The organism is Rhodopirellula bahusiensis (assembly GCF_002727185.1).
Lineage (GTDB): Bacteria > Planctomycetota > Planctomycetia > Pirellulales > Pirellulaceae > Rhodopirellula > Rhodopirellula bahusiensis.
Genome location: NZ_NIZW01000017.1, coordinates 57,672 through 115,342 on the forward strand (window position 1 = coordinate 57,672; position 57,671 = coordinate 115,342).

Sequence of the window (57,671 nt, forward strand, 5' to 3'; positions counted from 1 at the left end):
CCGCACCACACAATCAAGTAAATGAGCGAACGGACGACGAACCAATTGGGATTCAGCCAGAGTTCTTTTTGCTCCCAAATCACGCTCGGAATTCCGTGATCCGCTTGGTATCCCTCAACCGACCAAGCGTAGAGCGAACCCGTGTATGCCGAGACGGCAATGGGGATGAACAGCAACGCCAACGGGATGACCATGATCATCATCAGTTCCGCGACACGTCGAACCACGACGCTCCAACCGGCCCGCGAAAGGTGTTGGATCAACACGAAGAACAGCGACCCAATCGCGAGGGTCAAGCAGTACATGTAAGCCACCAGGTACGACGACATCCCGAATCGACCACCAATGGCCGAATTGGAGAAAAACGCACCGCCGACCAGTGCCACGATGCCACCGATGATCATGGGCAGCGACAACCCGGCCAAGGAGGCGGGAAGTTGGAATGCCGGGTCATCGGCAGGCTTGATAGCGACCGCTTTGTGTGACATGGGAGATGTGAGGGCTGAGACGGAGTGATGTGATGATTGGTTTCGGTGCCGGGTTGTCCGGCGTCAGTCGTTTTCGATTCCCGGCAGGATCGGTTGCCCGTCTGCCGATGGCGAAAACGAATTACTCGGCGTTTGCGGCTTCGGCTGCCTTGGCCGCTTCGGCTTCGGCGGCGGCTTTCAGTTTGGCTTGAACTTCGGCCTGTTCTTTTTCAACTCCTGAACGCTGCGATTCAGGAACGTCTTCCAACGTCGCGTCTTGGCTGGCCTGCAAAGCTCGCACGTAAGCCACAATCGCCCAGCGATCCTTGGCTTTGATCTGCGAAGCGTAACCGGGCATTTTGCGAACGCCGTTGGTGATCGTGCTGAACAGCTTGCCGTCGGGGTAAACGTCCGAGTACAGCGTTGGATCGTGCATGTTCGATGGTGGCGTCCAAGTGGTTGCCAAAATCTTCTGGGCTCGGCGATTGACCAAGCCGTTTCCGCGTCCGTTCATGCCGTGGCAAACAGAGCAGTAAATGTTGAATTGTTGCTGGCCGCGGGCCAATGCTTCGTCACTAAGCTCGAGCGGGTTTTCGGTCAACCAAGGTGTGTTGTCAGCGGTTTCCGCAGCGGCGGCTGGCTCAGCCTCATCGGCGGTATCTTCCTCGGCTGCTTGTTCTTCCACAGCAGGTTCTTCGGCGGACGCTTCCTCATCAGCGGCTTCTTCCGGAGCCACTTCGTCTTCGTCATCCACGGCGACGTCGGACTGCATTGCAACCAATTGGGCCGCACGAGGAGCGTCGATGCTGGCCAACTCGTCCATGTCGATGCCGGTCTTGAAGTTCAGATCCCAATCCATTTCGCCACGGCGAACGGTTCCGGGAACATCGGGACGCATCGCTCGGCCATCGGCGAACAAAGTTGTTGTTTGTTGAGCGTCTTTCGAAGGCGAGAAGTCCATGTCGGGGAAGATGTGGAAACGAGGCGAACCACTCTTGGTCACTCGCATCCGCAACACAGCCAAGGCTGGAATGGACGACAAGCAAATCACAGTCGCCAGAGCGATCAGCAATCCCTTCGGAATGACTTTGGATGAATCATCCTCCATCACGGGCTCAACGTACTCACCGCCAAGTTCGCCGAGCAAGGCTTTCGCACCCGCTTCGTCGAATCGTGAGTCCTTGGCATCCAAGAACAAAAAGAATGTGTCGTCGGTCGCACGATCAAATCGCGGACTCGTGAACATTGGGTTGCTGAACTTCGGCAGGCCGTTGAGGGCCCACATGCCAAAGAACGTTCCAAACGAAGCAAGCAGAATCGTCAACTCAAACGTCACCGGAATGAAAGCCGGCAACGAGATAAAGGGCTTGCCTGAGATGATGTAGGGGTACTGAATCCCTTCGAACAAGTCCGTTTGACCGTTCAAGCTGATCTGCATCAACAGCGCGATCGTGGTGCCGGTCAAACCCGCGGCCAACGAAATCCAAGGCAACACGGTGGGTTTGATCCCCAGCGCCGTGTCGATCCCGTGCACCGGGAACGGCGTGAACGCATCCGCTTTGGTGTAGCCCGCGTCGCGAACACGACGACAAGCTGCCAGCAGCGAATCGACATCCGTGAATTCGGCGACGACACCGTGGACTTTTTTGTCGTCCGCGACTGTCTGCGGTTTGGGTTGAGATTCAGTCATGAGAAAATTTCAATGAACAGTTTTCAGTGATCAGGATTCAGCACGTCAAAGAGGGGCGGTCGCGAAAAACGCGAGCGATCACCTCAGTGGTCGTCCTCGTGCGAATGGTCGGCGTGAGCCATGTGCAATTCTTTGGCGAGTGTCGCCTTCGTTTCCGCCATGTTGATGATCGGCATCAACCGGCAGAACAACAGGAACAGGGTGAAGAACAATCCAAACGAGCCAATCAACATGCACCAATCGACCCATGTCGGGCTGAAGTAAGCCCAAGCACTTGGCAGGTAGTCACGCGAAAGACTGGTGATCGTGATCACGAAACGTTCAAACCACATTCCGATGTTCACGAAGATCGAAACGACGAACATGATCCAAGGTGTCGTTCGAGCCTTCTTTGACCAGAAGATATTCGGCGAGATCACGTTGCAGGTGATCATCGTCCAGTACGCCCACCAGTAAGGCCCAAAGGCTCGGTTGACGAACGCAAATTTCTCTTCGGGAACTTGGCCAAACCAAGCGATGAAGAACTCGGTCCCGTACGCCAAGCCGACGATCAATCCGGTCGTCAGGATGATCTTGCACATGTTTTCCAAGTGCCGGATCGTGATCAGTTTTTCAATGTTGAAGATTTTTCGCGCCGGGACCATCAGCGTGATCACCATCGCGAAACCGGAGAAAATCGCCCCGGCAACAAAGTAAGGCGGGAAGATCGTCGTGTGCCAACCCGGAACCTGCGAAACCGCGAAGTCAAAGGACACGATCGTGTGCACTGACAAAACCAGCGGCGCTGCGAATGCAGCCAACAATGCGTAAGCCTTTTCGTATCGCATCCAGTGACGCGACGAACCACTCCAACCGAGAGCGAGGACACCGTAAACGGCACGCCGATAGGGGTTCTTGCTGCGGTCACGGAAGGTCGCCAAATCGGGAACCATGCCCATGTACCAGAACAGCAACGAAACGGTCGCGTAAGTCGAAACCGCGAAAACGTCCCACAGCAGAGGACTGCGGAATTGTGGCCACATCCAAAGGTTCAAACTGGGGTAAGGAGCCAACCAAAATGCGAGCCAGGCACGACCAACGTGAATGCCAGGGAACGTTCCCGCACAAACCACGGCGAAGATCGTCATCGCCTCGGCCGTCCGGTTGATACTCGTCCGCCATTCCTGACGGAACAGATACAAAATCGCACTGATCAATGTTCCGGCGTGACCAATCCCGACCCAGAAAACGAAGTTGACAATCGGCCAACCCCAGAAAATCGGCGCCCGGTTACCCCATACACCAACCCCGGTGTAGATCAGGTAAGCGATGCACAAACCCAACATGGTCGCCAGGTGAACGGAGACCAAAAACCCGATCACCCACGCACGAGACGGCGGCTGCTCGGCGATCTTGCAGACCGCTTCGGTGATCGAGTGATAATTCGTATCGCCGAGGACCAGCGGTGCACGCTGACCGGGCCGATCGTTCGAATTATCCAGTCCGTTTGGGATTGCGAGAGACATGGAAAGGGCTGAAAAAGGAGGGTTGATTTCGGAGTATGAATGCGGCGTCGGGGGCAAATCCCTAAACGATCGGCAGCTGGAACGGACGCTTCACGTTCCGGGTGTGCTGTTCTTCGCCATGACCGTGATCGTCGTGACCGTGGTCGCCTTCGTCGTGACCATGATCATCGTGCCCGTGCTCGCCGTGTTCCTCGTGGCCATGATGAGGTGCCTCGAGCGACAGATCGTCGATCTGTTTACGAGTCATCAAAGCGAACGGAGTGTTGCGGATGCGAGCCTTGTAGGACGTTCGTGGCTTGACATTGAGCTGAGTCAACATTCCATAGTCGCGAATGTCGGCTTTGGCCTTGGAAACAGCCGATTCAGGATCCGCCACGTTACCGAATTCAATCGCGTTGGTCGGACAAGCGGCTTGGCAGGCGGTGACGATCTCGCCATCGCGAACGGGTCGGCCGCCATCTTTGCGAGCGTCGATTTTGGCGTGCTCAATGCGCTGAACGCAGTAGGTACACTTTTCCATGACACCACGACCGCGAACGGTGACGTCCGGGTTGAGCACCAACTGCTCGAGCTTGCGATTGGCGGATTCGATCGAGCCAGGGTAAGCATCGATGCCGTAACCAACACCAACATCTTTGTTGTAGTTGAAGTAGTTGAACCGGCGAACTTTGAAAGGACAGTTGTTACCGCAGTACCGCGTGCCGATGCAGCGGTTGTAGGTCATCGCGTTGAGCCCTTCGTCGGTGTGAACCGTTGCCGCGACCGGACAAACCTGCTCACACGGAGCCGTTTCGCAGTGCATGCAAGCGACGGGTTCTTGAACGATATCGGCAACGTCTGGATCACCTTGGAAGTACCGGTCGATCCGCAACCAGTGCATTTCGCGGCTGTTACCCACTTGTTCCTTGCCGACGATGGGCACGTTGTTTTCGCTTTGACAAGCGATCACGCAGCCGTTGCAGCCAAGGCACTTGGTCAAGTCAATCGACATGCCCCACTGCGGGATCTTCTCTTTGGTCTCCTCAATTCGGTTCATTGGCTCTTTCCAGAGCGAACCTTCTTCACCGACCGATGGGACGTGAGGCCCCTTGGCTTCGGTGAACTCAGGCAGCTTCTTGAGCAACTCAAGCGTGCCTTCACGAATCAGACTATGACTGCGAGTCTCCGCCTCATCGCGTCCAAGCTCATCGATCGCCCAGTGATCCTGGGTCGTGACCAATTCATACTCGGTGTATCGCGGGCGAGCCTCGACCGGATGAGCGTATAACATCGAGTCGCTGAATCGGATGGGCGAAACGTTGACGCCAACCGGATCCACTTCCAGTTCGGTGGAACCGCCTACCGCACCGACGCGGGTTCGACCGTAGCCGATTTGTGTTGTGATGACGCCGGGAGCACAGCCGGGCATTTCATAAACGGGCAACTCCACGGTCGAGTCGCCGCGACGAATCGCGACCATCAAACCGTGTTTAATTCCCAGCGTTTCCGCGGTGCGTGGGCTCATGACCGCAGCGTTGTCCCAGACCAATTTGGTCAGGGCTTGCGGCATTTCCTGCAACCAACCGTTGTTGGCAAAGCGACCGTCGTAGAGAGCTTCCGAAGCGGTGAAGACAACTTCAATGTCGTCTTGGTCGATATCCAAAGTGATCTCAGGAAGTTCGCCTGGCAGATCGACCGAGGTCTCGCCCGCCGACACTTCTTCCGCCGAGACAACGACTTCTTCCGAGAAACCATCGTGCAAGAGTTTCCGCCATTGGCGATCGCTGATCGCTGAACCGGAAACTGAATCCGCGGTGCGTCGAACGAGCTTCTCACCCTCGGTGACTTCTTGGCCCAACATCAACGCCAAGACTTCTGCGGCGGAGCGACCACCGAGCAGCGGCATGATTTGTGGCTGGCAAACGCCGTAGTGACCATCGACTCCGACGCAGTCACCCCAGGACTCAAGCGGGTGGCTCATTGGCAACGACCATCCGCACTTTTCAGCGGTTTCGTCGTCGTAGATGCCCAAGTAAATCGAGTGTTCGACTCGATCGAGAGCCTTTGTGAAATCCATGTCGCCAGGAGCGGTGTGGACCACGTTAGTGTCGACCAACAACAACGTGCTCACGTCGCCTTTGTTGATTCGATCAAGTGTTTCCTTGAGCGTCAGCTGATTCTTCAGGTCCGCACCGGCGATGGGGCGGAAGGATTGGATCGAGCTGAGCGAACCAAGATTCGCGTTCATGTCGATGCCAGCGACAATCGCGTCCGCACCGAGTGTTTCGCCGATGACCACAACGCCCTTGTCGCCCGCGGCGGCCAAGTCAACAGCGGCGGCATTCAGGAATCGATCCAACCGAGCGGCGGCATCGATCTCGCTGTACGCGGCACCTTTTTCGGGCAAGTTTTCTAGATCGTATTGTTCACCGAGCGTTTCGCCGGCTTTGGCTTTTTCGACTCGGCGTCCGAGCTCCGCCAAGACAGCCTTCATTTGGCTGGGGCGAATCGCGATGCGAACATCGGCCGCTGCACCGGTGGTCGTGTAACCGCCTTCGGCGACGTACAGACGACTCATCTCGCCCTTGGATTCTTCTCGCATCGGATCGCGGTTTTTCGCGAACGTGCGAGAGTTGGCTTGGCTTCCGGTATCGCTGCCCAAGAAATCCGACTGGAAGGAAACGATGACTTCCGCTTCGGTGAAGTCAAACTTCTGAGTGGCTGGTTTGCCAAAGACACGCTGGGTGGCTTCGTTCATCAAGCCACCATCGATTGAGTCGTAAACGCAGACCGATGCGGCAGGCAGCTTCTTTTGCAGTTCGCCAATCATCCGCAACGTGGTCGGCGAAGTCGTTGGCGACATCATCACAGCAACGGATTCGCCATCACCAACCGATCGCAGCAACGCTTGGCCGTAATTCTCGAACGCAGCCCAGTCGGTTTCGATGCGACGATCCTCGGTACTGTCGTACTGGATCGGAACACCAGCTTCGCCGCGAGCGCGATCTGGGTCGTACAAACCAAGCACACAAGCTTGAGCGTATGTTCCCGCTCCACCGCCCGCCGGGTGAGTTGTGTTGGGTTCTGCTTTGATCGGACGACCGTCAACGCAAGTCACCAACAAATGCTGGACTTCACCAGCGAGTTCGAAGTTCGTGGCCGCTTGGTACGTCTCGCCAGGGACACGATCCGCGGGACGCAGCACAAACGGAGCGATCAGTTCTTCGGGGTAGCGACACCCGGCGGCACCGGCCATGGCCAGCGACGCACCCATGATTTGCATCCATCGGCGACGCGAAACACCCTCGGGGAATTCCGATGCAGCGACCGGAAATTCGCGATGCAGGAAATCATTGACGAACGAATCGTCTTGACGAAATTCCGACAAGCTTCGCCAGTACTGCGGTTTCCCTGCAGCGGACGAGGAGGAGGCTTCGGAGGAATCGAAACCGGCGTCTTGGGTCGAAGTGGTCATGGAGGCGAATCTTCTCAGTTCAGTTTGCGGTGAGTCAGCTGAATTCAGCGGCCAGTTGGTCTCGATGGACTATCGGTGACAAACCGCACAATGGACTTGTGGATTGATGTTGTGTTCTTCTCGATGGGCTTTCGCGAATTCCGCTTGGTCGGCGAATTCACCCCAGTCGTGGTCTTCCGCTTTCCAATCGAGTTTGGTGACCAACTCGACGGGGCGAAGATGTTCGTTTGGGTTTCGGTGACAGGTGATGCACCATGCCATCGACAGTTGCTCGTGCTGGTACACGACTTCCATTTGGTCGATGCGTCCGTGGCAAGAAACGCAACTGACGCCGGAATTCACGTGCGCGGCGTGATTGAAGTAGACGAATTCAGGCAGGTTGTGAATTCGTTTCCAAGCCACGCTGCGACCGGTTTTCCAGCTCTCGTGGATCGGTGCCAAACTGGCTTTGTCCGTGTGAACGGCACCCAAAGCGGTTTGACCGTTCTCGGCAGCAGGCGAGTGACAGTTCACGCAGGTCGCCGTGGGAGGAACGGCAGCGTGAGCGGCGTCGAAAACAGTGTTGTGGCAATACCGACAATCCATTTTCAACTGTCCCGCGTGAATCGCGTGACTAAATGGAACTGGCTGGGTCGGTTGGTAGCCCACGTTGAGCGTCTGAGGGTCCGTGACCAATCCACCCATGGCGGCGGCGTAAACGCCTCCGCCAACAATGGCCAGTCCTAGAACGCCCAAGAAGGGATTGACCCAACGTGGAAACAAAAAACGTTTCATGATCGATCCAAATCACACGCCAACGGAAACCAATTGCCTAACCGCGATTCGCAACTGAGGGATCACCTCAGAGCCAACACGATCGAACAACGTCGACGAGACAAGAAAAAGTAATAGAGCATCCGCGCAACTCTTCCCAACGCGGGCCGGGATTATCAGTCGGAAACACCTGCGAGGGCAAGGCCAGCGAAGGATCAGCGACATTGTGTCGCACAAAAAAACGAACCACGGCCGACATTACCGGCCCTTGACTGGCCCGCGCACTCGCCTACGCAACTGCGCAGCACTCCAGACCCACGGCCGAGGTGAACCTAGGGCAAGCAGGGAACCTAGGAAGACACCCGCATTTAGCCTTTCAGTTGCTCGTTCATCTGCACCGTCGCCGCCCGGACCGCATCCTGCCAGTTACTTTCGTCCGCCTTCACTGAGAACTCCTCTCGCTTGTGAGCAAAGATGATGTGACGCGAACTATTCACGACGGCTCCAGCCCCGTTGGCATCCATCGCGGCACGCACATCGTCGGCCGATCCTCCCTGAGCCCCGAAACCGGGCACCAGCAGAATGCTGTTCGGCATCGCCTTTCTCATCTCGACCAGTTGTTCGGGGTAGGTCGCTCCGACCACCGCTCCCACGGGACCATAGCCATCTGCATCGAGTCGCGTTTGGTTCAGTTCGGTGACCAATTCCGCGACCGACTGATAAACCGTCTTTCCGTCGACACTGAGGTCCTGCAGGTAACCGCCGCCGGGGTTGGATGTCTTCACGAGAACAAAAATGCCCGCCGCTCGCCGGTCGCAAACCTCCACGAACGGCTCCAAGCTGTCTCGTCCCAAATACGGACTGACGGTCAACGCGTCGCTGCCCCATGGCGATCGATCAGGCTCGGCACTACCCAGGTAGGCGTCCGCATAGGCCGTCGCGGTGCTGCCGATGTCATTGCGTTTGCCATCGGTGATGACAATCAATCCCGCTCGATTCGCATGCGAGATGACTTCGCCGAGCGAAACCATTCCCGCCGGACCGAGCTGCTCGAAAAACGCTGCCTGCGGCTTCACGCATGGCACCAAACCCGCAACTGCGTCAATGATTTCGCAACAAAACTGAGTGTAGGCAGCCGCAACCGAATCTTTTCGATCGCCCGAGACGCTTTCTCGAAGCGGCTTTGGCAACTGCTCCAGCCGCGGGTCCAAACCCACACAAGTCACCGACCCGGTCCGCAAGATTGCCGCATTGAGCTGCGTGGCAAATGTCATCAAATACACCCCATGGAATTTTTGAATTCAAACAACGGGAATGCTATCGGATTCGCGCCGAATTGTCGGCCCAGCCACATCCGCTTTTCACCTCCTGCTGCACCAGCCAATCAAGCGACCAAAAACACTGCTTCAAAACGGGCGCACCTGAACAGATCACCACTTACCCACTCGCCGCCGAGCGGCTGCTTCACCACCCGCACCAACGACATAGCTCACCCCCATGACACCCTTATTTTCCCCTAACTCCAACGCCGCCTCCCCAAGCATGAGCTAACTTTCCTCCATATGGGCCGCTCAAACCTTGCGTGTGTACAAACCCGCATGACGCATTGGGCCAAACGCAATCGATCAAGTTTGGCACAGACTGCAACCAAATCCGAACGCCCGGACTTGCCAACCTGACGCTGCTGAAAAAGAGAGTGGCCACCGTCGCCACGAGATACCAAACCTCGTGACCCCCAGTGCCTGACAACAAACTGACGATCAAGAGTGCAACAAGATGGCTGAAAGAATACTGTTCGTCGACGACGACCCGGTCCTACTAAACATTCTTGCCGAAGTTGCTCGCAAGAAACTACCTCCTCACTATCGCGTGTACACAGCCGAAGGTGGCGAAGCAGCGGTCGAATCGGCCAACTCACAGGGACCATTTTCAGTCGTCATTGTCGACATGCAAATGCCCGACTTAAACGGCATCGAAACGATCAGCCTTCTCCGCAAGAAGTTGCCCAATGCGGTCTTTGTAATGCTGACTGGTAACAAGGAACTGGACACCGCCATGCAAGCGGTCAACGACGGCAAGGTCTTCAAGTTCTTGACGAAACCTTGTGAGCCCCGCTGCATCATCTCGACAATCGAAGAAGCCCAGTCGGAACACAACTCAATGGTGTCCGCAAAAGATCTGCTGAGCGGGACTTTCGCAGGCACGCTTGACCTGATGACCGATCTCATCGAAATGCCCGACGGTCGGCACATTGACACAACCCGCATGCTGGAATCGACCAGTGATCTGGCAAAGAACCTTTCGATCGATCTTGGCTGGGAAGAACGGATCGCCGCTCGGATCTGCCTGGTCGGCCTCGCGATCCTTTCACCCCAAGAGTCCGAAGAATTCAACTGCCTGGACCCGACCTCAGATAAACACAAAGCACTGTTTGCAAAGATCTGCAAAACATCCGCTGGACTCCTGCAGAAGATCCCGCGACTTGGCTGGATCGTGGACCTGCTTTGTGTTGTTCCTCGGGCAGACAAGTATCGCGAAACCGGTCGGCGAATCGAAGCCTCAGCGCTGCTTTTGAAAGTCGTGTTCTACTGGAACTTCCTCACGACAAAGGGACTCTGCATCGAAGCAGCCTCCTCAACAATCCAAAAGATCATGCCGGGCCTGTCAAGCAATATGATCCGTGCGATGGAAGGTCTTCACGATAACCAAGACACCATTCGCATTAAGCAAGTTCCGGTCAGCGACTTGCTGCCTGGAATGATTCCTTACGAGACAATCTCGGTCGACCAAGACTGCAAAGTCATCACGGGCGGTCGTCACCTGACGTCTCAAGTGATCGAGAACCTACAACGAAATCTAGCTTTCAACGACGACAGCGTCGCTGTTGTCGAGAGTTCCATTTCAGCAGCGTCCTATCAAGCCGAAGCTGGAATACTGGTCTGAGAATCACGCAGCTGCCAACCGCGACGACTCTGCCGTCCGCAGCAACAACCGGCCGTCGTCCAACCATTCGCTCACGAACCTTTGTCCCTGCAAAGCCTCCAGTTCAATTCGCACAGGCACTGACTCAGGCAACGCGTCTCCCGCCGCACATTCTCGTTCGTGAAATCCGCCTGTCGCTGAGCCGACGAATTTGGTTGCCAGCGCAAGCTTGACCCCAGCCGTGGTCATCGGGTCAACATTCTGCGGAAACAAATCGGTCTCTTGATCAGCGGCTGCGACGTCCATCGCATGCCATCGGCCATCGGCGAACTTCAGCCAAACCTTCATGCCGAGCAACGCGTTGGGGAGCGTGCTGTTGTTCACAACCGCCAAATACAGCCAGTACTTCAGCACGATCTGGTCCTCCGCAGGAGCCACTCGCCGATAAGTGGCGGTGTCCTCCATCGCCATCAGCAACGTCCCTCGCAGCCCCGTGACGCTGCAAGCAATCAGCTTAGCCCGCTCGCGATTTGCTCGGACAAGCCAAAAGTAGAACGTCGACACGACAGCAAAAAACGATGCTGCCAGCGACAAACTTTCGCGAGCCATTTCCATCTCTGACCAAGCCATCTTCGATCTCCTGCACACCGAGCAATTGTTTGCCCCGGTCTACCGAAGCGCAGCAAGCTGGCGAAAGAGAGAATCGCGGACAACCCTGGTATGAAACTCATCCAGAAACACTCAGACCGGAAGCCCGAGGGTTGCCCGTCGCAAATTAACCGCGGGCGACTTCGAAAGCCGTGATTTTCTCTTCGTGCATCAGCGTTTGAGCGATGTCATCCAGACCGTGCAGCATGTTGTGCCGACGACTCGCATCCACCTCAAACGAACGCTCGAAGCCTTCGTTGTCCGTGACGACCTGGTTTTCCAAATCGACGGTCAACTGATAAGGGTTCCCCTTCGCGGCTCGCTGGAACAACTCTTCCACGTCTTCTTCAGACAATGCGATCGGCAAAACGCCGTTCTTGAAGCAGTTATTGAAGAAGATGTCGGCGAAGGAAGGAGCAATCACGGCGCGGAAGCCGTAGTCGTCCAGAGCCCAAACGGCGTGTTCACGACTGCTGCCGCTACCGAAGTTCTGACGCGTGAGCAAAATCGACGCACCTTTGACATTGATGCGATTGAGCTCAAAGTCTGGGTTGTCAGTCTCGCCGTCTTCCAAGAAACGCCAATCAAAAAACAGGAACTGACCGAAACCAGTTCGCTCGATGCGTTTCAGGAATTGCTTGGGAATGATTTGGTCGGTGTCGACGTTGGCACGATCCAGCGTTGCGACAACGCCTTGGTGTACGGTGAAGTTTTGCATGATGGAAGCCTGCGGCTTCAGCTATTAGCGATTGGCTTTTAGCTGTTAGCGATGAATGGATGGTTTATTCGCCGCGGGGTGCTCGCCCCGGTTGCCGGCGTGAAGACAAAAAACAAAAGGCTAGCAGTGCGTCGCTAGCCGCTCATGGTCGAGCTGAATCACCGGTTGGCAACTCAGCGATAGTCCCAATCGCGAATGTCGACGAAGTGGCCTTTGATCGCGGCAGCGGCAGCCATCGCCGGGCTGACCAAGTGCGTTCGGCCTCCCTTGCCTTGACGCCCCTCGAAGTTGCGATTGCTGGTGCTGGCGCAACGTTCACCCGGAGCCAACTTGTCCGGGTTCATCGCCAAGCACATGCTGCAACCGGCTTCTCGCCAATCGAAACCAGCTTCGATGAAGACTTTGTGCAGGCCTTCTTCTTCCGCTTGCAGTTTCACCTTGCCACTACCGGGGACGATCATCGCGTTGACTTTGTCACTGCAATGGTGCCCCTTGATGACAGCCGCGGCAGCTCGCAAATCTTCGATCCGTGCATTGGTGCATGAACCGATGAAAACGCGATTGATCTCGATCTCGGTGATCGGAGTACCGGCTTTCAAGTCCATGTACTGCAGTGCCGATGCGGTCGACTTCTGAACATTGATATCGGTGCTGTCGCCTGGCGATGGAACCACCGAATCGACGCTGCAAACTTGACCAGGGTTGGTTCCCCAAGTCACTTGCGGCCGGATGTCCGAGCCTTTGTAGAGGTTACTTCGGTCATAAGTCGCACCGGGGTCGGATGGCAACTTTTCCCAAGCTTCCACCGCGGCATCGAAATCCGTCGGACATTCTGGACGGCCACGAAGGTAGTCGAATGTGGTTTGGTCAGGAGCGATCATGCCGGCGCGAGCCCCAGCTTCGATCGACATGTTGCAAACCGTCATTCGCTCTTCCATCGACAGGTTGCGAACTGCGTCCCCGGTGAATTCCAGAACGTAGCCCGTGCCACCTGCCGTTCCGATCTCGCCGATCAGATACAGGATCATGTCCTTCGCTGTCACTCCACGAGCCAAGTCGCCATCGACGCGAAGTTCGAATGTTTTGGGCTTGAACTGCAGCAGCGTTTGCGTTGCCAGAACGTGTTCGACTTCGCTGGTTCCGATTCCGAACGCGAGCGATCCGAACGCGCCGTGAGTGGCGGTGTGAGAGTCGCCGCACACGATCGTCATGCCGGGCTGGGTGTAGCCGTTCTCTGGGCCGATCACGTGAACGATTCCTTGTCGCACATCATCGATGTCGAACAGCTCGACTCCGAACTCTTTGCAGTTCTCACGCAGCGTTTCGATCTGCTTGCGGCTGATCGGATCAGCGATGGGCAAACTGCGATCGGACGTTGGAACGTTGTGATCGGGAGTCGCGATGGTTCGCTCAGGGCGACGGACCGGGCGGTTGTTGATCCGCAGTCCCTCGAACGCTTGGGGGCTGGTCACTTCATGGACCAAGTGCAGATCGATGTAGATGATCGCGGGCCCGGACTCGGGAGCGTGAACCAGGTGCTGGTCCCAAATTTTGTCCAGCAACGTTCGGCTGCCGGTGGATTGCGTAGCGGCTCCCGCTGAGCTGGGAGCGGTGGAAGAAGCGTCAGACATGGATCGTGAGACGAGCGTGGGTGGGGAAAACTGGGATTTCTATCCCGGGAACCCGACACTGTCGACACTCAAGGGCAACCTGTCAACTCAAAGCTGAGTCAGAAGTTGTGCTCCGTCTCCGCCCGCCGAGTGCTCCGAATCGAACACTCCACGAAGGTCATTCTTCGGTTCAGACGGGTTCTTCGATGAATTCCTGAACCGGCTGCTGTCCGGGAACAATTCGCGTGATGCTGACCTTGGTGCGGCGAAGTTCTTCCACCTCTTCCAAGAGATTGTTGAGCAAATCCGCGATCTCGGCTCCTGCCGTCTCGCCGATGTGGACCATGAGTGCTTTGCGTGAGTTGTAGCTCAAACCCCGATCGTTCATCTCAGGAGAACTCCGCTGCAGGTTGGAAGGAAAGGAACAGGAAAACGCCGACTTCGACACTAGGAGCAATGTTTCGATGAGTGAAACCCTAGTTGGATACGGAAATCGCTCGACCGCGAAATTTACTCAACCGTCACACTTTTCGCCAAGTTGCGGGGTTTGTCGACGTCACAACCCCTCAAAACGGCAATATGGTACGAGAGCAACTGCAGAGGGACGGCCGAGACAATTGGCTGCAAGAACTCGGGGACTTCCGGGATCATGATGACCTCGTCGGCAATCCGGCGAATCTGAGCCTCTTCATGGCTGGCGACCGCGATCACCGGGCCTCCGCGAGCTTTGACCTCTTCCATGTTCGACATCACTTTGTCGTAAGTCGTTCCACGCGGCATGATGAAAACGCTGGGCGTGTGCTTGTCCACCAGCGCGATCGGGCCGTGCTTCATCTCCGCGGCGGGGTAACCTTCGGCGTGGATGTAGCTGATTTCTTTCAGCTTCAGGGCACCCTCGAGAGCCGTCGGGAAATTGTATCGACGACCGAGATACAAAAAGTTTGACGCTTCGGCGTACTTGGACGCGATCCGTCGAATTTCAGAATCACAGGTCAACGCTTGCTCCACCGCCGCTGGCAATCGTCGAAGTTCCTCGATGATCCGGCCGCCCGACTCAAAACTCATGTGCCGCATGCGACCGAAATACAGCGACAACATCGCGAGGACACAGCACTGGCTGGAATATGCCTTGGTGCTCGCGACGCCGATCTCTGGTCCGGCATGCAAGTAGACTCCTCCGTCTGCGGCCTGAGCGATTGAGCTGCCGACGACATTGCAAATCGCGAGCGTTCGATGCCCTTTGCGTTTGGTTTCGTTCAGTGCCGCCAGTGTGTCGGCGGTCTCACCACTTTGAGTGATCCCAAAAACCAACGTGTTGTTTTCGATCGGCGGGTTCCGGTACCGAAGCTCGCTGGCGTACTCCACGCAAACAGGGATGCGAGCGAACTCTTCGATCATGTACTCGCCGACCAAAGCCGAGTGCCAACTCGTTCCGCAACCGGTCAGAATGATGCGTTCGACGCCGCGAAGTTGTTGAGGCGTTAAGTTCAATCCACCAAAGACAGCCGTCGCATCTTCATCGTTCAATCGACCTCGCATTGCGTTGCGAAGCGAGTCGGGCTGCTCGTGGATTTCCTTGAGCATGTAATGATCGTAGCCATTCATGCTGACTTCGCCGGTGTCTTCGGCCAGCGGCTGAATGTTGACTCGAACCTTCCCGCTGTCACGATGAAGAACCGTGAATCCGTCCGCGGTCAGCACTGCGATCTGATGATCGGCGAGATAGACAATGCGATCCGTGCGGCCAGCGATCGGCGACGCATCGCTTGCGACGAAGTACTCGCCACGGCCAACCCCCAAAACCAACGGGCTGCCAAACCGAGCCGCGATGAGCAACCCTGGTTTTTCGCGAAAAGCGACGGCCAAACCGTAGGTGCCTCGAAGCTGGGCAATCGCCCACTTCACCGCGGTGACGTAACGCATGTTGGGTTGAGTTGGATCGGCGGGAGTGCCCTTCAAACCTTCCGCGACCAAGTGCGCAATGACTTCGCTGTCGGTTGCCGATTTGAATTGATACCCCTTCGCGATCAATTCATCTTTGAGAACCTGAAAGTTCTCGATAACGCCGTTGTGCGCCAGAACCACTTCGCCATCGCCACCGATATGCGGGTGAGCGTTCTCTTCGGTCGCCGGTCCGTGCGTGGCCCATCGTGTGTGCCCCAATCCCAAAGTGCCTTCGGGTGGCGTCCCCATCCGATCAGCCAACGCCTGAATTCGCCCGACCGAGCGAGTGATCGCGATGTCACCACCGCCGTGGATCGCGACGCCGGCACTATCATAGCCTCGGTATTCCAAACGCCGAAGTCCATCGACCAGGAACTCTGCCGCTTGGTCTGCACCAACGTATCCAACAATTCCACACATGGCAGCTGCCGCAATCGATTGACAAAAAAAGGGTTCGCGAGAATTCGATGTGTCTCACGCGAGCGTGACAGAAGTCAAGAGCCGACGACAAGGTCGCCAGCCGCCAACGGGCACTCTTCTCGTGAAAACAAACGCGTCCAAACGAGGCGAAATCCGCTGAACACGCTCTGTTTATCGGCATTTGCGACGTATTTGATTCAACCCTTTGGGCACGCTCGATTTGCATAATTCGATGAAACACGAAGAACCGGATCGACCCGCCCATTTTCCCAAACCCAAGCAATCGGTGTGGATCGCAGGACAGCATTTTTCCAGGCAACACCTCTTTTGAGAACAAATGATGACGATGGAGTAACCGTTTTGATTTTGGTTTCACATTGCCACGTGCTGTCAGTTTGACCGACGCAAGTGCGACATTCTGTCGATTTGATAGCAGTCAGCGTTCACCCACAGCATCGTGGCGGACGTCCTAGCAAGTAGCCAACGCACGCCTGCCCCGTCGTGAACGAAAGACTACCCCCATGTTTTCACCCAGCAAAAATTCGTCGGCCAAGAAGCAGCAAGCTCGCGCCCATCGACGTGCCCTGCGAAACATCGCCTCGCACCACAACGAAACAGCCCCCGATCCACTCGGCGCCGCGGTGCGATTGCTGAATGAAACCGCTCACGATCTCAAATCGCCGCTGGCTGGGATCGCCGCCACGATGGAAGTCATCCGGGACGGAAGCCTCGGCGATGTGACCGCTTCTCAAGCGGAGTTTCTTCAGGCCGCGATGACTCAGTGCCAGTACATCGACTCCTTGATCGACGAACTGTCACGAGCCGAACGCTTGCGTTCCGGCCTGCCTCGCGTTCGCCGCGTCTCCACCAAACGCACTGCCATTCGCGAAGCGGTTGACTTGGCGACGCGTTCGCTGCTCAGCAACAAACAGATCGAACTGCACTGGGACGGCATCGAACCCAACTCGCCGGACGTCTTGGTCGACTCAACGATTCTTTCGCGACTGATGACCAACCTGATCATCAACGCGGAACGCGCCAGCAAACCCGGGTCGCCGATCCTGATTCGAGTGGAAGACGATCTGAATCGCGGTGTCGCGGTTTGGTCCGTGATCGATCGCGGACGTGGGATCTCGCCCCAACGTCTGCAACTACTCAGTGGCACGCAAAAGATCGCCTCGGACCTGGGTGGCGAAGGTCTTGGTTTGATGATCTCGCGTCAAATGGCTTCACTGCACTATTCCAAGTTGACATTGCGAAGTCGCGTGGGAAGCGGGACGGACGCCGTCTTCGAAACTCCTTTGGCAACGCCGGCCGGTATCGCCGCGACGTTCGCTCGTTTCCGATCTGAGAAACGTGGTTCACGTTCGCGTCCGCAGACCATTCAACAGTGGAAGTCTGACGAGTCGAACACGTCCGAGCGAGAACTTCTGGGTGGCAATCGAGTGCGGATCGAGCACACCACGAACAAGTCTTCTTGGCATGAGATTGAGCTGCAGTCCGAGGACATTCGTCCGGTCCGGGCCGATCGCCTCGCCCTGGGCCGCGTGACCGCTGACGTCGAGTGCACGATGGAGATGGCGGACCGCTTCGATGAAATTTTGCAATACAACCTCAGCCCGTTTGAATTGGCTTACCGAACTTCGCGAAGAAGCTGGGTGTGCGCGTTGGACGCTGATCATCACAGCATGCCAACTCGAATGCAGCAAATTGAGATCATTTCGCGACGCGCCACGCCCGCGATGCAATTGAAGTGGAGTGAACCGTCGATCGTGCCTGTCCAGGAACGCAGCCTTCAGTGTTTGTTGGTCGACGCGATGACAACCCGCACACTCGCTGAGGCACCCGGAATCATTCCCGATGTCGACTCCGTTCGATTGGGGACGCCGGAAATCTCGTTTTCACCGGTCCCATCCGCTCGACTCGACGAAGAACTTCGCCGAATGAATCTGCGAATGAAGTCGCAGACCGAACGGCTTCAACAACAAGCGGCCGCCCTTCGCCCTCGCGTTTGAACGCGGCCATCGGCGGACGAGACGGTTTAGGACCTTTAGTCGTTTGCGATCAACGTTTACACTTCGCCGCTGTGATTGCTCTTGTCGGTTTTGGACGGAGCAGACGATTTTGCGAGAAACATGCGGGCGAGTAGCTAGATGAGTGATTCAACAGTTCGAGGCGTTGTGAACGTGATCGAAGAAACCAAGACCTACGGTCAAAAAGGGTTTCGCAAACGATTGGTGGTTCTCGAACAAGACAAAGGTAGCTTCAGCAACTACATCCCTATCGAATTCACCCGCGACGCTTGCGACAGCGTCGACGAAATGAACATGGGCGACGAAATCGAAGTGGCCTACCGTCTGAACGGCCGGAAATGGCAGCGAGACCCCCAGAGCGAAGTCAAATACTTCGTTAGCGTCGAAGCTTTGTCGTACAAAGTCGTCGGAGCATCCAGCGGGAACGCCGGTGCTGGAGCGGACGCCGCTAACGACGCATTCAACGAAGTCGACGACGAAGCGCCCTTCTGATTCGGGCGTGATGTCGCCGCAAAAACCCGCTAAACGGTCGCGTTGGCGGGCTTTTCGAGCATGGGAACAGCAACTCGCCTGCTCAGCCACTTTTTCGCGAATTCCATTGATTCGCGATGGGCGGATGCTCCGATTTCGATCAAATCGAATCGACGGCACGATCCTTAACTTGGCACCGGTCATCTGGGGGACTACAAACAGTCTCCAGATGACTCAGTTTGCCTATTCGCATTCAATCTGGCGGGCAGATTCCCCTCCGCCAAGGTTACTCACCCCAAATTGCGAGACGCATCCACAACGCTTTGGAAACACTTAGCGAGGATCGCAAAGGACAACCCTGAGCCGACTGGCCCGTGCCGACCAAAGGGAGCCCGCTCACAATGTCCATCCATCCCATGACGCTGCTGCGGCATTCGATGCTGCGGTACAAAATCGGCCGTTTGGACCGGTACCTCGCCAACGCGGAACGTGCCCGCGAAATCCAGCGGGAGAATTTGCTTCAGCGAATCCGGCTGAACGCGGACACGGGCTTTGGACGCGATCACGGCTTTTCTGAGATCCGATCTCTCGAAGATTTTCGCCGCCGTGTTCCGATCGCCTGCTACGAAGCCGCTCGCCCCTACGTCGACCGAGTGATCCAGGGCGAGACGAATGCGTTGTTCCCTGAGAACACAAACGTCGTCATGTTCGCAACGACCTCTGGGACAACCGATCACCCGAAAATGATCCCGGTGACGGAGGACTTTTACCGCCAATACAAAGCCGGCTGGCAGTACTGGGGAACAGGGGTCTACCGCGATTACCCGCACCTGCTGCAAATGAAATCGCTGCAGTTCTCCAGCCACTGGAATGTCACCCAAACACCTTCGGGCGCCCCTTGTGGGAACATCAGCGGACTGGCTGCGGAGACCCGACCGTTCTACATCGGATCGCTGTTCGTGTTGCCGGCCTGCGTGATCCAAATCACCGAGCACCTGGCGAAGCACTACACCGCGCTGCGTCTCAGCCTGGCGTGCGATCGTGTCGGCAAGATCGTCACCGCCAATCCAAGCACTTTGGTGGAAGTCGCCAAGTTCGCGGACGCGATGAAGGAAACCCTAATTCGCGACATCCATGACGGCACTCTCACCGGCGACCAACCGATCCCCGACACAATTCGCCAACGACTTCAATCGCGTCTGAGACCCAACCCTCGGCGAGCACGAGAACTAAAACAAATCGTCGACCGCACAGGCCACCTTTATCCCAAAGACGCTTGGCCGGACCTGACGCTGCTGGCCGTCTGGACCGGTGGCTCTGTCGGAATCTACTTGAATCAATTGCCCGAGTTCTATGGCGACGTTGCCATTCGCGATCACGGGCTCTCGGCGAGCGAAGGTCGCATGACCGTGCCACTGCAAAATGGCTCGCCGTCGGGAATGCTTGACTACAGCAGCCACCACTTCGAATTCATCCCTGAATCGGAACGAGACAGCAACGATCCCAATGTGCTGGAAGCCTCGGAACTGACCGAGGGCCAGAACTACTTTATCGTGCTGACGACGGCCAGTGGTCTGTACCGATATGACATTCACGACCTCGTCCGCTGCGACGGCTACTGTGGCCAAACGCCGATGCTGTCATTCCTCAACAAAGGCAAAAACTTCTGCAGCTTCACCGGCGAAAAACTGAGTGAACATCAAGTCATGCAGGCGATGCAGCAAACCCTGCGATCCCTCAACGTTCCCTCGTGCACCTTCACACTCGCGCCGACCCTTGGTGAACGCCCTCGCTATCACCTCGTGCTCGACGACACATCGCTGCCCAACCTGTGCGAACGCGTCGGCAAGGAGATGCAGAACCAACTTTCGCAGGTCAATTGCGAATACGCCGACAAATGTGCCAGTGGTCGCATCGAGCCGATTCAGGTCACTCGTGTTCCTTCAGGAACGTGGGAGAAGCTGAGAGCCAGCAAAACGTCCAAGCGTGGCAATTTCGAAGAGTACAAACACCCGTGTTTGACAAACGACACGAACTTCTTGCACAACCTCAGCACTCTGAATTCGCCGCCGTCGGACTGATCATGGTTGCCTGAACATTTGCTAGATCCCCCGAGCAATGCATCCAGAATCGGTCGCGATTCGTGATTCAGCGAGCGTCACTTAAAGAGCCATCGATCGCTCGTTATGATGTTGCAACCACCTTTTGACGCCGGCGTTTTCAATCTCTTCTGACCGACACCATGCCATGAAAATCAGTGTTCTCGGAGCCGGCGCGATCGGCACCATGCTCGGCGGTTTGATCCGCGACAACGACCCGACTTGCCAAGTCGTCTTGCTCGGGCGTGGGCCCCACATCCAAACCATCCGCGACACCGGTCGCGTCCAACTTCAGGGGCCCTGGCCGACGCGAGAAGTCCAAGTCATCGGCACGGACAACCCAGCTGACATCGCTGGCTCAGACATAGTGTTGGTGACCGTTAAATCGCAAGCCACCGCCGAAGCCATTGCAGCGGCGGCACCATACATTGACTCCGCCATCGTGGTCTCCGTGCAAAACGGTTTCAATGATGCTGCCCTGTTGAAACACGTCAACGAAGAACGCTTGGTGATGGGAATCACCGCGACCAACGTCACCGTTCCCGAACCCGGCACCGCCAGCCTTCAGTTCAACGGCACGATCGTTCTCGGTCCTAACGCCGAACGCACCAACGCGGCTTCCGCCACCGCCGCTACCAAGACGCTCGAGAAAACGGGCTTCCGTGTCTTCGAAGAAGCGAACGTGGAAGGCGTCCGCTACAACAAACTGGCAATCAATTCACCTGGCTACGCTGCCTCTCTCTCGCAGTCCAACTTCATCACCGAAGCGGTCTGCCATCGTGGTTGGCGAACCGCAGTTGGCAAACCATTGGCGGATGAATGCTTGCGGGTTTTCGATACCGCGGGTGTCAAACTGGCCCGAATCCCCAAGCTTCCCGACATCCGAAAACTGCGAGGCTTCTTCGGAAAACTCGACTCGCCATTGCTTGGACCAATTGTCGGCACCGGCGCAAAACTGATCTTTAACCGGCGCCCCATTCAGTTTTCTCTGTACCAGGATTTGCTCAAAGGGAAAGGCACCGAAGTCGACCACACCCTTGGCGAAATCGTGCGTCTTGCGGAGCGTAACGGCACCACCGCTCCCTACAATCAGATGGTCATCGATCTGGCCCGAGAGATTGAAAACCGCGGTGCCGGGAAGTTCTTCACTCGCGAAGAAGTCATTGATCGCTTCCGACAAATCGAATCGCGATGAGCGAATCGCGGCGCATTCTACTGACGGAAGGATCCAGCACATCGGCTCGCCAAACGCTGCATTGCCTTGGCGGCCGACACACGATCGACGTCATGGATTCGGCCGCACTGAGCCAATGCCGCTTTAGTTCTCTTGTACGGCACTGGCACCGGTGCCCACTTTCTTCCGCCGATCCGATCGCGTTTTTGCGTCGTTTGAAAGAACTGATCGACCAGCATCACTACGACGTGGTCATCGCGACACACGAACAAGCCTACCTGCTCAGCCGCGTGAGAGATCAGCTTCAAAACCATGTTGGCGTGGCGTTGCCGACGTTCGATGCGATCGACCGTCTGCAAAACAAAGCCAACTTCGCGCGAGCGATGGAGGAGCTGGGCTTGCCGCAACCGCACACTCGCATCGTTGACGGGACATCCGCCGAGTCACTGCAGGAAGGCTGCTCCGCACAATCCGAATTCCCTTGCTTTCTGAAAACGGCTCACGGAACTGCTGGCCGCGGTGTGATAGCCATCCATGACTCCGCGGAGATGCGTGAATGGGTCAAAGAACAAACCGCAACCGACGCGTCTCTGCCCAACCAAGAAATCGTCCTGCAGTCGGCCGCACCCGGTGAACTTTCAATCCTGCAAGCCATCTTCGATCGCGGACGCATGATCGCGTGGCACGATGCGATGGGATTGCGTCGGGGAGTTGGCGGTGCACCGATTGTTCGGGTCAGCACGCATCGTGAGAATGTTGCCGAGGATGTTCGCAAACTCGGCGAGTCACTCGACTGGCACGGAGCCCTCTTCGTCGAATACTTCTATGACCAAACAACTGGGCATCATCAATTCATCGAAGCCAATCCGCGGATCGGAGAAACGGTCAACGCAATGCTGGCCGGCGTCAATCTGTGCGAATTTTTGGTCAAGGTTTCTCTGAATGAAATCCCCGATTCGGCGCTGGTTGCTTCGGGCGTCGCTGGGGTTCGATCTCACCAATTCCTCACCGCGTTGCTTGATCAGGCCATGCAAACAGGATCGCGGGCGGCGGTGTGGCAAGAGATCACCAACCGAATCCGGCACAAAGATGGCTACCGCGATTCACAGCCCGAAATGATGCGGCTTAAACAGGACTTGCTTAGCGGGATCCCGCCACTGGCCGTTGCAATGGAACTGTTGCTATCTCCCAAACGCTCGCACAAAATGGTGCGATCCACGGTCGCGAACTACGGCTTGAACGCCGACGCGGTGGCAAAAATCGCCAGTCTGCCCGCCCAGGAACTTTCGGCAATCTTTGAGTGATACAGAGCTTGCGTCGCATCAGCAGGATAAGTCTGTACAATTTGCAGGCGGTGCAGATTGAATTGCGCCCATTGGATAGTCACGCTCTTTCGCTCCAATCCTCGAACTGGACCACAACATGAATCGCTTTTTTGCCTCGACCATCCTGACACTCGTGTTCGCCACGATCGCCTCGGCTCACTGCCAGGTCCCTTGCGGCATTTATGGCGACCAACGTCGCTTTGAAGAAATGCTGGAAGACGAGCACACCATCTCGAAAGCTCAAACCGAAATCAACTCATTGGCCGGCAAAGCCGATGCCCAATCGGTCAACCAAGCTGTCCGCTGGGTCACCACCAAAGAAGATCACGCCACTCGCATTCAAAACACCATCGCCGCCTACTTCATGGCTCAGCGGATCAAGACCGACGATCCCGCCTATGGCAAGAAGCTGATGGCCGCTCACAAGGTCATAGTCAACGCGATGAAGGCGAAGCAGTCCGCAGATCCCGCGACCGCGAAAGCTCTGGAAGAATCAATCTTTGCTTTCTACGAAGCATACGAAGGCAAGAAACCTGACTTCGATCACGAGCATTGATCACTTGGGCTGACCACGAAATTCGATCAGCCCAACACACCACCGAGATTCAACATCAGGCCGCCTTCTGGGCGGCCTGACTCGTTTGAAGCAGACCGCTGAGGATCTTCTTTCCCTTCATGACGGTCTTGGCTTTTCGGATCAATGTTGGAATCGCCAAGATCACCATTGGACTGCGAATCACTTCCTTCGCCACGCGACTGACGCCGCGCCCAAACGAGACGTTTTGAGTCAACGTATTCAGCGCCGGTTCACCAGCACCTGCAAAGTTGTCGAGCATCCATTTGACGCCCGACGGCATCGCGAATCGCGTCTTCTGCAACAACCATAGAATCTCTGACTCACGAGCAGCGATCTTTGTCGCCGCAGGTTGCTGCCTCGGCATTAACACCCAATTGACGTTCACGTTCAGCTCGCCAACTGAGTGCACATGGTGAAACCAATAGCGTGGCAAGAACACCATGTCGCCCTCATTCAAATCGAATTCGTAGACACGCTTTCCCTTCAGTGAATTGTCTTCAAACAAACAAGTCTTCGAGAATGGCATGTTGGGCAGTGGAGTTTCCGGCGCAACGATCGTCCACCGCTTCTTGCCTTTGAGCTGCAAGTTGAAAACGTGCAACGAGTGTCCGTCATAGTGCCACGGCGTGGTGTGACCGCCCGAGTTGAACCAGACCCGAACGCAGTTGTCTCGCAGAAACGCGGTGTCCGGATTCATCGATTCCGTCACGACCGGCGGCGTCGTGCAAACGTCATCGATCATCTCTTGTCGCACGTCGTACCAAAGCAATCGCTCGGTCACCGTGGTATCGACCGCGATCTTGTCACACAGGGCCCGACAAACTTCCTCCGCGCCGCCGTCCGCCTGAGTCACGCCGCGAAAAATGACAGGCTGTTCGGTCGCGTAGTAATCGCGAAAGAAAGTCTCGGCATCGTTGGCGTCCAGCGATGGGATCTCGCGAGAGGCCGGAGTGGACGTGGTCATGGTGCTATCTTGTGGGGTCAATCCAAGGAATGCTGTTTCGCAAACGCTTCGACACGTTCTCGAACGCCGGGGATCAGTTTGACGGCATTCTCATAATACAATTTGCGGAGCACCTTGGGAGGAAGGTTCACGCCGTCGATTTGCCAGAGCCCCTGCGGAGGAGGCTCTTTTTCGCTGTAGGGAAACGCTTCGTCGTCAGTCTCGAAGAATCGCCAATAATAACGCAAACGCTGTTCCGGCCACGGTCCGTCGGTCCCAAACAGCAAGCGATCCTGGTACCGAATCAAAAATTCGCGAGCCGCACGGGGCTGTCGTCCAAGCTCATTGATTCGCGAAGCCGGTTCGACCCAAAGATTTGGATATCGATCCATCCACGCGCTCACCAGCGAAAGGTCCTCAGGACTATTGGCGATGTGAGCCCCGATGAATTGTGTCTTGGGATGCTTCGCGATCATGCGATTTCGAGCCGCGAAAAGCTCTTCCCGCGATGGGTGCTCCTTGCCATGGAAACTCCAATCCGGGTGCCGAGACAGCTCTTCCCAGCGTTCGTTTCGCTCGTTGACCGGATCGAAGAAGGCAGCCGGGTCAGCGGTATGGATGATGATCGGTATCTCCAGTTCACCGCACGCCGCCCAAATCGGATCCCATCGAGAGTCATCAATCTCAATCAACGACCCATCCCGGTTTCGATACCCCAAGCCAAAACGCTTGAACAACTTCAATCCGGAGGCCCCGAGTTCGACCGCTTCCCGTAGTTGTTCAGCCGTTCGCTCCGCAAAACCGGGGCGTTGGCATGCCCACGTCGATGGGTCATCGGTGGAGCCATCGCCTCGCCAATCGACGTTGGCATACAGCACGAATCGATCGCGATGCTCTTTCCAGAGGTAGTCTTTTTGTTCCTGGAACTGAGCTCCCAACTTCCCATCGAGCGACACACAAACGGCGATACGGTTTCGATCCATCGTCGCAACAAAGTCCTCGAGTGCCTCTCGATTCATTCGCAGCCGATAGAAAAAATGCGAATGAACGTCGACAACCGGAAACTTCGCATGATCAAGATTGGTGACCGACAACTTCAGCTGAGACTTCGGGTTGTATTGATGCACCGACAACTCGCGGCCGTGACGGCCATCCATCACGAACTCGCCAGATTCTTCGGTACCAATTTCTTCCGTATCGTTGACCGCAGCCGCTTCACCCGTGCTGCTCTCAGTGCGAACGAGGTTCTCGCTGGAGCCCCGTTCACTTGAGACTCGTTCACTCGACGCTTGAGCCAAAGCTCGGTCAGACACCAGCAGCAGACTGGTAGATCCAACCAGAAGAAACAAAACGCGTCGAAAAGTCATAGATTCGCAAACAGTGGGATAGGTTTTCTCTCGCGAATTGTAGCGTTTGACCATCCGCGTTCTGTTGAAGATTCGATGAGGAAAGCTGGCCCGATTCGCCGAGGCCTCACCCCATCCATCGAAAGCCAATGTCAATCGAGTCTTACCTGAGCGAGATAAATCGCCGTCGTGAATTCGGTCTCCGCGCCTTCTTCAAGTGATTCGTGCTGAGAGTAGTAACTCACCCATAGGTGATCCTCATAGAACACCATTCCGGCGTAGCTCGTGTCCCCACCGGACGGCAGAGCTAGGAACTCATCCAACGCACCGGTTTTGGGATCAATCCAACACAGGGAGGTCCGAACCTTTCCGTCGTAAAGACGAACCGCAGCCACAAATCTGCCGTCAGGCAAACGCGCCATCTCTGGGCCACCGATCCGCGCGCCCATGTCCTTCCAAGTCCAATCGGTATAGGGAGGCTTGGACTCACCCCACATCCCGGTCTTGCTGCCGGCATCCCTACGGAGCAGGCAGTAGGCAGTGTCATCTTCCAAAAACAAAATCGACGACTCATTCGGGTAACCATCGATCATCAGGTTGTCGACCAAGACATCGTACTGTCGACCGTCCTTGCTCTCGTACAAACGCACGCGGCGATCTGTCGGATCACCGGTGTGATAGCCAACGCTGTAAGCCATCCCATCGTTTGACCAGGACGTCCGCCAGAGCCAATCGCTACGTTTCCCCGCCTCAACCGGCTCGCTCCAGGTGAAACCGTCATCTGAAAACCAATTGAATGATTGATGACTTCCCTCACTCGGGTCGTGCAGCGCACCGGCACCACTCAACATCAATTGACCATCGGGAGTCACAGAAAGCTTGGCATCACGCAGGTCAGAATCATCGCTCTCAATCAACGCCGCAGACTCCCACTTCAGACCATCGTCACTGCGAAGGACTCTCAGTGAGCCATCATCCGACACATGCCGAGTGCCTTCGCGAAAGACACAGAACCAGTGGCCTTTGAACCGAGCCAGGTCAGTGAACGCATTGTGATGTGCTTGATCCCAGATACGGTCGATCCGCACCAACTCAGCGGCATGAGACAACACCGGCAACTGCATCGTTGCAGTGATGACCAACAAAAGAAAACCATTGACAACTGAGAATCGTTTCTTTGCCTGCATGCGTTCACCTCAGGGAATCCGACCATCGCCGAAAACTGGGCCCGATCAATTCGCACCCGCTCGACCAACGGAGAATAATCCCTCGCTGGTTCGCACCCAAGTGAACGCGCACAAAAAAAGGCAGCCCTTGAATGGACTGCCTTTTTCATGACTTGTTCGCCGATCAGCTAGCTGATGCGGTTTCTTCTTCGGTGCTGGCTTCCGCTTCAGGAGCCGAATCGCTTTCAGGTGCGTCTTGCTCGAATGCTGGACGTTGAGCCGAACGAGTGACTCGATCGTTCTTGCCAACCAACTCGAGAATTGCACGAGTACCGCCGTCGCCCAAACGTGGCGTGGCCAAACGCATGATGCGGGTGTATCCACCCGGACGATCAACGAAACGTTCCGCAATGGTATCGAACAGGATTGCGACTGCTTCGCGATCACCGATCAATTGCAACACGCGACGTTGTGCATTCACATAAGGAGCACGAGCGTCGGCCCATTGGGTCCACTGCTCGCTCTTACGCCATTTTTTGTATTCGTCCGAACCACGTTCAGCCGAAGTTTCAAACTTCTTGGCTTCTTCGAGAGCTGGCAGGGCACGCTTTGCGAGCGTGATGCACTTCTCGACCAATGGACGAACTTCCTTGGCCTTTTCCAAAGTCGTGATAATACGACCTGGGACCTTAGGAGCATTTTCATCCAAGCTGGCGTCACGTTCGGTCAAGAACAGGGCGCTGGACAGGTTCCGCATCAATGCTTTGCGGTGAGCTGGAGAGCGGCCGAGAACGCGGCCTTTGCGGCGGTGACGCATGACGCGAATCCGTCAAATTGAATGGGAGTGAAATGAAAGTGAATCGAAGTCGTTGGCGTGCATCGCATTCGCGATGTGTCACTGACTAGAACAGAGGTTGGTTCGGCACTCGCATGCCGAGGTGCAATCCGTACTGCGATAGTTTTTCACGAACTTCGTTGAGAGTTGTGTCGCCAAAGTTGCGAACTTCCAACAATGAATCTTCGGTTCGTTGCACGAGGTCACGAACCGTCATGATGTTTTCGCTTTCCAAGCAGTTGTTCGCTCGAACCGACAACCGCAAATCAGCGAGAGTCATGTTCAGCTTGGCTTCGAGCTGAGCTTCGGGCGAACCGGCTCCACCGCGTGCGGCGGAGAAGATGCTTGGTCCCAATTCGCGATATTGCACGAACGGGTTGAGGTGTTTGCGAAGGATCTTGGCCGCTTCGGTCAACGCCATTTCTGGGTTGATCGTTCCGTCGGTCCAGATTTCGAGGTTCAAGCGGTCGTAGTTGGTCTTCTGACCGACACGAGTCGCTTCGACTTCGTAACGAACACGAACGATTGGGCTGAAGACCGCGTCGATCGGAATGATTCCGATTTCGTGGTCCACGCTGCTGTGTTCGGTGCTTGGAACGTATCCACGACCGGTTTCGACAACCATTTCCATCATGAATGGAACGTCGTCGGTCAGCGTGCAGATGACGTGATCTTTGTTGATGATCTCAACGTCCGCATCGGTTTGCACATCAGCACCGGTGACAACACCGGCGGTGTTGCGTTCGACGGTGATCACGCGAGTCGAGTCGGTGTTGCTGTTCACGATCAACGACTTGACGTTCAACACGATGTCGGTGACATCTTCGAGAACACCTGGAATCGTCGTGAACTCGTGCTGAGCACCACGGATTTTGATCTGGGTAACGGCACTACCGACCAAGCTGCTCAACAACACGCGACGCATGCTGTTACCGATGCTGGCACCAAAACCACGCTCGAAAGGCTCGGCAGAAAATTTGCCGTAGGTTTGGGTCAGCGAGTCACGATCGACTTCAAGCGAACTGGGCAGTTCCATGCCGCGCCAGCGGATGTGCATGGTCATGTTGGGCCTTTGATGGATGCGGGTTGGGGTTGATCAGAAACGAAGCGGCGTCAGCGGGAATTAGACGCGGCGTTTCTTGCGAGGACGGCAACCGTTGTGCGGGATGGGGGTCACTTCCTCGATCAATTTCACGTTCAAGCCAGCGGCTTGCAGTGCAGTGATGGCACTTTCACGACCGGACCCAGGTCCTTTGACGCGAACTTCGACGTCACGCATGCCGAACTTGGTTGCCTTTTCAGCAGCTTGCTGTGCAGCACACTGACCGGCAAAGGGAGTGCTTTTGCGACTGCCCTTGAACCCACTGGTTCCGGCACTGGCCCAGCACAACGTGTCACCTTTGGCGTCCGTGATGGTCACCGTGGTGTTGTTGAAAGTCGCGTGAACGTGAGCAACACCGTTGCTTACATTTCTGCGGATGCGTTTTTTCTTGTTGGTCTTTGCCACCGAAACTTCTCAAACAGATCAATGAATGGGGGGAAGGAAGGAAAATGGAATCAAGCCAAACCTGCGACTATCGCAGATCCTTGACGCCCTTCTTACCAGCGACCGTCTTACGAGGCCCTTTGCGGGTCCGTGCATTGGTCTTGGTGCGTTGCCCACGTACAGGCAAGCTGACACGGTGACGGATGCCGCGGTAAGATTTGATCTCACGCATGCGGCTGATGTTTTGAGTCACTTGACGACGCAGCGGACCCTCGACGAGATAATCTCGTTCGAGAAGGGCTGCGATGCGACCTACATCTTCGTCGCTGATGTCGCTGGCGGGTGAAGCTGGGTCAATGCCCAATTTTTCACACACCTCACGAGCCCGGTACAGCCCAAGGCCATACAGGTACGTCAGCGAGTATTGAATCTGTTTGTCGTTGGGGATGTCGACGCCCATCAGACGGGGCATGGCGATACTCCGAGAGCAGCTGCGAAGGATGTTAGATTATCTGTGCGTTATCGCGCTTCAGAAGCGCTGGATGGCGATGGAACGCGAGAGCGTCTTCGCCAGCGGATCGCGGACTATAGCAGTCGGCCCCCTTTTTGCTCAAGTGGAAGCGACAAAAGCAATCCGGAATTTTTTTCGGGGAAGTCTTCATCTTTTAACATCCCCGCATCAACGTTTGGTCGAAACCTCCAGTAGAGCCCGCAATCAACGTTGAATAGCAAGCATCGGCGGGAGTTGAACTCGTTCTGAAATCTCATCTGAGTTTTCTTGGGAACCAGCCGCTTTCATCACCGAAAGCACGTCCGTTTGGCTCGCTGGACACTTCGAAAGTCCGGTTCAGCGACCCAATGGTGCTCTGATGGGCCTCAAGAAATTCGCCGTGCGATTGCACAGAATCTGTGTTGAACGGTTCCCCGATCGCGATCACTTGGGCCGATTCGGACTCGGGATTCGGCGACGCATTCGCAACCAATCGGTCGGGTAGTCGTCTTTGGCGGTGACGGGCAGCGACGTCTGTGACACGAGCTCAAACTCATCCAGCGGTAAATCCACGCGGGTATCACCGGACACATTGGCCCAAACGCGAGTCCACCAGAGTTCGGTGCATAGCGGGAACCACTGTTGGTAGATCTGGCCTCCGCCGACGACAAAGATCCGTCGCTCGGCAGCCAATGCAATCGCTTCGCACTTCCCGGATGCGGTCTGGGTCCCCGGAAACTGCCAATGTCCCTGGCGCGTCAGCACGATCGTCTGACGCCCCGGCAAAACGCGGCCGATCGACTCGAACGTCTTGCGGCCCATGATCAGCGCGCCACCCATCGTGGCCTGTTTGAATCGCCTCAGATCCGAAGAAAGCCGCCACGGCATGTCCTGCTCATTGCCGATCACACCCTCTGGCGTCGCTGCAACCACGGCCGTGATGCTGCATCCGACACCATGATCGGCGGGCAGCAGGTCCCGACTACGAAGCGAACGCGCGATGTCACTCGGCGAGTCTCCAGGCGGGTTCGTTTCACCAACCTGGCTCGCTGAATCGGGGCCCAGCGGCTGATCGGATGAATCAGGCAAGCTGGAATCGGGGCGGGAGCTGACTTCACTCATACCGCTTCTAAACTGCCACCGGAGCCTTGATGTGGGGATGGGGATCGTAATTCGATAGTTCGAAATCATCGAACTGGAAATCGGTGATCGTGGTCACCTCGCGTTTGATTTGAAATTCCGGCAGCGATCGAGGTGTTCGGCTGAGCTGCTCACGAGCTTGGTCGAAATGATTGCTGTAAAGGTGAACGTCGCCCAAGGTGTGAACAAACTCGCCCGGTTTCAATCCAGTGACGTGAGCCATCATCGACGTCAGCATCGCGTAACTGGCAATGTTGAACGGCACACCCAGGAACAAATCCGCGCTGCGTTGATACAGCTGACACGACAATCGGCCACCCGACACGTAGAACTGGAACAGCAAGTGGCACGGAGGCAAAGCCATCTTCGGCACATCGGCAACGTTCCAAGCGGAAACGACCAGACGACGCGACCTCGGGTTGGTACGAATCTCGTTTTCAACCCAAGCGATTTGGTCGATGGTCTCGCCACCCGCACCTTCCCAGCTACGCCATTGCCGGCCGTAAACGGGCCCCAGGTCACCAGCCTCATCGGCCCATTCGTCCCAGATCGAAACCTTGTTTTCTTTCAGGTAGCCAATGTTGGTTTCGCCTCGAAGGAACCACAGCAATTCGTGCAAAATCGAGCGAATGTGCAGTTTTTTGGTCGTCAGCAGAGGGAACCCTTCCGCCAAATCAAACCGCATCTGACGGCCAAAGAGGCTCCGAGTTCCGACGCCGGTGCGGTCGTCTCGATCAATCCCATCGTGCAGGACTTCGTCTAAGAGTTGCAAATAGCCTTGCATGAGCGTCTCGTGCGATCCGAAAAGTTCGGCGAATCTCTTTCACCTGTTCACCAAATGGTAACAGCGAACCGCTTCGACGAGGATCCGCCTGAAGAGTGTTCTGCGGCAACTTTAAGTTCTGCGGCAACTTAAAGGCAAAACGACGCCTGCCTGAACAAGAACGCCGGGATCAAGCTTCCGAAACTGGGATCAAGCTGTCTGAACAGATGGGCCATTCGGCGAAGTCCAGTCCAACGTCCAATGACGATCGCTCGTCATCTGGATGACGTCCGCGGGAATCCCAACGCTTTCAACCATCTCACGAGCCTCCTCCAAAGTCAGCGCGGCCCACAACGACTGACGCAACAATTGAGACGGTGCGAACTCCGGTGGGACTTCCGTGTCGGCCGCGGAATCCGTGTGCAGTTCTACCAATCGCTCGATTTCTTCCTCGGAATCTGGCCGAAACAAGTCGCGAATAAAAAGTCGGCCGCCGGGCATTAAGGCTCGAGTGGCGACCTGAATCGCGGTGATAGGATTCGGCAAGTGATGCAGAACCGTGTTGCTGATGATGGTTTGACACAAGTCTTCTTGCAGGCCTTCCGGGTCCGTCAGATCGATTTGCTGCAAGTAAACCAAGTCCTGCATCCCAGCCAATTCGATTTCAAACTGAGCCAGTTCCAGCATTTCGACGGCAAAGTCAACCGCCATGATCTGAAGCTGGCCATCGGCAAAGCTCGACCCCGCCAGATCGCCAGCGTCCTCAGCCGCTCGCCATCGCTCGCTCAAGATCAGCGGGATCCCGGCGGGCCCGCACCCCAAATCAATCACTCGCGGCCCCACAGCCCCCCCACCTAGCAGGTCATCCACAAAAACATTGTTCACCTGTTGGTGATCCATGGCTTGGTAGGCGGACGCATCCGCGGCCAAATCGCCCGGTGTGGGTTCCATTACACGAGCTAACATTCGTTCAGGACACTTTCATAAGAATTTGACTTGCAAAAACCGAAATAGAATTGGGTGAGAATCCACGCCCAAACCTGTTCACTGGGGGATTTCACCCAGACTTTGCGCTATTTTGGCTAAATTCCACCCCACATAATTCCGGTGGGCAACTACAACTTGAACAAGATGCCCGACCAAGACGAAGGACTGCGCGTGCTGAAGGGAATCGGGGGGTTGCGCTGGTTGTGGACAAATTGACTCTTGGGCGGATTGTAACGATCGCCCATCGCCCCTGAAGTGCCTGGAGCCGCCCGGTGAGCCGATCCCAACCAGACCCCAACCCAACCAGTTCAGCAAGTCGCCTGAACGGACGCTCGTCTCATTTTTCTTCTAGCAACTGGTCACCGTCCGCTCCGACTGAATCGTGGGCCATGGTCACTCCCGGCGAAGTTCTTCGGTCATTCCGTCGCCGCTTGCCGTCGATTTTGTTCACCACCGTGTTGGTGACAGTCGCCGTCGTCGCTCTGCTGGTCGTTTGGCCCAATCAATATCGAAGCGAAGGTCTGATGTACGTCCGACTTGGGCGTGGTGCCTTGGCCGTCGACCCGACCACCAAAGCCACCCAGTCGGTCTCGATGCAAGAAAGCCGCACCGCGGAAGTCGTCAGCATCGGCGAAATGATCGGCAGTCGCGAAATCGCCGAACGCGCGGTGGAGCGAATTGGCGTCGATAAAATCAACCAACCTCGCACTTGGATCGATCGAGGCCTCCAGGACGCAGAAGAGTTCATGCAGTCCGACCACCAGATGGTTGCTTGGTTGCCAAAGTCCGAAGGCAAAACCGTTGGAGAGCTGACACCGGAAGCCTACGAATTGCAACTTGAACGCGAGCAAGCAATCAAGAAGGTCTCGAAAGCCATCGACGTTCAAATCGCGAAAAACGGTTACACCGTCGCGGTCGCTGGCAAGGGTGACGATCCGTTGCTGATTCAAACGATCGTCCAGGCCGTGATGGACGAGTACGGTCGCTATCACGTGGAAGCTCACAGCGTCGACGGCTCGGAATCCTTTTTCGAAAAACGAGCCAAACAAAGTCGCGACACAGCACTCGCAACTCGACGAGCCCTACAAGAAACTCGCAACGAAATGGGATGGCTCAGCGCCGCCTCCGCCGAAGAAACTCTGCGAGAGCGCATCATCGATTTGGAAATGAAACTGAACACCGCGGACAGCGAACTTGCCGAAGCGATCAGTCAAGCCGAAGAACTTCGCCGCCAACTCGATGGGACCAAAGAATGGGTTCCGGTCGAAGTCACCTTGGGCATCGCCAACGCAGCCGGCGACCAGATGCGAAGCCAACTGTATGACGTGCAGATTCAAGACGGCGAAGAACTCGCACGAGTCAGCCCGAACCACCCTCGCTACAAACGGCTGCAGGAAAAGATGCAGCAAAGTTCCCAACTGGCTGATGCCGAACGTGAAGACCGTGAGGAGCGCCGCGAAGCCATCAACCCGGTCTACCAGGAACTCGAAACGCAGTTCCAAACCGTTCGGGCCAAGGCCGTCGGTTTGAAAAGTCGCCGCGAAGCTGTCAGCGAACGCTTGGAAGCAACTCAATTGGATCTCCGCCGCCTCAACGGTGACGCAACCCGTTTGGCTGAACTGACTTGGGAGGCCGAATTGGCCGAGGACACCTATCGCGAACACGCTCGTTCATTGGAAGAAGCTCGGGTCAATTCCGCACTGGACGATTTGCAGATGTCCGACGTCAGCGTCATTCAAGACGCAACGTTGAACCTGAAGAAGTCAGGTCCGATGCGAGGCTTGCTGTCGGTCGTTGGTTTACTGCTCGGCCTGAGCCTCGGACTACTCCAAGCGATCCTGCGAGATTCGCCAGTCGCTTCCACCGGCGGTTCCCGCGCAGAGATTTCGCGTAACAAAGCGGCCAAATCTCGTCGACGTACGAAGTCCGCCGATGTTGCGACCAACACGGACTCGGACCTGGACGATGTGATGCACGAACAAGAAGACATTCGATCCAACGAAACGGTGACTGCCGGCGCGCCCACAGGCGACACAGCAGCCATGAACGAAACATCGGGAACGTACAACGCTCCCATGCCTCGCTAGTCGCGATTGATTTGGATGCGATGCAGGAAAGCATTCGCAGTGACCAAGGCAACCTTTCAGGGACGACTCGACGGGGCACCAAAACGCACCTAGGAACAACAACTTGTTTTCATTTTTTAAGAAAGACCGACGCGAAAGCCTGCTGCGGTGGAAGGACGAAGCTTCGCTTGGTCGCCGCCGCGTGCTGCTGCTGTCGTCGCGCCAATTCGAACGCGAGCTGAATCGCGAACGGTTGCGAGCCACGCGTCGATCGATCCCTTTCTGCTTGCTCACCGTCGAACTATTGACCAAGGCGGGATCGACTCGCCGCAGCACCACCAAACAGAACCGCCAACTCGTCGACTTGCTGCTCCGCAATCTTCGCGTGACGGACGAGAAGGGAATCCTTGCAACGTTTCGTTATGGCGTTCTGCTGGTCGACACACCTGAGATGGGCGGCCGCGCTGTGCTGGACCGCTTGGCTCGACTGACGTCCGCGGCTGGACTCGAGGTTCGGCTGAAACTGCAGGTCCACGACCCAAATGGCTTTGGCGAAGATCACGAAAACGATCAAAACACATCGGGCGAGCGCCGCGCGGGAGATCGCCGCAAGGACGATCCCGCTGACACCGAAGAAGCCTGGGTTCGCTTGGCATCCACCACCGCTGAATCACCGGCTTCCGCCGACCCCACCACATTGGCCCACAACCGTGTGCAGTCGTCAATCGATGACATCACGCTCGCTGGTGTGCAGCCACAAGGCAGCCAATCGGGATGGTCGCTAAAACGTGCAATCGACGTCATCGGTTCCGGCATCGGCCTGGTCCTGACCGGGCCCGCAATCCTGGCTGCGATGGCGGCGATCAAGCTGACCGATGGTGGCCCGGTGTTCTTTCGACAAACTCGCGAAGGCCAAAACGGTCGCCCGTTCACCATCCTGAAACTCCGGACGATGATCGTCGACGCGGAAAAATTCCAGGCGGAATTGCGTGCCGACAGCCACCGCGACGGGCCCGCATTCAAGATCTCGCGTGACCCCCGAGTGACCAAAGTTGGACACTTTTTGCGAGCGACTTGTTTGGACGAACTGCCACAACTGATTAATGTAATGAGCGGTGACATGTCTCTGGTGGGCCCGCGCCCACTACCATGGCATGAGAGCCGAGCCTGTGAGCGCTGGCATCGACGACGCCTCGACGTTCGCCCGGGACTGACTTGCACGTGGCAGGTCAACAAGGCCAAGGCTGTGACGTTCGATGATTGGATGCGGATGGATCTTCGTTACATCGACCAACTGGGTTTGTTTCAAGATCTACGACTCATCGCTCAAACTGTCGTTGTGCCCGTGATGGGGCGTGGCGGCGAATAGACTTCCAACATGTCCGCCGTTTTGCCCACGAACTCTGATTCCGACGACTCACCGCAAACTTGCCCGTTGGTCGGTTCCTCAGGGAACGCCCCCGCGGCGCACGACGGTTCTGCAGTCACCGAATCGCGAGGCAGCATGGCGACCGATGGGTTGATGTTGGACGCGAAAGCCGTCTTCCTGACTCACTACATCCCGCTCTACCAAGTCCGGGTGCTCCAAGAGATCACGAAGCGAATTCGTGATTTTCAGATTCTGCTCAGCACCCCCATCGAACCCAACCGCGACTTCCAGTTGGATTGGTCCGGGCTGAACGTTGAAGTTCAAAAGACGGTCACGCTGCGGCGTCGATGGCGACACGCAAAAGCTGGCTTCGATGATCCGCTGTTCGTGCACGTTCCCTACGACACGCTGAAGCAACTCAAACGCATCCGTCCCGACGTGGTGATTTCGCACGAACTGGGTGCCCGATCGCTGGCTGCGGCTCGGTATTGCCGTCGATCCGGCGCTCGATTGGTTCTCGCGACGTTCATGAGCGAACACACCGAACAAGGTCGCGGTCGTGTTCGCAGCTGGGCTCGCCGCCGATTGATTCGTTCCGCTGATGCGATCACGTACAACGGCCCTTCGTGTCGCGAAGTATTGCTGTCACTCGGTGCCCGCGAAGATCAACTGTTCCACTTGCCCTACGCTGCGGATGATCGGATCGCCGCGACTGAAACTCAGCGACCGGCGGAGTCCGATGTCCGCCGAAAATTGTTGTGCATTGGCCAGCTCTCGCAACGCAAAGGCGTGTTGCCTTTGGTACGCCAAGCCAGCGACTTCTGCGCCGCCAACAACGAAGCGATCGAGATCACCTTTGTCGGCGATGGCCCTTGCCGCAGCGAACTCGAAACCCTCGCTTCCGGTAGCAGCACCGACGACAACGCTCCCATCGATTCGCGGCTGAAAATCCACTTGTTGGGAAACCGTCCGGCAGCCGAGCTTCCCGAATTGATGCGAGCTCACGGGGCGATCATTGCACCGACACTGGCCGACGAATGGCTGCTGGTCACCAATGAAGGCATGCACGCTGGAATGCCGATCATCGGCAGCATCTACGCACAATCCGTCACGACGCTGGTCCGAAACGGACGCAATGGCTGGCAATACGATCCACTTGCCTCAGAAGCAACTTCTTCGACGCTGAATCTCTCCGGCGCACTGAAAAGTTACCTGGCGACCGACGAGTCAACGATCAAAGCCATGCGTGAAAACGCCAAGCACGACATCCGAGAGTACACGCCGCAACGATCCGCGATGGGCGCGATCGACGCCATCCGGTCGGCACTCAACCGGCGCGATGCGGACTCGACCGGAAACGCATCGTCATGAGCCAAGCGTTGATCGGCAGTTTGTCGATGGATCTGGATAACAAATGGGCTTACCTTCGCGCCGCTGGGCACGAGGACTGGGAGTCCGCGTCCAGCTACTTTCCAATCGCAACTCAGCGCATCGTCGAGATGCTAGGCGAATTGAACCTGCCGTTGACGGTGTTCTTGGTCGGACGAGACTTGGATATCGACTCGGACGTGGAAGCCATCAAGACGTTCGACCAACTTCCTAGCTGGGAAGCCGCGAATCATTCACTCAATCATTTGCCCTGGATGCATTCGATGAGTGATGGGGAAATCGAGTCGGAGATCATGACAACGCACGATCGCATCGTCTCAACCATCGGCACCCGGCCCGTCGGTTTTCGTGGCCCCGGATTCAGTTGCCCGGCGGAAGTCTTGCGAGTGCTGATTCGAAGCCATTACAGCTACGACGCATCTATCTTCCCAACATCGATGGCACCGATCGCTCGTGCCGTCTTTTTGGCTCGCACAAACCTGAAAGGTGAACAGCGAGAGAAGGCCAAGAAACTGTACGGTGGTTTTGCCTCGATGCGAAACCCCAACCGGCCCTTCATGCGGCACGAAGAAGTGGACGGCGAGACTTGTCCATTGCGGGAGATTCCCGTCACCACACTGCCGTTCCTTCGGACACCGATTCACTTCAGCTACGTCACGTTCTTGGCCAGCTTCAGTGTGATGGTCGCGAAGATGTATTTTTCGATGTCGCTGAACCTGTGCCGCATGACCGGAACCTCGCCGTCGCTCTTGCTTCACCCGCCTGACTTCCTCGGGTGTGAAGACGATTCGGACATGGCCTACTTCCCCGGCATGAAAATGAAACGTGACGAGAAGCTTTCGTTCATGCGATGGGCTCTCGGAAAATTTGCTCGTGAATTTGATGTGCGGACCATGCTGGACCAAACCCATACGCTCGCGACATCGGACGGCTTCGTCCCTCAACCTGCAACCACTTGAACGAAACCATGTTGGACTACGGACAACACAACGTGTTGGGCATTGGCGTCAACGCGATCGACTACGAGTCCGCGGTGGATCGCATCATCACAGCAGCGAAAAACCATTCGCCGATGGCGGTCACCGCCTTGGCGGTTCACGGTGTGATGACTGGTGTGCTGGATCGCGAACACCATTACCGGCTCAATCAATTCGATCTCGTTTGTCCGGATGGGCAACCTGTCCGCTGGGCGCTGAATCGTTTGCACCGTGGATCCTTCGACGGCCCCGCCTTGTCCGATCGAGTCTATGGTCCGGAACTGACGCTGCGTCTGTGTGCCCAAGCCGCCAAAGACGACGTCCCAATTTTCTTGTTCGGGGCGACCGAGGACATGCTGCAGCAGTTCGCCGATCGACTTTGCGAACGCTTTGAAGGCCTTCGCATCGTCGGCAAACGAGCCTCCGCCTTTCGGCAAATCACTCCTGAAGAGCGCGAAGAATTGGCCGAAGAGATTCGCAGCAGCGGCGCTGAAATGTGCTTCGTCGGCCTGGGATGCCCACGTCAAGAAATCTTTGCCTACGAGATGAAGGAACACCTCTCAATGCCGTTGATCGCGGTCGGTGCCGCATTCGCATTTCATGCCGGGATGCTGGAACAGGCACCACCCTGGATGCAGAAGAACGGCCTCGAATGGTTCTTCCGTCTGACGCGAGAACCGGGCCGTTTGTGGCGTCGTTATCTGTACTTGAACCCGGCCTATGTGTCGTTGCTAGCACTGCAGAAACTGGGTATCTACCGACGCAAACGCGACGGCGGGCAATCGCCAAGCAAAGAATTGATGTTCGGCTAATCAGTCGCTTTTCGTCGGTCCGCTTTGTCGCCCATCGGCTCCGCGAGATCGACATCAAACATTGGGCGGAGCCGATGGACGACCGTTCCTAGGCAATTCTGCTCAAGCGTTGAGCGCGTCGCTGAGCTTCAGCGTTTCTTCCACCAACGTGTCCACCCGGCGTCCGATCTCTTCGTCCGCCAACGAATCTCCTTCGAACGATTCGCCAGTTGCATAGACAAATCGTGGCACGATCACGCAGCGAAAGTCCAGCATCAAACTGTTGGCCAGCCCCATCGCGGACATGTAGCTTCCTTGCCCACCGGCAGCCAACAACAACGAAACCGTCTTGCCGGTCCATGCCTTCCCAGTCAGCTCCACCGCATTCTTGATCGCCGCGTTGACGTCGTAGTTGTAGACCGGCGACGCGACGTAGATTGCTTCCGCCGCACGAATCAATTCGCCGAGCGCAATCACCTCTTCGTTGCCGTACGCGGTCGCTCCGTCGCACGGTGGCAAAGTCCGCTGGGACAAGTCAAACACTTCGACTTCTCGTTGTTGCGAACGCAGGCGCTCGGCAACCGAACGAGCCAAAATTCGACTGCGACTCGTGGGGTGAAGGCTGGAACTGATGACGAGATGCATGCCTTGACTCAATCGAAAGTAGACCGGCTCGCTCGGAAGGAGCTCGATAAAAACAACTCGGCGAACCGAGACTAGGTGAAGAAGAAACGTGTGACGTGATAGAAGATCGGCGCCGCGAAACAGATATTATCGATCTGGTCCAGAATCCCCGCGTGCCCCTGAACCAGTGTGCCCGTGTCGGTCACACCACGATCACGCTTGATAGCGCTCATGGTCAGCGTGCCCATGCTTGCCATCGCGGTCACGATCACGCCCATCAGCAAAGCCTCCCACCAGAAAAATGGCGTGGCCCAGCGAAGGAGTGCCGCGATCACGCCGGTCGACATCATCGACCCCAGCACGCCTTCCCAAGTTCGCGATGCGTTGATGTCCGGAGCGATCACATGACGCCCGGCCAGTTTGCTCCAAACTCGTTCGAGCGTCAGTGACAGTTGAGCAATCAGCACGAAAAACATCAACAAGTTGACGTTGCTGCCGGTCCAAGGTGTGCCGCCGGTTCGAACCAGTTGCAGATCCAACAATGCCGGGGCGTGGGACAACGAATAAACACAGACGAGCAGTCCCGCTTGGATCTTCGCACAGCGTTCCAAAAATCGTTTGGCATCGCCCGCAATCGCGGCGCGAGCTGGAATGAACAGGCTCGCGTAGACCGGAATCATGATGCTGTAGAACGGATAAAACTCATCGCCCAAACCGATCAGGATGTACTGCAGCGGCGTGAAGATGAAGAAGATCCAAAACAACGTTCGATGGTCGCCGCGGCGAGTCGGAGTCATTGAGATGAACTCCCGCAACGCCCAAAACGACACCATCGAAAACAACACCACCAACCCGATCCGATGGATCAGTGAACCGATCACAAAGATTGCCACCATCGTCCACCACACGCGCAGCTTGTCCCGAAATCGCTTGACGACCGCGGCGTCCATCGCGATCGAATCGCTGCGTCCGAGAAAAAACGCAACCAAAGTCGCGATCCCCAGCGCCGCGAGAATGACCGCGATCAAGATGAAAGTGGTGGTATCAGTATCTGGCAAGGTGTTCTTCGGTTGGAGGGAAACCTGCTTGGCAAACGGCTCTCGGCTTCGGTTCAGGCGGACAGCTCGCTGCGAATCGCCGCCTGCCTTCCCCGCTCACTCGAGCGGGGAAGGCAAGTCGCCAGGATACAGCAGAAAGCCGAGCGTCATTCTTAGGAAGCCAGTTTAGCAACCACGGCGGCGCCCATTTCTTCGGTCGAGACACTCTTGGACTGATCGCCACGAGCCAGGTCGGGTGTTCGGAGTCCATCGGTGATCACTCCGGCAACGGCCTTCTCGATCGCTTCTGCTTCGTCGGTCAGCCCCAACGAGTGACGCAGCATCATGGCCGCTGCCAAGATCGTCGCCAGCGGGTTTGCAACACTCTTGCCGGCGATGTCCGGTGCTGAACCATGAATTGGTTCGTACAGTCCTGGGCCTCCATCGCCGAGCGACGCGCTGGGCAACATGCCGAGCGAACCGGGCAACATCGACGCTTCGTCAGTCAGGATGTCGCCGAACATATTGCCGGTGACGACGACGTCAAATTCAGAGGGGCGATTGATCAGGTGCATCGCCATCGAATCGACCAACACGACGTCGTACTTCACGTCGGGAAATTCGTTGGCCATCACTTCGGCCGCCACGCGTCGCCACAATCGACTTGGTTCCAAAACGTTGGCCTTGTCGACGCTGGTCAGTCGGTTCGAACGACCGCGAGCCGCCTGAGCTGCCATGCGAACGATTCGTTTGACTTCACCAACCGAGTACGTCATCGACTGGAACGCAGTCTCCTCTTCGCCGCTGCCCGAAGTTCCGGACTCGCCAAAGTAGATCCCGCCGGTCAATTCACGGAAAAACAAAATGTCGGTGCCTTTGACGATGTCCGCTCGCAAAGGAGACGCGTCGGCCAACTCGTCGAACAATTTGATAGGCCGCAAATTTGCAAACAGCCCCAACTCTTTGCGGATCTTCAGCAACCCGGCTTCCGGGCGCGTCTTGGCCGAGGGGTCGTCCCATTTGGGTCCGCCCACGGCTCCCAAAAGAATCGCGGCTGCGTTTCGACACGCATCGATGGTCGGTTGGGGAAGCGGGTCGCCGGTTTCGTCGATCGCGATGCCGCCGATCTGGTGCGAGCTGAAATCAAACGTGTGGCCGAAGCGTTCAGCGACCTGGATGAGGACCAAACGGGCTTGTTCGACGATTTCAGGTCCGATCCCGTCACCGGGCAACAAAACGATGGAGGAATTCATAGATCTAACGGGGACTGAGTTGGCGTGGGGAGCACGGGGAAAGACAAAATTTTGAAGCACAGAACTTAGCGGACTTCGGTTGTTTCCCCCAGGGTCCTGCTCACTCAATCGTCACAACACGCACGACCGTCGAAGTCCCCTGCAATGCGGAGGAACCCGCACAACAGGTCGACACACGGGGGAGTTCTTTGACCCAAACTTCAGATGACTCATCTCTCCCGCCAGGCCCTTTCGCACGTAGGAAGACGGCGCTCGCCTTCCGAACTTTCGCCGCCCTCTTCTGGTTTCGCCGGCACGGCCTTCACGTCAGACACACCTGCACGCCCCATCATGCAATCGACCACCCCTTCTGATTTCCCCACTGTCGCGAACGCTCCCGTCTCGCCCGTTGTTTCCCCCTCAGGTGATGCATCGGCCGACGTCGACGGTCGATTGTCGTTTTCCGCCGCTCGCCATCCGTCGGCTCTGAATGTGACTCGCGAAATCCGGGTGTTGCATGTCGTCAACGGCGAACACTTCTCAGGTGCCGAACGCGTTCAATCTCACCTGGGACGTTGCCTGCCCGATCTCCACGTCACCGCTGATTTTGCCTGCGTCAAACCAGGACGATTCGCTGACATGCTAGAAGAACATCAATCCGGCGTCGCAGTAGAAAACTGGGGACAATGCCATCGCGTTCCCATGCGACACCGCTTGGACTGGACCGCCATCAAACGACTCGCACGAGTCATGTCAGAGGGCGAGTACGAAATGCTTCACGCTCACACGCCACGCACCGCGATGCTCGCTTCGGTCGTTTCCAAATGGACCGGCCGTCCGTGGGTCTACCATGTCCACAGTCCAGCCGGCCGGGATTGCGAACGAGCTTGGGCGAACCGTATCAACGCTTGGACTGAACGCAGGTCGCTTGCGAATTGCTCGCACTTGATCACCGTATCCAACAGTCTTCGTGAAGACACCATCCAACAAGGTTTTCCGGCAGAGCAAGTCACGGTGGTTCACAACGGCGTCCCTGCCATTCGCCCACCCCGTAAGTCCAAACCCACCATCGGCGGTCGTTGGACCATCGGCATGGTCGCATTGATGCGATCCCGCAAGGGACTGGAAGTGGTCTTGGATGCTTTGGCGATCCTGAACAACGTCGGTACCGAAGTCACCCTTCGCTGTATCGGTCCGTTTGAAACAGAAGCCTACCGCCAGCAGATCGACTCACAAATAAGCGACCTTGGAATTGGGCACCTGATCGATTGGGTTGGATTCACACAAGACGTTCCCGGCGAACTAGCTCGTCTGGATGCCATGGTGCTGCCAAGCCTTTATGGCGAAGGCCTGCCGATGGTCGTCTTGGAATCGATGGCGGCGGGAACGCCCGTCATTGCCACCTCGGTCGAAGGCACCCCCGAAGCCATCCGTCACGGCGTCGAAGGTGTCCTTGCCGAACCCCGCGATGCGGAATCATTGGCGGAACAAATCCAAGCGATGGTCTCGGGACAATATGATTGGCAATCCATGTCCGATTCCGCCGTGACGCGTCACCACCAATGTTTTAGCGACCACACGATGGCCCACGGCGTGGCGAAGGTCTACCGTCGCGTTTTGGATCCGATTGGTCACCCCAACGAAGGCTGATCCCGCGAAAATTACCGCCTCGCAGGGGTCCGTCGGCTTGGTACGATGAAGCCAGCGGCTACGAAACCGCGTTTCTGACCACAGCTTTCTGATTCGGCGGGGAAAACGATGCAATGCTTCAACGGATGGGCACGCGTTTCGAGTTCACACCGCCATCGAATCGGCTGCTCGATTCTGACGTGCTTGTTATTGGGACTCTCGTCCTCCAGCCTCCTGGCCCAACCTCCATTTCGCATCGACGATCGTCGCGGGCCCGACCGCCACAACGGAGCGGATCGTCGGCATGGCGGACCGGGGCACTCCCCTGGCTATCGTGGCGGTCCATCGGGAGAATTTGACCTCGTCGAACCCACCGGAGCCGTGACCGGACGCATCTCTTTGCGACGAGGTCGGCTGATTTATCGTCACGGTGACGGCCGGCAAGTGATCTACGACCGCGCCGGACGTTTCGACACACCAGACGGTCAATTCCTCGGCTACTACAACACGCTGCTCGCCCGAGTCCTGAAGTTCCCACGAAGCGGTTTTGGCAACTTCCTTTACGCCGACCTCGACAACTTCCACCCGTTCCCGCAAGCCTCGTATCGATCGGTGCATCCGGTTGGTATCGGACCGATCGGCGGCCCCGTCTTCGGACCATGGGCGGGCGGGTACGTGAACCAAAGCGTCACATACTATGGCGGCGGGTTCGGCATGCCTTGGCTCGCTCCCCCGCCCGCGATCGGCTGGGGCGTCAATCACATTCCGCTCGGCCCCGCGCCGCTTGGAATCTTGCCGGTCAGCCCCATCCCGCTGAATCCCGGCCCGGTTCCGATTGATACCCGGCGAGTCGCGTTGCCCGACCTGCCGCCCGCGAAAATCAGGTTCACCAACAGCAGCCAGCGAGACGTCAACGTCACCCTGACGGATTCTCGCCAAGCCGGTTTGTCGAAGACGTTTCGCTTGGCACCGGCCGAAACTCATGACATGAAGCTGCGACGTGACGCCGGTCACGAATGGGTCGAAACTTTCGAAGTGCTCTCGCCTGATGGCCAGTGGATCACGCGAGAAGTTCGTCATCAGATCGCACCGCAATCTCGCTACGAAGTCGTCGTTCACGAATGGCGAATCCAATCCGTCGCGATCGACCGAACCGCCCGCGGCAACAATCGAATCGAGGACATCAACATGCAAGGCAAGGGCATCGGTCGCTTCCTCTTGCCACCGGGTCCTGAGCTCGCTGATCAAACGATCGATGTCTTTCAGTCTGCGCGAGCCATGCAGAACCAAGGCTCCGTCACACCCATCATCCCGGATGATCAACTTCAAGAACAGTTCCGCCCCAGCGACCGCGTCTCACCGTTCGAACGAGCCATCCTCGAACAACAACGAGCCGTTCAACGAGCCCAGCAGGGCAACCCTTGAGAGTTGGCCTACTGAGCAAAACGCCAAATGCTGCTTTGCTCAACACCGCATGCCGGCATCCTTCCAGAACGCAGACTTGATGTTTGAACAGGACACGATCAAAATGTCCTTTCTTCTCTTTTCAGACTTCTTCTCTCAATAGTTCTTCGCGAATTTCGCGAGATCGAACGCCGATTCGCTCGGCGTGAAAAAGGCAATCGATATGCGACTGATGTGGATGAAATGCGCCGCCGTTGCGTTGTGCTTGTTGGCCGGATGCCAGGAACCTCAACCGGAAGAAGATCTCGCTCCGAGCAACATCGTGGAGGACGAAAGCGACGAGGCCATTCAAAGTTACCTGGAAGTTCAAGATCAGAATTCGCGTCAAATGGCGGAGCAATACCGAGAACGCGATGCACTCGATCAGCCCAGCGACTTTCGAGATCCCAGCCAGAACACCAATGGTTCCTTCAACGAATCCGATCCAACCGTTGTTGGATTGCCAGACGAGGAATCTTGATCTTTGTCCTAGTCACTCAATGACGGCCAATCGCGTGAGCCGACTACGCTCGCGAAAGAAACTGGCCCGTTCGCGAATCAATTTTCAAGCGTTCGTCTTCCTTGATGTACTCAGGAACCTGAACGACCAAACCCGTCTCCATGGTCGCAGGTTTGGTACGTGATGTGGCGGAGTTCCCCTTCACACCCGGGTCACACTGGGCGATGTTCAGCTCCACCGTCGCCGGCACTTCGATCCCGACGCATGCGTCGTTGTAGATCAGTGCCCGCATGCCTTCCAAGCCTTCGGTGATGTAGGGCATCTGCTCTTCCGCGTCTTCCAGCGGGATCTCGTACTGCTGGTAGTCCTCTTTGTCCATCACATGCAGAAATTCCGTGTCGGTGTACATCATCTGCACATCTCGACGCGAAAAATCGGCTTCCTGAAGGACATCGGTGCCCTTCATCGTGATGTCGACTTTGTTGCGAGTCATCACGTTCCTCGCTCGAAATTTGTACAGCGTCGCGGCACCGCGAGCCGACGGCGACTGGACCGACATTCCAACGATCATCACAGGATTGCCATCGTGAACCACAACGGTCCCGGACTTAACTTCTTTCGCGAGCATGATTGATAACAAAAACGAGAAGGAATTTTTGAGAAACGTAATCACCTGTCTGGCCCATGGAAAGCCCGGATAGACGTCGATCGCGTTTGCACTGCACCAGCCGAACTTTGCCCCTCCGATCGGAGCAACCGGCACGACCTAACTCGAGCGTTGGTTCGGCGATTCGTTTTCGCTCCGCTGCGGCGAGGTCAGATCACATTGAGCGACCTACGGTTGCCATAGCAGAAAATCCGTTGATTTCGACTCAAATCAACATCTCACCGCAAGATCGCCAAGCAACCCTGTCATGTCCGCCCCAGATTCGACCCGCAATGATGACGCCAACAGCCAAGGCGATGATTCGGGGAACAGCTTGGGCAATTCAAACGCAACACCCGCACGAAAGAGCCACCCGCGATCTCGACGTCGTCGCTCAAGCAATGCCTTCGATTCTGCACCAAACCAAGACCCGACGATCGGATCCAGTTCCAGCGATCTGCCGCCCACATCAGATGGGATAGCAACGGATCACGACCCGAACGAAGAATCAACTAACAATCCTGCGCCCCGCTACGAGAGTGTCGAAGAAGTTGGTCGCGGCGGATGGGGAGTCGTTGAAAAAGCAGTCGACAAACAACTGGAACGTGAAGTCGCAGTGAAACGGTTCTGCGATGCGGACGATGTCACCCAGCAAGAACGAAATCGATTTCTGCACGAAGCCAAGGTCACAAGCCAACTTCAGCATCCGGGAATCGTCCCGGTTCACGAGTTGGGTGATCGGCGTGACGCCTTTTATGTGATGAAGCTACTCGACGGTGTCACACTCAGCAAATTCATTCAAGAGCATCACCAACAAAAAGTATCGGAACGGAAAACGCCATTCCAGTTTGGCGAATCGCTCGAACCGTTGTTGCAGCGATTCGTCGACATCTGCAATGCAGTTGCCTACGCTCACCAACGTGGAGTGATCCACCGAGACCTAAAACCATCCAACGTGATGATCAGTGACTTCGGCGAAACCGTCGTCCTTGATTGGGGCTTGGCACAATCGGTGGAACAACCAACCGATCACGTAAACGTCCAATCGACCTCAGAACTACCCGCCGACGTCTCACCATTTTTCGAGCGCGACGGAACCGTGGTCGGCACACCCGCCTACATGTCACCCGAACAGGCTCGCGGCGAAATTTCGCGAATCGATCGCTCGTCAGATCTGTATTCGCTGGGTGTGATCCTCTACACCATTGTCGCTGGCCGGAATCCCTACCAAGGCCAACCGGTTGACCAGATTCTCAATCAAGTCCGCCGGCCGACCTGCCCAGACTTACGAACATATCAACCATTGGTCCCCAAACCATTGCTCTCGATCGTTCGCAAAGCGATGTCATCATCGCAACATGATCGGTATGCCAACGCCGAAGAGTTGGCGGGCGACGTGCGACGATTCATCTCCGGCGACTCCGTTTCGGTCCATCAAGAAAGCATGGTCGAAAAGAGCGTGCGATGGTGCCGCCATCATCAAGGAATGGCAGCCACCGTCACCCTCGCTACAAGTACGTTGCTGATCGCGTCGATCATCTTCGGCGTTGTCATCCATCGATCGCATCGCGCCGAACGCTTGGCTCGCATCGAAGCTCAACGCGCACACCATCAGGCAATCGTGAACCTGGGCGAGGCACTCGATGCGACCGACAATTGGCTCGGTGAACTCAGCGGCTCGCTTCAGTTCTATCCTGGCATGACCGCAATCCGTTCCGATCTTCTCGGCCGAGCGATCCATCAATACGACCGGATCGCTACACAAAGCCTCGACGGCTCGACACCAACCCTTGCTTCCTACGAGTTCGAAAAATTCGACCTCCCAGAGTCTCAGCGACAAACCGACCGATTGGCGTTGCTGCAACGAGTGAAGACACAACTGCGATTGGCTGACCTCCATCGCCTCACCAACCACCCCGAGCAAGCACGGCACGCATACGCAGCCGCAGAGTCTCTGTTGAATAACCAACTCGATCCCGCAAGGGAACTGCGAGTCACAGCGGTCTCCACGAAAACTCCTCACGACGCGTTGGATACCCATTTTGAACTAGAACGGATCCATTCCTTGATCGGGCGATTGCTTGTCCAGGATCCATCGACAGCTCCCGTTCCAACACAGCGTCTTCGAGAAGCCCGCCATTGGTTGATCAAACGTATCAGTTCGGTCGAGCCCGTTTCCGCACAAGCTGACGCGTTCGATTTGGATTCGACCAAAGCAAAAACGGCGGAGACGTACGCTCAGCTAGAACTCGCGATCCAAACCCAAGCTGATCCATCGCTCCACCCGGACTTGAAGGATGCGTCCTCCTACCAAAACGCAATCCAAGTCGCTCGCTGGCTTGCCAACGGTCGAGGCACGGTGGGAGACCGTCGGCTTTCACAAAACATTCAAACACATCTCTGTGTTCAACGAATGCTGGCCGAACGATATTCGCTCGCAGACGAAAGTTGGTCGCAATTGATTGGCGACCTTCGCGAATGGATCCACTCAACACCGGACCACATTGATCTCTTGCAATCCTGCGCACATGCGTTGCACCAGCGTGGCAACTGCCGAGCCCATCAAGGAATGCAAACGGAGGCAATTACTGATCTCAAATCGTCACTTGGATTGCTCGAAAGGGTCTGGCAACTGACGGAGATGGATCCCGCTCAGGCTCTGCAATTGGATCAGACCCAACAGGATTTCAAACGCCTTCAAGAAGCAACCCGAACGAACAGTCCGATCGGCACAATCAACAACACCATCGCCGTTGAGACAGATTTCGACGAAGCGGAGTGAATGCGGTGCCACTGCGGTCCAACGGAGTGCAGCGTGACCCATGGTTGCAAGCAGACGATGAAAACGGCGAACGCGATCGCCGATCAACCCATTCACGTTTCCCCTGAATGAACAGAGCCAGTCAGATGACAACAGTCGCCGCTCACGCCACACAAATCGGTCTCGATGTATCCGAGGCAACACTGCGACAACAACCGACTGTCCCGTCTTGCGATGCCAACAACGAATGCTGTTTGGTACAAATCTATCCGCCGGATGTTGTCGAAGGCATGTTGCTTTTGGAGCAAGATGAATTTGAAATCGGCCGTTCCCCCGACTGCGACCTGCCTCTGTTTGACAACAGTGTTTCTCGCCAGCACGCCAAACTGATTCGCGGGCAAGATGGCTATCAAATTCGCGACCTCGGCAGCACCAACGGAACGATGGTCAACGAAACGTCCATCCAATGCGATCGAAACCTGGAAAGTGGCGACACGGTTCGCATCGGCAGTTTTCTGTTTCGCTTTTTGTCGGCCGACAGCATCGAAACGCAGTATCACGAAACGGTCTACAACGCTTTGACCCGAGACGCGCTCACCGGTGCGATGAACAAGCGTTTCCTAATGGAATCCATGGACCGAGAAATTTCACGATCGACTCGTGCGAAGCTTGAAATGAGCGTCGTCATGCTAGATATCGATCACTTCAAATCCGTCAACGACACCCATGGGCACCTTGCCGGCGACGACGTGTTGCGGACCTTCGGACAACGCATTCAATCACTCTGCCGTGCCGACGATATTCTCGCTCGCTATGGCGGTGAAGAATTCTGTCTGTTGCTCGCCGCGACGGGACGAGAGGACGCGTTGGAAATCGCCGAACGCTGCCGATCGACAATCGCCGACACACCGTTCCAAACCTCCGTTGGACCACTCGAAATCACGGCCAGCTTCGGCGTCTCCATTTCGGATCCCGAGCGTCCTCAAACAGCCAAAGAGTTGCTCGAGGCTGCTGACCAGCAGCTCTATAACGCGAAGAATTCCGGCCGCAATCAAGTCCGCGGCTGATGGTTCGCTGCCACCAGTTTTTGTAGCGACCACCATGGTGGCAAGAATGTCGCGGCAAGAGCGATGAACCACGAAGCGACTTGCCATGAAGATGGATCTGCGACGGACTCATTTGACTCCGCCGTCTGAGTCTCGCCGCTGACTCCGGAAAGAAACAAGATCACCGCGAGCACAAGTGCAACGATCGTGAAGGATCCCATCAATCTTGCAAGCACATTCGCGAAATGGAACCGCAGCAACACAAGGATGCCGAGCAAAGCGATGAACGATGGCGACCATTCAATGGATGAGAGGCCGCTTGCTCCCAGCATTGCGTTCACGGCGACAAACAGAATCAATCCTGCGATGACCAGCCACCACCCGGCGAACACATGATTGTTCGTGTTGGTTTCCAAAGATTCCTCTGACGAATCGATGCTGGAGGGCTGATATGGATTCGTCAATGCGTTGGACCGATTTCTAGCCGCGGGTTGGAACGAATCCTTCTCTTCCCGTGGCTGTGTGTGGGCAGAGCGTTCTGACTTAGAGAACGGATTCCAAACACACTCTTCATACAGCAATGGATTGCCCGAGTAAACAAAAAGCTGGACTGTGCCGGTCGTTTGGGGTTACGCTGTGGGTCTCCCACCTCCCGCGAAGCAGATGTCCCACCTATGTCGCGAACCATCCTTGCCGTCCTGGCGATCGTTCTCGTTGGCTCGAACTTGCGAGCTGCCGTGGACTATGAGTCTGATATCAAACCTCTCTTCCAAGAGAAATGCGGTGCCTGTCACGGCGTCCTCAAACAAGAAGGTGGGCTCCGACTCGACGCTGGGTCCTTGATCCGTGGTGACGAAAGTCCAAACGGGCTGCTGGATTTCGATCAACCGGCTGACAGCGAGTTGATTCGTCGAGTCGCGACTTCGGATCCGGACGAACGGATGCCGCCCGAAGGAGAAGGCACACCCCTGTCGGCTCAACAGATCGAACTGCTGACTCAGTGGATCAAGCTCGGTGCACCAAGCCCGCCTAACGAAGAGATCATTGAATCCCCCTCAGAACACTGGGCCTACCAGAATCCCACTCGCCCCGAACTGGCAACCGACATCCCTGAACCATGGTCGTCGAATCCCATCGACGTCCTGATGTTCGACCAGTGGCGGCAGAGCCAACTGGCTCCGGTTCCCCCCGCCGATCCCTCCATGGCTTTGCGTCGCCTTCACTTGGATGTGACTGGGTTGTCCCCAACTCGCGAGGATCAGGCCGAGTTCGCAGCGGATCCTTCCACCGACGCTTGGCGTCAGCGAATCGATCGTTTGCTCGACGATCCCGCTTACGGTGAAAAGTGGGGACGGCACTGGATGGATGTTTGGCGATACAGCGATTGGGATGGCTACAAGAATCAACTCCGTGGCAGCCAACGACACATCTGGCATTGGCGAGACTGGATCATCGAATCACTGAATGTCGACAAAGGCTACGACAGAATGATCCATGAGATGTTGGCGGGCGATGAGATCGCCCCCGAAGATCTCGACACGCTCCGAGCGACCGGTTTCTTGGTTCGCAATTTTCATACGAGCAATCGCGACATTTGGCTGGACGCAACCGTTGAACACACCGCGAAAGCTTTCCTAGGAATGACGATCGCCTGCGCACGCTGCCACGACCACAAATACGATCCAATTTCGCAACGAGAGTACTACGCCTTTCGAGCGATTTTCCAACCCCACCGAGTCCGCACCGAACGTTTACCGGGAGAACCCGACACACTGAAACTCGGTCTCCCGCGAGCCTATGACGCGGACCTCAAAGCTCCGACTTACTTGTACGTGCAGGGCAACGAAAAAAATCCTGACAAAGAACATCCGCTGGATCCTTCCGTTCCTGAAATCGTTCAAGCTCCTTTCGCGATCGAGCCAGTCTCACTGTCGTATGAAGCGTCGAGACCGTTTCTGCGGAATTACATCGAGGCGGAAGACATCGCCTCCGCAGAGAAACAACTCACGTCGGCCCAAAAAGCACTCCGTGAATCGGACGACAAACAAAACGCAATCACGCTCCAGCAAGTCACCGTCGCCGAAGCGAACCTGCAATTCATCCGTCAACGCTGGGCGGCAACCAAAGCCAAAATCATCGGCGTTGAGGCTAGCGACAGTGAAACATCCGAGGAACGAACATCGGCGAAGGACCTTGCCGTTCAAGCCGCCAACTCCGAACGATCGCTGCTATTCCAACGATCACTTCTCGAAGTGCTGAAGCAGCGAAAGGCGGTTGCGAAAGCGAAGGAGTCAAAAGAAACAGACAAAGCCAAAAAGAAAACCGCCATCGATGCGGCCACCAAGAAACTGGCTGAGGTCGAGAAGAAGTTGGTGGATTCTTCCGTTGCGTTGGTCGCCAACGACGCGAAGTTCACCCCTGTCGGCAAGAGCTACCCATCAACCAGCAGCGGACGCCGCACCGCACTCGCTCACTGGATCACCAATCCGGAAAATCCGCTCACCGCTCGAGTCGCCGTCAACCACATTTGGACGCGTTACTTCGGTCAGCCATTGGTCCCCAGCGTCGATGATTTTGGACTGCGTGCACCTCAACCGGTCCATCACAAACTACTGGATTGGTTGGCCGTGGAACTGATCGAAAACGACTGGAGCATGAAGCACATCCATCGTTTGATCCTGCAATCACGAACCTATCAACTTGCTTCATCCGCGACGGTGGAATCCGAAGGCACTTTCGCGAAGAACGCTGAAATGGATCCGGACAACCTGCTCTTCTGGCGAGCCAACGTGCGTCGTCTGGAAGCCGAACTGGTTCGCGACAATCTGCTCGCCATCGCCGGGACGCTCGACCAATCCATGGGCGGCCCCGACATTGATTTCAAACAAGGCGAAACCACGCCACGGCGCAGCGTCTACTTCCGCCATGCGTACGAGAAACAAATGCCGATGTTGGTCGTCTTCGATGCAGCCAACCCGACCGATTGCTACCGCCGATCAGAAAGCATCGTTCCGCAACAAGCACTCGCGCTCGCGAACAGCCCGCTGGCGATCGATCAATCTCGCACCTCTGCGGCGCGTTTGAGTGCCGAAGCCAGCGATGATCCCGCGTTTGTCACGGAAGCCTACACCGCCATTCTCGGACGCGCCCCCAGCGACAGCGAACGCTCCGCCTGCGAATCCTTCTTGACTCACCAAGCGACCTTGCTGGCAGATTCCAAGAAGCTTTCCCCATCCCCCGGTGCGGCCAAAACCACGGTCCCGCCAGCGACTGATGCGAACCTTCGCGCACGTGAAAACTTGGTTCACGTCCTGTTCAACCACAACGATTTTGTAACGGTGCGATGAGCATGCAATTTGGAAACAACCGCCCAGACTCATTCTCCGAACGTCATCGCCGTGGCTTCTTGCAAGACCTGGGTCTGGGATTTGGTAGCGTCGCGTTGTCCAGCCTTCTACAAGGTGACTCGACCGCCCACGGCAACGAGATCGCGGAAAGCGAACTGAAGAAGATCGCTCCGAAAGCCAAGAGCGTGATCTGGTTGTTCATGATCGGCGGCGCCAGCCACATGGAAACCTTTGATCCGAAACCACAACTGAACAAGTTGGCCGGTAAAACAATCAAAGAAACGCCGTACGCCAAAGTCCTTGAGTCTCCCTACTTAGCCAACGAACGCGTCGTCGCGTTTGACCCCAACAACGGATTCATCCGCAACGAAATCTATCCTTTGCAAGTCGGCTTCGCACCGCGAGGCGAAAGCGGAATTGAGATCAGCGACTGGTTCCCGCATGTCGGAGAATGTGCCGACGATCTCTGCGTGATCCGGTCGATGTGGACCGAAGACAGCAACCACGGCGCTCAATTGCAATTTCACACGGGCCGCCATCGCGTCGACGGCTTCTTTCCCACCGTCGGCTCCTGGGCGACCTATGGCCTGGGTTCACTCAACGACAACTTGCCCCAATTTGTTGTGATGGGAACTCCCGTCGCCGATTGCTGCGGCGGTCGTGAATGTCACCGTGCAAACTACTTGGGGCCTCAATACGATGGCATTCCGCTGGACATCGATTCCGACATCCCGCTGCCTTACGCGGCACCACCCGGCGGCGTCTATCAAGAAGAACAGGCCGGTGAGTTTGAACTGCTTCGTCAACTGAATCAAATTTCGTCCGAACAGTTCCCAACCGACGAAGCGTTACGAGCCCGAGTTCGTTCGTATGAATTGGCGTTTCGAATGCAAACCGCCGTCCCCGACGTGGTGCGACTCCAAGACGAAACCGCACAGACTCAGCGAGACTATGGACTGGACCAACCTGAGACCAAAGTCTTCGGACGACAAATGCTGACGGCCCGCCGATTGGTCGAGCAAGGCGTTCGGTTCGTCCAGGTTTACCACGGCAGCAACGGCGGGGCGGGGCAGTGGGACAACCACAAAGGGCTCAAGGCCGGACACACCAAACTGTGCAAACAAACCGACCAGCCCATCGGTGCCTTGCTCAAGGATTTGAAACAACGCGGACTGCTGGACGAAACCTTGGTCGTTTGGGCAACCGAGTTCGGACGAACTCCCGGAGCCCAATCATCCAACGGTCGCGACCATCATCCCTACGGATTCAGCGTTTGGATGGCCGGCGGCGGAGTAAAGGGCGGAATGACGCACGGGGCCACGGATGAAATTGGATTTCACGCGGTCGAAGATCGCCACTATGTGACCGACATCCACGCCACCCTCTTGCATCAACTCGGCCTGAACCCGCACGAGTTGGTTGTTCCCGGTCGCCAACGATTGGAAAGAGATTTCGGCCACGTCATCCACGACGTGCTCGCCTGAAAACGAACGCTCTAAGTCCAGTCGCGTTTCGCACGGCTGCGCAAACGGTTCGCTTCATCGTCGTCCACAAACGCTTCCGTTTGGGGATCAATCGTGAGCGTGCGATTCAAAATCCAAGCCAGCGCCGCGGCGTGACAAGCCACGTGCGACCGACGCATGACAGTTGAATTGCAAGTCGCCTGCTCTCGAGTCTTGACGCAATCGAAGAAGTTCCGTGCGTGGGCGGTGACGTCCAAACCACGCACACGCTCCGCGCTGGAAAGTTCTTTTTGCAAGGCAGGCGAAGACGCCACAATTTCACCTTCATCGCCCGTTTCAATCGATCCATCCTCACCGATGAACCGCACCGGGCAAGTCCCCAAACGAGTGAGCCAACGCGGACTTCGATCGCCAAACGGCTCCTCCAAGAAGTCCACTTTTAACTGAACGCCGTTGGCATAAGTGCACATGATCGCGGTCTGCGAAGGCTCATACTTCACGGGCATCGTGTCGTCGGCACTCGCCGCCCATTGGCAAAGATCCAACGTATGAGCTCCCCAATCCAGCAAACGTGCACCGCTGTCAAAGTCATACTGACCACGCCAACGACCATCGACGTACTTCTGGTTGAATGGACGCCACGGAGCCGGCCCCAACCACATGTTCCAATCGCAAACGGCTTCGTCTGGCGTTGGCTGAGCCGGCAACCAAGTGTTGTCGAGAGTCGGCAGGTAAGCCGTGGCCTGCAACTCTTTGAGCGGCCCGAGCTTTCCTGACTGAGCCACCTGCACGGCTTGGATGAAGTTCGGCACACTGCGTCGCTGAGTGCCCGCCTGAAAGATTCGACCCGTTCGCTGGAAGGTCTCATCGAGCAACTGGCAATCACGGATCGTGATCCCACACGGCTTTTCGCTGTAAACGTCCTTGCCAGCCTCGGCGGCCAAGATCGACGCGGCCGCATGCCAACGATCGCCCGTCGCAATCAACACCGCATCGATGTCATCTCGGGCCAGCAACTCGCGAAAGTCTTGGTAGAGCTTGCAGTCTTGATTTCCATAGTGATCATCGACCAATTTCTTTCCGGCATCAAGACGTGACTGCTGAACATCAGCGATGGCAACACACCGCACATCTTTGAGCTTCAAGATGGCTTTCAAGTCGTACGTGCAACGAGGTCCAATCCCGATCACCCCCAGCGTGATGCGTTCCGATGGAGCGACCGAATCGCCAGCTCCCAATGCCTCAGAAGAAATCAAATAGGGCGCCGCGAGAGACGCCGCACCAGCGGCCAATGTGGTGGACAAAAAATTGCGTCGGTGGGTCATGACTTTGCGTGGGGAGAGCGTAGCCGGAAGGATTTCCTGGACGGTCGCGTTGTGGCACGACACCCAATTTCGTCCCCATTCTAATGGCTCAGCGCAGCTTGATGCACACGACTTCTTGGTTGTCGCGGATGTATCCCAACCCATCGGCAATCGAAAGTGATTGACGTGTTCGCCCGAACAGCTTGGCTCGCCCCAGTTCTTCGTATCCATCCGGCGAGACTTTCACGAGCACGAGTTCCCCGTCCATCGTGGTGATCCAAAGCTTGCCATCCGCCAGAACCAAATTGCCTTTACCAAACCGAGTCTTCCGCCAAACGGTTTCGCCGGTGTCCGCATCAATGCACGTCAGGTGCGTGGTTGGGCCGGCTGCTCCCACGTTGTCAAAGCCGTAGAGATAGCCATCGACCAACACAGATGTTTGCCATTCGTTGCGCATCACGCTTTTGGAATCAACGCTGGCCCAGTGTTCCTTTGCCGCGAACTTTCCGCCCGATTCTTCGACGTCAATGAACACGCAACCATGGTTCTCGCCAGCGGAAATGAACACGTCGCCATCGACCGAAACCGGGTTGGCTGTATTGCAGGCGTAGGGTGTTTCAAACTCATACGTCCACAGAACCGCGCCGTCGCTCGGGTCAATTCCCAACGCCTTGTCGCCCGTCAAACTGACAATCTGTTGTTTACCTGCCACGTTTATCAGCGTTGGTGACGAGTATCCGGCCGGTCCGCTTCCCGCTGACCATTGCAGTCGCCCCTCGCTGGTTCCAAACGCCGCCACCGCCGTGCCGCGGCCTCCCACGTGCACGATGACCGAATCTCCGACCACCAATGGAGACGACGACATCCCGTATTCCGATTCGCTAGCGTGACACGCCTGCAATGCATCCGTCCGCCAAATCAACTCGCCCGTCTTCTGATCAACCGCGCACAAGACTCCGTCGCCCGTGAACGCATAGACGACTCCACCCGAAACCGCCGCGGTCGCGCGAGGCCCGTCGCCTTGACCGTTCTTGTACTCCGCTGCCAAACCGGTTTGCCAAGCACGTTCGCCGGTTTTGGCATCGAAAGCAACGAGCAACTGCTTGCCTGAGTCATTGAAC

General features: G+C 56.5%; 47 protein-coding genes (2 of these 47 cut by a window edge). 19 read left to right on the forward strand and 28 right to left on the reverse strand.

The window, feature by feature from the left end; genetic code table 11:
* From CEE69_RS20570 to pyrF, 6 genes are all read right to left on the reverse strand, one after another.
* Positions 1 to 488, reverse strand: the start of a protein-coding gene (locus tag CEE69_RS20570; RefSeq protein ID WP_099262501.1) for a hypothetical protein. It extends 754 nt beyond the left edge of the window; 488 of the gene's 1,242 nt are visible here — the first part of the coding sequence; its start codon is at positions 486 to 488; the stop codon falls past the left edge of the window.
* Positions 489 to 609: 121 nt separating this feature from the next.
* Positions 610 to 2,157, reverse strand: coding sequence for a quinol:electron acceptor oxidoreductase subunit ActD (locus CEE69_RS20575; RefSeq protein ID WP_099262502.1), 1,548 nt, complete (start codon positions 2,155 to 2,157; stop codon positions 610 to 612).
* 83 nt (positions 2,158 to 2,240) lie between these two features.
* Positions 2,241 to 3,662: an NrfD/PsrC family molybdoenzyme membrane anchor subunit gene (gene nrfD / locus CEE69_RS20580; protein WP_099262503.1), complete on the reverse strand. Its 1,422-nt coding sequence runs from the start codon at positions 3,660 to 3,662 to the stop codon at positions 2,241 to 2,243.
* A gap of 61 nt (positions 3,663 to 3,723) precedes the next feature.
* The gene (locus CEE69_RS20585) at positions 3,724 to 7,116 is read right to left on the reverse strand and encodes a TAT-variant-translocated molybdopterin oxidoreductase (RefSeq protein ID WP_099262504.1); all 3,393 of its coding nucleotides are present in this window, start codon (positions 7,114 to 7,116) and stop codon (positions 3,724 to 3,726) included.
* A gap of 69 nt (positions 7,117 to 7,185) precedes the next feature.
* Positions 7,186 to 7,890, reverse strand: a complete 705-nt coding sequence (locus CEE69_RS20590; RefSeq protein ID WP_008666199.1) for a cytochrome c3 family protein — start codon at positions 7,888 to 7,890, stop codon at positions 7,186 to 7,188.
* A 347-nt stretch (positions 7,891 to 8,237) separates the two neighbouring features.
* On the reverse strand, positions 8,238 to 9,143 hold the full coding sequence (pyrF, locus tag CEE69_RS20595) for an orotidine-5'-phosphate decarboxylase (RefSeq protein WP_099262505.1): 906 nt from the start codon (positions 9,141 to 9,143) through the stop codon (positions 8,238 to 8,240).
* Positions 9,144 to 9,645: 502 nt separating this feature from the next.
* Between pyrF and CEE69_RS20600 the strand changes: the two genes are divergently transcribed.
* Positions 9,646 to 10,812, forward strand: a complete 1,167-nt coding sequence (locus CEE69_RS20600) for a response regulator (protein ID WP_099262506.1) — start codon at positions 9,646 to 9,648, stop codon at positions 10,810 to 10,812.
* A gap of 3 nt (positions 10,813 to 10,815) precedes the next feature.
* Here CEE69_RS20600 and CEE69_RS20605 read toward each other — a convergent pair whose 3' ends face one another.
* The 5 genes from CEE69_RS20605 to glmS form a co-directional block, all read right to left on the reverse strand.
* Entirely contained in the window at positions 10,816 to 11,421 is a 606-nt protein-coding gene (locus CEE69_RS20605) for a hypothetical protein (protein WP_099262507.1), read from the reverse strand.
* 145 nt (positions 11,422 to 11,566) lie between these two features.
* Positions 11,567 to 12,157 carry a 3-isopropylmalate dehydratase small subunit gene (gene leuD, locus CEE69_RS20610; RefSeq protein WP_099262508.1) on the reverse strand — a complete coding sequence of 197 codons (591 nt, stop codon included), beginning with the start codon at positions 12,155 to 12,157 and terminating at the stop codon, positions 11,567 to 11,569.
* Positions 12,158 to 12,330: 173 nt separating this feature from the next.
* Complete coding sequence (leuC, locus tag CEE69_RS20615; RefSeq protein ID WP_099262509.1) at positions 12,331 to 13,788, reverse strand: 3-isopropylmalate dehydratase large subunit; 1,458 nt, start codon at positions 13,786 to 13,788, stop codon at positions 12,331 to 12,333.
* Between the two features lie 169 nt (positions 13,789 to 13,957).
* The gene (locus CEE69_RS20620; protein WP_099262510.1) at positions 13,958 to 14,155 is read right to left on the reverse strand and encodes a hypothetical protein; all 198 of its coding nucleotides are present in this window, start codon (positions 14,153 to 14,155) and stop codon (positions 13,958 to 13,960) included.
* A gap of 122 nt (positions 14,156 to 14,277) precedes the next feature.
* Positions 14,278 to 16,131 (reverse strand): glutamine--fructose-6-phosphate transaminase (isomerizing), encoded by a 1,854-nt coding sequence (gene glmS / locus CEE69_RS20625; protein WP_099262511.1) that lies wholly within the window; start codon positions 16,129 to 16,131, stop codon positions 14,278 to 14,280.
* Between the two features lie 521 nt (positions 16,132 to 16,652).
* On the opposite strand from glmS, the gene CEE69_RS20630 reads away from it, so the two are divergent.
* The 6 genes from CEE69_RS20630 to CEE69_RS20660 all read left to right on the forward strand — a co-directional run bounded on the left by CEE69_RS20630 (position 16,653) and on the right by CEE69_RS20660 (position 23,789).
* Positions 16,653 to 18,146: a sensor histidine kinase gene (locus CEE69_RS20630; protein WP_099262512.1), complete on the forward strand. Its 1,494-nt coding sequence runs from the start codon at positions 16,653 to 16,655 to the stop codon at positions 18,144 to 18,146.
* A 138-nt stretch (positions 18,147 to 18,284) separates the two neighbouring features.
* On the forward strand, positions 18,285 to 18,656 hold the full coding sequence (locus CEE69_RS20635) for a DUF3127 domain-containing protein (RefSeq protein ID WP_099262513.1): 372 nt from the start codon (positions 18,285 to 18,287) through the stop codon (positions 18,654 to 18,656).
* Positions 18,657 to 19,036: 380 nt separating this feature from the next.
* Positions 19,037 to 20,716, forward strand: coding sequence for a GH3 auxin-responsive promoter family protein (locus tag CEE69_RS20645; RefSeq protein WP_099262515.1), 1,680 nt, complete (start codon positions 19,037 to 19,039; stop codon positions 20,714 to 20,716).
* A 166-nt stretch (positions 20,717 to 20,882) separates the two neighbouring features.
* Positions 20,883 to 21,929 (forward strand): ketopantoate reductase family protein, encoded by a 1,047-nt coding sequence (locus CEE69_RS20650; protein WP_099262516.1) that lies wholly within the window; start codon positions 20,883 to 20,885, stop codon positions 21,927 to 21,929.
* Entirely contained in the window at positions 21,926 to 23,212 is a 1,287-nt protein-coding gene (locus CEE69_RS20655; RefSeq protein WP_099262517.1) for a carboxylate--amine ligase, read from the forward strand. The genes CEE69_RS20650 and CEE69_RS20655 overlap by 4 nt, the downstream gene beginning before the upstream one ends.
* A 118-nt stretch (positions 23,213 to 23,330) precedes the next feature.
* A complete protein-coding gene (locus CEE69_RS20660) occupies positions 23,331 to 23,789 on the forward strand; it encodes a superoxide dismutase, Ni (RefSeq protein ID WP_233215473.1) in 459 nt (152 codons plus the stop codon).
* Positions 23,790 to 23,844: 55 nt separating this feature from the next.
* On the opposite strand, the gene CEE69_RS20665 is transcribed toward CEE69_RS20660, so the two are convergent.
* The 10 genes from CEE69_RS20665 to CEE69_RS20715 form a co-directional block, all read right to left on the reverse strand.
* Positions 23,845 to 24,774 carry a cupin-like domain-containing protein gene (locus CEE69_RS20665; protein ID WP_099262519.1) on the reverse strand — a complete coding sequence of 310 codons (930 nt, stop codon included), beginning with the start codon at positions 24,772 to 24,774 and terminating at the stop codon, positions 23,845 to 23,847.
* A 17-nt stretch (positions 24,775 to 24,791) separates the two neighbouring features.
* Positions 24,792 to 26,120 carry an amidohydrolase family protein gene (locus tag CEE69_RS20670; protein WP_099262595.1) on the reverse strand — a complete coding sequence of 443 codons (1,329 nt, stop codon included), beginning with the start codon at positions 26,118 to 26,120 and terminating at the stop codon, positions 24,792 to 24,794.
* Positions 26,121 to 26,251: 131 nt separating this feature from the next.
* Positions 26,252 to 27,286, reverse strand: coding sequence for a sialidase family protein (locus CEE69_RS20675; RefSeq protein WP_099262520.1), 1,035 nt, complete (start codon positions 27,284 to 27,286; stop codon positions 26,252 to 26,254).
* Positions 27,287 to 27,449: 163 nt separating this feature from the next.
* Complete coding sequence (locus CEE69_RS20680; RefSeq protein WP_099262521.1) at positions 27,450 to 28,082, reverse strand: bL17 family ribosomal protein; 633 nt, start codon at positions 28,080 to 28,082, stop codon at positions 27,450 to 27,452.
* An 85-nt stretch (positions 28,083 to 28,167) separates the two neighbouring features.
* Entirely contained in the window at positions 28,168 to 29,163 is a 996-nt protein-coding gene (locus CEE69_RS20685) for a DNA-directed RNA polymerase subunit alpha (protein WP_007328400.1), read from the reverse strand.
* Between the two features lie 60 nt (positions 29,164 to 29,223).
* The gene (gene rpsK / locus CEE69_RS20690; protein WP_007328401.1) at positions 29,224 to 29,607 is read right to left on the reverse strand and encodes a 30S ribosomal protein S11; all 384 of its coding nucleotides are present in this window, start codon (positions 29,605 to 29,607) and stop codon (positions 29,224 to 29,226) included.
* Between the two features lie 67 nt (positions 29,608 to 29,674).
* Positions 29,675 to 30,046 (reverse strand): 30S ribosomal protein S13, encoded by a 372-nt coding sequence (gene rpsM / locus CEE69_RS20695; protein WP_099262596.1) that lies wholly within the window; start codon positions 30,044 to 30,046, stop codon positions 29,675 to 29,677.
* A 474-nt stretch (positions 30,047 to 30,520) separates the two neighbouring features.
* Positions 30,521 to 31,198, reverse strand: coding sequence for a dihydrofolate reductase (locus tag CEE69_RS20705; protein WP_099262523.1), 678 nt, complete (start codon positions 31,196 to 31,198; stop codon positions 30,521 to 30,523).
* 7 nt (positions 31,199 to 31,205) lie between these two features.
* Entirely contained in the window at positions 31,206 to 32,000 is a 795-nt protein-coding gene (locus tag CEE69_RS20710) for a thymidylate synthase (protein WP_099262524.1), read from the reverse strand.
* 189 nt (positions 32,001 to 32,189) lie between these two features.
* Positions 32,190 to 32,945, reverse strand: coding sequence for a class I SAM-dependent methyltransferase (locus CEE69_RS20715; RefSeq protein WP_099262525.1), 756 nt, complete (start codon positions 32,943 to 32,945; stop codon positions 32,190 to 32,192).
* A 293-nt stretch (positions 32,946 to 33,238) separates the two neighbouring features.
* Here CEE69_RS20715 and CEE69_RS20720 point away from each other — a divergent pair, with 293 nt between their 5' ends.
* The 5 genes from CEE69_RS20720 to CEE69_RS20740 all read left to right on the forward strand — a co-directional run bounded on the left by CEE69_RS20720 (position 33,239) and on the right by CEE69_RS20740 (position 39,579).
* Positions 33,239 to 35,053, forward strand: coding sequence for a GumC family protein (locus CEE69_RS20720; protein ID WP_099262526.1), 1,815 nt, complete (start codon positions 33,239 to 33,241; stop codon positions 35,051 to 35,053).
* Between the two features lie 103 nt (positions 35,054 to 35,156).
* Positions 35,157 to 36,401, forward strand: coding sequence for a sugar transferase (locus CEE69_RS20725; protein WP_099262527.1), 1,245 nt, complete (start codon positions 35,157 to 35,159; stop codon positions 36,399 to 36,401).
* A gap of 9 nt (positions 36,402 to 36,410) precedes the next feature.
* The gene (locus CEE69_RS20730; RefSeq protein WP_099262528.1) at positions 36,411 to 37,772 is read left to right on the forward strand and encodes a glycosyltransferase family 4 protein; all 1,362 of its coding nucleotides are present in this window, start codon (positions 36,411 to 36,413) and stop codon (positions 37,770 to 37,772) included.
* Entirely contained in the window at positions 37,769 to 38,749 is a 981-nt protein-coding gene (locus CEE69_RS20735; protein WP_099262529.1) for a polysaccharide deacetylase family protein, read from the forward strand. The genes CEE69_RS20730 and CEE69_RS20735 overlap by 4 nt, the downstream gene beginning before the upstream one ends.
* 8 nt (positions 38,750 to 38,757) lie before the next feature.
* Positions 38,758 to 39,579, forward strand: a complete 822-nt coding sequence (locus tag CEE69_RS20740) for a WecB/TagA/CpsF family glycosyltransferase (protein WP_099262597.1) — start codon at positions 38,758 to 38,760, stop codon at positions 39,577 to 39,579.
* Between the two features lie 102 nt (positions 39,580 to 39,681).
* Here CEE69_RS20740 and CEE69_RS20745 read toward each other — a convergent pair whose 3' ends face one another.
* The 3 genes from CEE69_RS20745 to leuB form a co-directional block, all read right to left on the reverse strand.
* Entirely contained in the window at positions 39,682 to 40,215 is a 534-nt protein-coding gene (locus tag CEE69_RS20745) for an NADPH-dependent FMN reductase (RefSeq protein WP_099262530.1), read from the reverse strand.
* A gap of 59 nt (positions 40,216 to 40,274) precedes the next feature.
* Positions 40,275 to 41,240 carry a phosphatidate cytidylyltransferase gene (locus CEE69_RS20750; RefSeq protein WP_099262531.1) on the reverse strand — a complete coding sequence of 322 codons (966 nt, stop codon included), beginning with the start codon at positions 41,238 to 41,240 and terminating at the stop codon, positions 40,275 to 40,277.
* A 152-nt stretch (positions 41,241 to 41,392) separates the two neighbouring features.
* Positions 41,393 to 42,472, reverse strand: coding sequence for a 3-isopropylmalate dehydrogenase (gene leuB / locus CEE69_RS20755; protein WP_099262532.1), 1,080 nt, complete (start codon positions 42,470 to 42,472; stop codon positions 41,393 to 41,395).
* Between the two features lie 330 nt (positions 42,473 to 42,802).
* Here leuB and CEE69_RS20760 point away from each other — a divergent pair, with 330 nt between their 5' ends.
* From CEE69_RS20760 to CEE69_RS20770, 3 genes are all read left to right on the forward strand, one after another.
* Entirely contained in the window at positions 42,803 to 44,101 is a 1,299-nt protein-coding gene (locus tag CEE69_RS20760) for a glycosyltransferase family 4 protein (RefSeq protein WP_099262533.1), read from the forward strand.
* Positions 44,102 to 44,284: 183 nt separating this feature from the next.
* Positions 44,285 to 45,505 carry a hypothetical protein gene (locus CEE69_RS20765; RefSeq protein ID WP_233215475.1) on the forward strand — a complete coding sequence of 407 codons (1,221 nt, stop codon included), beginning with the start codon at positions 44,285 to 44,287 and terminating at the stop codon, positions 45,503 to 45,505.
* 211 nt (positions 45,506 to 45,716) lie between these two features.
* On the forward strand, positions 45,717 to 46,004 hold the full coding sequence (locus CEE69_RS20770; RefSeq protein ID WP_143549293.1) for a hypothetical protein: 288 nt from the start codon (positions 45,717 to 45,719) through the stop codon (positions 46,002 to 46,004).
* 43 nt (positions 46,005 to 46,047) lie between these two features.
* Here CEE69_RS20770 and CEE69_RS20775 read toward each other — a convergent pair whose 3' ends face one another.
* Positions 46,048 to 46,611, reverse strand: a complete 564-nt coding sequence (locus CEE69_RS20775; protein WP_099262599.1) for an elongation factor P — start codon at positions 46,609 to 46,611, stop codon at positions 46,048 to 46,050.
* A gap of 286 nt (positions 46,612 to 46,897) precedes the next feature.
* Between CEE69_RS20775 and CEE69_RS20780 the strand changes: the two genes are divergently transcribed.
* Entirely contained in the window at positions 46,898 to 49,411 is a 2,514-nt protein-coding gene (locus CEE69_RS20780; RefSeq protein ID WP_099262535.1) for a serine/threonine-protein kinase, read from the forward strand.
* A 125-nt stretch (positions 49,412 to 49,536) separates the two neighbouring features.
* Positions 49,537 to 50,457, forward strand: coding sequence for a GGDEF domain-containing protein (locus tag CEE69_RS20785; protein WP_099262600.1), 921 nt, complete (start codon positions 49,537 to 49,539; stop codon positions 50,455 to 50,457).
* Here CEE69_RS20785 and CEE69_RS20790 read toward each other — a convergent pair.
* Complete coding sequence (locus CEE69_RS20790; protein WP_099262536.1) at positions 50,442 to 50,900, reverse strand: hypothetical protein; 459 nt, start codon at positions 50,898 to 50,900, stop codon at positions 50,442 to 50,444. The genes CEE69_RS20785 and CEE69_RS20790 overlap by 16 nt on opposite strands.
* 210 nt (positions 50,901 to 51,110) lie before the next feature.
* On the opposite strand from CEE69_RS20790, the gene CEE69_RS20795 reads away from it, so the two are divergent.
* Complete coding sequence (locus tag CEE69_RS20795; protein WP_099262537.1) at positions 51,111 to 53,783, forward strand: DUF1553 domain-containing protein; 2,673 nt, start codon at positions 51,111 to 51,113, stop codon at positions 53,781 to 53,783.
* Positions 53,780 to 55,267, forward strand: coding sequence for a DUF1501 domain-containing protein (locus CEE69_RS20800; protein ID WP_099262538.1), 1,488 nt, complete (start codon positions 53,780 to 53,782; stop codon positions 55,265 to 55,267). Before CEE69_RS20795 ends, CEE69_RS20800 begins: the two co-directional genes overlap by 4 nt.
* Positions 55,268 to 55,278: 11 nt before the next feature.
* Here CEE69_RS20800 and CEE69_RS20805 read toward each other — a convergent pair whose 3' ends face one another.
* Together CEE69_RS20805 and CEE69_RS20810 are read right to left on the reverse strand one after the other, a co-directional pair.
* The gene (locus tag CEE69_RS20805) at positions 55,279 to 56,571 is read right to left on the reverse strand and encodes a Gfo/Idh/MocA family protein (RefSeq protein WP_099262539.1); all 1,293 of its coding nucleotides are present in this window, start codon (positions 56,569 to 56,571) and stop codon (positions 55,279 to 55,281) included.
* A gap of 88 nt (positions 56,572 to 56,659) precedes the next feature.
* On the reverse strand, positions 56,660 to 57,671 hold the 3' portion of the coding sequence (locus CEE69_RS20810; RefSeq protein ID WP_099262540.1) for a PQQ-binding-like beta-propeller repeat protein. 230 nt of this gene lie beyond the right edge of the window; 1,012 of the gene's 1,242 nt are visible here — the last part of the coding sequence; its start codon lies beyond the right edge, outside the window; the stop codon is at positions 56,660 to 56,662.

What these genes read in the sequence shown, in the direction of transcription:
- nrfD (WP_099262503.1), bottom strand. Translation starts at nt 3,662, where the DNA reads ATGTCTCTCGCAATCCCAAACGGACTGGATAATTCGAACGATCGGCCC.
- CEE69_RS20685 (WP_007328400.1), bottom strand. Translation starts at nt 29,163, where the DNA reads ATGACCATGCACATCCGCTGGCGCGGCATGGAACTGCCCAGTTCGCTT.
- CEE69_RS20710 (WP_099262524.1), bottom strand. Translation starts at nt 32,000, where the DNA reads ATGCAAGGCTATTTGCAACTCTTAGACGAAGTCCTGCACGATGGGATT.
- CEE69_RS20605 (WP_099262507.1), bottom strand. Translation starts at nt 11,421, where the DNA reads ATGGCTTGGTCAGAGATGGAAATGGCTCGCGAAAGTTTGTCGCTGGCA.
- CEE69_RS20805 (WP_099262539.1), bottom strand. Translation starts at nt 56,571, where the DNA reads ATGACCCACCGACGCAATTTTTTGTCCACCACATTGGCCGCTGGTGCG.
- leuC (WP_099262509.1), bottom strand. Translation starts at nt 13,788, where the DNA reads ATGTCTGACGCTTCTTCCACCGCTCCCAGCTCAGCGGGAGCCGCTACG.
- CEE69_RS20715 (WP_099262525.1), bottom strand. Translation starts at nt 32,945, where the DNA reads ATGTTAGCTCGTGTAATGGAACCCACACCGGGCGATTTGGCCGCGGAT.
- CEE69_RS20635 (WP_099262513.1), top strand. Translation starts at nt 18,285, where the DNA reads ATGAGTGATTCAACAGTTCGAGGCGTTGTGAACGTGATCGAAGAAACC.
- CEE69_RS20660 (WP_233215473.1), top strand. Translation starts at nt 23,331, where the DNA reads ATGAATCGCTTTTTTGCCTCGACCATCCTGACACTCGTGTTCGCCACG.
- CEE69_RS20760 (WP_099262533.1), top strand. Translation starts at nt 42,803, where the DNA reads ATGCAATCGACCACCCCTTCTGATTTCCCCACTGTCGCGAACGCTCCC.
- CEE69_RS20620 (WP_099262510.1), bottom strand. Translation starts at nt 14,155, where the DNA reads ATGAACGATCGGGGTTTGAGCTACAACTCACGCAAAGCACTCATGGTC.
- glmS (WP_099262511.1), bottom strand. Translation starts at nt 16,131, where the DNA reads ATGTGTGGAATTGTTGGATACGTTGGTGCAGACCAAGCGGCAGAGTTC.
- CEE69_RS20645 (WP_099262515.1), top strand. Translation starts at nt 19,037, where the DNA reads ATGTCCATCCATCCCATGACGCTGCTGCGGCATTCGATGCTGCGGTAC.
- CEE69_RS20795 (WP_099262537.1), top strand. Translation starts at nt 51,111, where the DNA reads ATGTCGCGAACCATCCTTGCCGTCCTGGCGATCGTTCTCGTTGGCTCG.
- CEE69_RS20770 (WP_143549293.1), top strand. Translation starts at nt 45,717, where the DNA reads ATGTGGATGAAATGCGCCGCCGTTGCGTTGTGCTTGTTGGCCGGATGC.
- leuB (WP_099262532.1), bottom strand. Translation starts at nt 42,472, where the DNA reads ATGAATTCCTCCATCGTTTTGTTGCCCGGTGACGGGATCGGACCTGAA.
- CEE69_RS20730 (WP_099262528.1), top strand. Translation starts at nt 36,411, where the DNA reads ATGTCCGCCGTTTTGCCCACGAACTCTGATTCCGACGACTCACCGCAA.
- CEE69_RS20665 (WP_099262519.1), bottom strand. Translation starts at nt 24,774, where the DNA reads ATGACCACGTCCACTCCGGCCTCTCGCGAGATCCCATCGCTGGACGCC.
- CEE69_RS20670 (WP_099262595.1), bottom strand. Translation starts at nt 26,120, where the DNA reads ATGACTTTTCGACGCGTTTTGTTTCTTCTGGTTGGATCTACCAGTCTG.
- CEE69_RS20600 (WP_099262506.1), top strand. Translation starts at nt 9,646, where the DNA reads ATGGCTGAAAGAATACTGTTCGTCGACGACGACCCGGTCCTACTAAAC.
- CEE69_RS20785 (WP_099262600.1), top strand. Translation starts at nt 49,537, where the DNA reads ATGACAACAGTCGCCGCTCACGCCACACAAATCGGTCTCGATGTATCC.
- CEE69_RS20590 (WP_008666199.1), bottom strand. Translation starts at nt 7,890, where the DNA reads ATGAAACGTTTTTTGTTTCCACGTTGGGTCAATCCCTTCTTGGGCGTT.
- CEE69_RS20630 (WP_099262512.1), top strand. Translation starts at nt 16,653, where the DNA reads ATGTTTTCACCCAGCAAAAATTCGTCGGCCAAGAAGCAGCAAGCTCGC.
- CEE69_RS20705 (WP_099262523.1), bottom strand. Translation starts at nt 31,198, where the DNA reads ATGAGTGAAGTCAGCTCCCGCCCCGATTCCAGCTTGCCTGATTCATCC.
- rpsM (WP_099262596.1), bottom strand. Translation starts at nt 30,046, where the DNA reads ATGGGCGTCGACATCCCCAACGACAAACAGATTCAATACTCGCTGACG.
- leuD (WP_099262508.1), bottom strand. Translation starts at nt 12,157, where the DNA reads ATGCAAAACTTCACCGTACACCAAGGCGTTGTCGCAACGCTGGATCGT.
- CEE69_RS20780 (WP_099262535.1), top strand. Translation starts at nt 46,898, where the DNA reads ATGTCCGCCCCAGATTCGACCCGCAATGATGACGCCAACAGCCAAGGC.
- CEE69_RS20585 (WP_099262504.1), bottom strand. Translation starts at nt 7,116, where the DNA reads ATGACCACTTCGACCCAAGACGCCGGTTTCGATTCCTCCGAAGCCTCC.
- CEE69_RS20675 (WP_099262520.1), bottom strand. Translation starts at nt 27,286, where the DNA reads ATGCAGGCAAAGAAACGATTCTCAGTTGTCAATGGTTTTCTTTTGTTG.
- CEE69_RS20575 (WP_099262502.1), bottom strand. Translation starts at nt 2,157, where the DNA reads ATGACTGAATCTCAACCCAAACCGCAGACAGTCGCGGACGACAAAAAA.
- CEE69_RS20735 (WP_099262529.1), top strand. Translation starts at nt 37,769, where the DNA reads ATGAGCCAAGCGTTGATCGGCAGTTTGTCGATGGATCTGGATAACAAA.
- CEE69_RS20650 (WP_099262516.1), top strand. Translation starts at nt 20,883, where the DNA reads ATGAAAATCAGTGTTCTCGGAGCCGGCGCGATCGGCACCATGCTCGGC.
- CEE69_RS20800 (WP_099262538.1), top strand. Translation starts at nt 53,780, where the DNA reads ATGAGCATGCAATTTGGAAACAACCGCCCAGACTCATTCTCCGAACGT.
- CEE69_RS20680 (WP_099262521.1), bottom strand. Translation starts at nt 28,082, where the DNA reads ATGCGTCACCGCCGCAAAGGCCGCGTTCTCGGCCGCTCTCCAGCTCAC.
- CEE69_RS20740 (WP_099262597.1), top strand. Translation starts at nt 38,758, where the DNA reads ATGTTGGACTACGGACAACACAACGTGTTGGGCATTGGCGTCAACGCG.
- pyrF (WP_099262505.1), bottom strand. Translation starts at nt 9,143, where the DNA reads ATGACATTTGCCACGCAGCTCAATGCGGCAATCTTGCGGACCGGGTCG.
- CEE69_RS20775 (WP_099262599.1), bottom strand. Translation starts at nt 46,611, where the DNA reads ATGCTCGCGAAAGAAGTTAAGTCCGGGACCGTTGTGGTTCACGATGGC.
- CEE69_RS20655 (WP_099262517.1), top strand. Translation starts at nt 21,926, where the DNA reads ATGAGCGAATCGCGGCGCATTCTACTGACGGAAGGATCCAGCACATCG.